Genomic DNA, 57,671 nt, shown 5'->3' with positions numbered 1-57,671 from the left:
GCAATGACCAAAGCCACCACGTAAAGAGCGATGAAAACAAGCAAGGTCATCTGGTATGATTTTGTCAATTCGTAGGTTACCGACAAGAGCATTGGCCCCACTAAGGCCGCCATCGCCCAGGCAGTCAAAATATAACCATGAAGGGTAGCCAACTCCTTTGCCCCAAAGATATCGCTAAGGTAGGGAGGAATCAAGGAGAATCCTGCCCCGTAGCAAGTCATCAGAACAGCCATCGCAACCACAAAGACAAGTGGCACTTGTAGAACAATTAGGAGGACGGCCATAACAATATTAACCACAAAGAGGAGAATAAAGGTCTTCGGACGCCCAATATAATCCGACAAGCCTGCCCACAGAAGGCGACCAAAACCATTAAAGATTCCCATAATACCTACAACAACCGCCGCTGATTCCGCTGACATCCCAACCATATCTTGAGCCATTGGAGAAATAGCAGAGACAAGGGCTAAGCCACAAGAAATATTGATAAACAGAATAAGCCATAACCAGTAGAAAGTTGATGATTTCAGAGCCTCATTAGCCGTAACTCCCTTGCTCAAATCAGCAGCCTGACGGTTTGGACTCTTGTCAGCCAACAGTTGTGCTTCCTCTACACTTGGTCGTTTAATGAATTGTGAGACAAAAAGCATAACAACAAAATAAACAACTCCCAAGATATAAAAGGTCTGTTCAACGCCACGTGCCTGAATCAGATATTGAGCAATGGGACTAGTTAGCAGCGAGGCAAAGCCAAAGCCCATAATGGCAAGGCCAGTCGCAAGGCCACGCTTATCAGGAAACCACTTAATAATAGTTGAAACAGGCGTAATATAACCCACACCCAGTCCTAGACCACCAAGAATACCATAACCAAGATAAAGCATCCACAGCTCTCCATGAGCAATGGCAACTCCTGTCAGAATGTTACCCCCAGCATAGAGAACAGCCGACATACTTCCAGTCACTCTAGGACCAAATTTTTCAACCAGACGTCCCATGAAAGCTGCAGAAAGCCCTAGACAAAAGATGGCCAACGAAAAGGCAAAAGAAACTGAAGATTGATCCCAGCCAGTCTGGGCCATAATAGGATTACGATAGATACTCCAAGCATAGGTAGAACCCAACATAAGATGGAGTAAGACACCACACGTTGCTACAAGATAACGATTGGTTGTTTTCACAAAAACCTACTTTCTATTTCTGAACATTGTTCACTTATAAAACATAAAACGTTAGGTTTTTAGTCTATCATGAATATAAACCATGGGCTATAAATATGCTCACCAACGTATTTCCATATTAATTAGAGCTTGTTTTTTAGCAAACGTTCGTTTTTTTAGACATAAAAAGAATCATCCTGATTCAGAATGATTCTCTCATATAGTAACTTCTTTTTAAGAAAGGTGCACACCTTTTTCAACCAAGGCTTCCAATTCAACAAGACGGTCTTCAAAAACTTTGAAGGCAGCATCCAAGTAGTCGGTATTGGTCATATCAACACCAGCTTTCTTGATGACTTCCAAAGGATAGTCTGAGCTTCCCGCCTTAAGGTAAGTAAGGTAAGCTTCCTTATCTTCTTCAGTACCATGAACAATTTTTTCAGCCAAGTAGCTTGCTGCCGCAAACCCTGTAGCGTATTGGTAGACATAGTAATTCATGTAAAAATGCGGAATACGTTCCCACTCAAACTGAATTTCGTAGTTATCTTCAGCTTTGAGATTATAGTATTTCTCATTGAGATCTGCGTAAAGCTTATTCATGAAGTCGGCTGTCAAGATTTGACCAGATGCATCTGCTTCATGGATAGCATGTTCAAACTCTGCAAATTGTGTTTGACGGAAGACAGTTCCCTTGAAACCATCCAAATAGTGGTTAAGAATAGCAAAACGTGTCTTGTCATCTTTGACCTCTTTAAGAAGCGTTTCTGTCAAGATATTTTCATTGGTTGTAGACGCAATTTCCGCCAAGAAGATTGGGTAATCTCCGTAAACATATGGTTGAGTCTGACGTGTGAACGTTGAATGCAAGCTGTGGCCAGTCTCGTGAACCAAGGTAAAGAGATTGTCCAGAGTGTCTTGCCAGTTCAAAAGCATGAAAGCATTGGTATCATAGGCACCGCCTGAGTAGGCACCTGAGCGTTTTCCTTTGTTAGGGTGAACGTCAATCCAACGTTCCGTAAAGGCTGCATGAACCCCTTTACTATACTCTTCACCAAAGATTGCCAAGACTTCTTCTGCTTTCTTGAGGGATTCTTCATAAGTAAGAGCAGTTTCAGTCTCAGAAAGTGGTGTGTAGACGTCATACATCTTAAGCTCGTCAAGCCCCAAGACCTTCTTACGCAAATCAAGGTAACGGTGCAAAAGTGGCAAATGCTTATTCACTGATTCCAAGAGTGAGTCATAAACACTCTCTGGAATAAAATTAGCCGCAAGTGCTGCATGACGTGCCGAATTATAGTGACGAACTTTGGCTTGGTAATTGTGAACCTTAACAACGCCTTGAAGTGTTTGTGCATAGGTATGTTGGAACTGCTCGTAAGTACCGTACATCGCTTCATAAGCACCCTTACGAATGTCACGGTCCTTAGATTCCATGAGGGTGATAAAGTTACCATGTGTCAACTCAACCACATCCCCTTGGCCATCTGATACCCATGGGAAGAGGATATCAGCATTATCCAAGACATTAAAGGTATCCGTTGGACCGTTGAAAATATCACCGGCTGCTGCCAAGAGTTCTTCAGCTTCTTGAGAAAGAACGTGATCCTTGTTGGCCAAAAGACGTTCGAAATAGTGGTCATAAAGTCCAAGACCTGGCTCTTGTTCTTTAAATTCAGCTAATTTCTTATCATCCAAGGCCATAAATTCAGGCTCAAAGTAAGCAAAGGCTTCACTCAACTGTGAATAAAGGTTTGAGGCCTTTGCTTGGTACTCTTGATACAGACCTACTGTTGTGTCTTGGTCATTTTTCATTGACGCATAGACATAGATTTTCTCCAAGCGACGCATAAGGCTCATATAAAGTTCTGTTGCCTCAAGCAAGTTCTTAGCAGAATCTAAGAGATGACCTGCATAAGCACTAGCCTTCTTCAAATCCTGAACAGTGCTTTCATATTCGGTTTCCCAATCTGCATCTGTCGCAAAAATGGTCGTCAAATCCCATGTGTATTTTTCTTCTAAATGAGTACGATTGTCTGACATAATATTCTCCTTAATTGTGTCTATTATTTTCTATTTTAGCATAAAAGGTGGGAGGGTAGAGAGTTTGTCGATAAGAAAAATGCCTTTTTCGATAATATTTCTTAAAAAGCTTTTCAAAACCTTCAAGTGACTGTCTAATTTGTACAAAACCCTGCCTAGATTCAGGAAATCTTACTTGTGGGAAAAAATCCTGATCAGACAGACATAACAAATTCATTCCCCTAAGATAGGCTTCTTCCTGCCTTCTCATCCACCTTGGATTTTTCCCCATTAATTCTCGTTGAATTACATGTGAGACTTTCTTTCGCTGAGTCACTTGATAGGTCTCAACCCTCTCTGCTTGATAGGGAAAACGTAAAACCGTCATGAGATTCTCTGTTAAAGACCAGGCCTTAGTTAAGTAATAGACTTTCCCAAAAATATCCTCATAGATGAGATACTTAAGTCTAATTTCCTCTTTCTGCCAATCAAGCTCCCATAGATGAAATCCTATCTTAGCTGTAAAATAGAGAAAGTCCCGCTGTAAGTTTGTTAAACGTCCATTCAACCAGAGTTCCTCACCTAAAAGCCAACGCACCTCATAACCTGCTTGCTGATAGGCACGTGTCCTCTCTCTCAAACGTTGCTGAGATAAACGAGAACACTGGACTTCTAGGGCTAAGGAATCGCCAACAAATAAATCTGCAATCTGGCCTAACTCAGGCAGAACCTTTTCAATACAAACTTTTTCACCATGATTAACCAAGGACTTATATAATACCGCCTTAAGGGATAGATGCTGGGCTGATTCATTTTCCGAGAAGAACTGACAATCTTGTAAAGACTTATGAGCAAAATGCGGACACATTACCTGCCCCTGCCTCAATAGGACTCTACCTTGACAGCCTGGACAACGATAAGTTTCCTCGCGATTTAACTCAGTTTCAAGTGCTGAAACCAATTTCCCTTCCGGATTTTTTGCAATTAACACGACACCCTCCTTCATGCACTCTCTTACTTATTCGCAAAAGAATTCACAAAATAAAAAAACATCTAGATGACTCTAGATGCGTCCCCCATTCAAACTGAAACTTGCTCCCTGCTGTATGGAAACATAGGTTTATAGGTGTATTGCTTACCTTGGGATACAAGTGCCGCTCAGTCCATTTGATCTCTTTTCAACAATCCCAATACCTAAAGGAAAATCCCCCAACTTTCCTTGGTACCAGGACCTTGAAAACAGTTCCTATCCTACATAACCATTAAAAATAGCTATTGTAGCATAGACAGATGCTCTCACAAACATCTGGTCAAATTCCGTCACTGAAGCATCATCCCAATATGCTTATCACCCTTTTGTTCCGCAATCCCACTAAAAACTTAATCCTTGAGTTGATAATGAGATAAAACAATTTTTAGACTTTTACAAGTTAAAGTCTTTATTTACTAACATTGAACCACCATTTCCCTAGGTGCAGTTCAATACCAACAAACGCAAAACCGTGTTGGTCCAAAATGGTTTCTAGTTAAGAGTATCTTGTGATTGATAGTCAGTCAATCTGAAGAACTTTCCCTCTAGCTTCTTTACGCAGAACGTCATACTGCTTACAAGATACTATTTCCTAGAAGAGTATTGGCTAAAAAAGCCACTCTCAAAACATACCACCTATCAGTCATTAGGTTTAGTCCACCTTCTGATAGGTATATTAGCAGTTACTGCTTTATTTTCTTTCCCTCTTCGCTTTTGACGATTAGTCTCTACCGATTCTGCTGTTTTTGAATCTGTCGTTTGCTCTACACGGATTAAAAATACCGCTAGCTCCCACTACGATGATGCTGATGTTTTAAATCGATTAATCTAATTTTTTGCTGTTTAAATCTTCTCTTTTTTAAATCATCACAATGAAACATTGGAATTTGATAACTTAGAATTCCAGATTCTAAGCTAGTCTTTTTTGACCAGGGAGTCACCCTGCCAAAAAACAAACTCTTCCTAACACAATCTATTATACTGTATTATAATTTTTTGTCAATTAATTTATTTCATATTTTTTGAAAATAATATTTAGACCCTTGTTTTTTACATGGTTAGCTATAGAGAAAAGCCTATAATATAGGCCTTGTTTGCAGTTTTGAAAAAATTAGAAAATGTATATCATTTTTTCTTTTTTGAGTCTAAATCAAGTAGTTTTACTAAATGTCAGAAAATTTCATCTTTCTTATTTCTAGCTATCTTGATTCTTCCAAACTAAAAAAGCTAGGAAAATTTCCTAGCTTTTTTTGTATTATCTTAGTGTTTACGTTTGTAAGTTGAGATACCGAACAAGGCCAAAGCTGATGTCACCATAGCTGCACCTGCTGCTGCAGAAGCTGCTGTTGATTTTTCACCAGTAACTGGAAGAGCTGGAGCTTCTTCTTTTACAGGTACTGATGTTGGTGTTACAGGTTTACCTGGTGTAGGTTCTGTTGGAGTTGTTGGTACTTGAGGTTTTGGTTTCTCAGTTGTTTCTTCAACAGACACAAAGTTTTTGTGGTAAGTAACTGATGCTGAAACAGTATTTGGAAGAACTGGTTTATTTGGTTCTTCTGGCAATTCAGGAACAACTACTGTTGAGTTAGTTGCGAACCAGTAAGCAGTTGGAACGTTAAGGTTATTTCCGCTTACGATGAAGTCCATTGGTTCACCCTTGAAGATTGTTGCAGCTGCACCGTAGTAGGCATTCTTCGTACGAGGTGTTCCATCTGGGTTAATCGCATCCCAACCTTCATCTGTGACTTCACCAGTTGTTGGGTCTACTGTTGGGTCACTGTTAAAGCGTGAACCGTTAGCCACGAATTCGTTATCGTTTGTTGCATAAGCATAACCATCCTCATGCAAAGTGATAGATGAACCAGGAATTTGAACGTACTCATTACCATTCAAACCAACTTTTTCAATGTGGTTTCCAAGCTCAGTGTTCCAGTGGTTAAGTGATGAGATACTCAAAACTGAACCATTTTTAGACAAATCAAGTGGTGTCACTGATGACTCAGAATCAAAGAAGTTCAAGTTCATCTTAACATGAAGTTTTTTGTTAGTGTCGTCAGTTTGTGAACCAATGAAAAGTGTCTTCGTGGGATCGTGGTACAACTTAACAATGGCTGAACCATCTGTACTTGGTGTTTCTACCAAAGTGTAAGTTGCAACGATTTTCTTAACTGGAGTACCATTGAATGATGTTCCGTTTAGATTGTTGTATGTTACAGTCAACGTTTGACCTGTAGCCATTTTCAACCATACATCTTCAGTATATTCACCATCAGCATTGATAGTGTACTGTGTACCGTTAGCTGCACTGAAGTCACTTGGAATGTAACGAGATGTGTTGAACTGTTCAAGGATTTCATCTACTGAGTGACCTGATTGGATTGTTTTATCCAAGTAGTCAACTGAACCTGCTGAGTTTTCAACAGTCATAGTAGAATTAGATTCTGTTTTATAAATCAAGCCAGTGGCATTTTCAGCCAAGCCCTTTGTCAAAAGACGAGCTGTTGTTCCACCAGTATATTCCTTGTATGATTTTTCCCAAGCAGCATAAGCAAGAACGTCTTGGTAGTATTTGTCCAATTGTGTTTTGTAATCTGCAAGTTTTTGATTATATTCTGAAACCGCAGTTGTCAAAGCTGTTGTTTGAACTTTGTTGTCATTGTTAGCAGCTTCGACGCTAGTGTGTTTCACACCTGCTTCTTCTGTAGCTGTGAATCCTCCTGTTGCAACAACATTTGCTTTAGCAGATGTAAGAGCTGCATCAGCTTCTTCACGAGTCAATTTATTTTCAGAAACAATTGTATTTGAAGCTTCTTGAGCATCTTTAGCTGCTTGATCTTGAACAGCTTTAACATCAGCAGAATCTTTTGATGCTGCTGCAGTCGTTGTTGCAGCTTCAACAGCGTTATTGAAGTCAGGATTTGAAACTTCAGCAATAGCTTTAGTTGTTGTTTTTACAGTAGTATCTGTTTCAGTAGTAGTTTTTTCTTCTGTTCCAGGTACTGTAGTGACAACTGCTGCATCACCTGTTGTTTTAACAAGATTAGCACTTGATTCTGCAGTCGTATTTGATACGGTTGCATCAGTATCAGTAGTTGCTGTTACATCTTTAGCTTCATCCGCAGCTGCTACGCTTGTAGCCGCGAGTCCTGCAAGCAATACGCTTGAATACAATGTTGTTTTAAATGGATTGACTTTCATTTACACTTTCTCCTTCTTGGTTAACATTTTATTAACCTATTTTCTTCACCGTTTAATATACTACCGTGATTTTCAAAATTTGGCAATAGTTTTCTGAAAAAAATATTATATATTTGCTACATGTTTTTAAAGTTTGACACACTTTTGTTATAATTTAACCATTTCTTTACAATTAATTGTAATTCGTAAGGGGTTCATAGAGTTTTCACTTATTACTTTCTTACAGCCGTTCATTTTTTTCTCATAAAGGACTGTTTCTAAGATAGCATATGTTTTCTACTATATTCGGGTTATCATGAAGTGACCTCTTCATTACTAAAAACACATAAAAAACACCTTCAAGACCTTGACTTTAAGCGTTTTTCGTAGTACGCTTGAAAAAAATGTTAAGAAAGTTGGGGGACTTTTCAATGACAAAAAAAGAAATGAGATTGCTGATTCTTCTTGGGGTTAGTTTTATATTAGCAAACCTTGTACTTCGTTTGCTTCTTAGGCCTTTGCCTGAGAATATAGGTTATCTCATTAAAACGCTTGGCCTTATGTGTCTATACTATTTCCTCGTACAGAGACGCCTTGGATTAGAGATCAAATCGACTAAAAAGATAAGTTGGTCTGAAACCTTAGGGGTTTGTTGGTTTCTTCTTTTGGCAGATTTCTTCTATGTTTCTGCGGTTGCTTTTGGGATCAGTAAAGCACCTCACATGATAGGAACTGCCTTGGTTATTGCCTTAGGAGCCGGGTTTTTTGAGGAATATTTTTTTCGTGGACTTTTCCTTAAACTCGCCTTCCAAGATGGTATTAGATCTTCAAAACAGGTTTTAGGAGTCGTTTTCTTATCTGCCATAATTTTTGGACTAGCCCATCTTGGAAACCTCACTCACCAGCCCTTGAACGCTACCTTGTTCCAGGTTTATTATGCGACAGCTATAGGCATATTCTTTGCTGCTATTTACCTACGTACTGGTAGCCTCTGGTGGACTATTATTCTGCACTGTTTGGTTGATTTTGCCAGTGTCCTTCTCTCGCAATCAACACAGGCTGCACCAGCTACAAGTATCTGGCATTTCATTTTCTGGCTACCTTTAATTGCCCTAGGACTCTTCCTTATTCGTCCTAAAAAATTGAAAGCCATTAGATATCTTAATGACTAGTATTTCAAACTGCATCCCACAAGTTAGATTTTTGGTGTCTAACCTGGGGATGCAGTTTTTCATTTATCAGCACCACATTCTTACAACTTATCTCAATTTCCATTATTACTCCAAAAACGATTTAATCATAGAAATTTCATATCAGGTCTTCATCTATTCCTATCAGAATTTTGCTGATTTTAGACTTCTCATTTTGTTATAATATGACCTACAATCATATTTTTTTAAAGGGGATGCTTATGAATTTTCAACAATGTCGCTATGTTCAGACTATCGCTGAAACAGGGTCTTTTAGTAAGGCTGCTAAAAAACTCTTTTTGACTCAACCTAATCTCTCAGCATCCATCCGTGATTTAGAGGAAGAACTTGGAGTCCAACTCTTTGAACGTTCCAATACAGGAGCTAAACTAACTGATGACGGTCATGATTTTCTCAAATACGCCAAACGTATTCTTGGAGAGCTAGATCTACTAGAAGGACGCTATCGAAAATCCTTTAAGAAATCATTCACTGTTGCCAGTCACCACTACGATTTCTTGTCACTTCCCATGGCTCACATTGCCCAACGTTTTCGTAGTGATTATCAAGAATTTCAACTGATTGAAACAACAACTAGGAAGATTCTCAAAAGCGTTGAAAGCTTCGAAAGTGATCTGGGGATTATTTATCTAGATGAAGATAACGACCATATCCTAGAACGCAGTTTCCAACACATGGATCTGACTTTCACCCCACTTGGAGAGTTTGAAACCAAGATTTTCTTAGGTCGCCAACATCCCCTAGCTCACAAAAAATCCCTCAATCTCAAAGATTTAGAGGGATACTCACAGGTCCGCTTTCGTCAAGAAAGCTCTGGAATTCATTTTGACGAAGATCCTCTCGAGGTTCTGCCTGACCAACAAGTGATCTACAGTAATGACCGAGGCAGTGTCATGAATTTGCTCTGTGCCTCAGATAGTTACGCTTCTGGCCTCGGTATTGTTAATAGTTTCATTAAGGACCAAATTGTTTTACTTCCACTGAAGAACAGTCCAAAGCACACCTTGGGGTTTGTGACAAATAATAAACAGAAACAATCCGCAATTATTCAAGCATTTATCGAGGAAATTCAGGATAGCTTACTACCCCACCACTAAGGAGAAGAAAATGGAATTTCAAACACTTAACAATGGCATCAAAATACCCGTACTCGGTTTTGGCGTCTGGCAAATTTTCGACCAAAAGGAATGTCAAAAAGCCGTTGAAGACGCTCTTTCTGTAGGCTATCGATTAATTGATACTGCTAGTCTATATCGAAATGAGGAAGCCGTGGGACGTGCTATTAAGGCATCTGGTATCCCTCGAGAGGATATTTTCTTGACTAGTAAAGCCTGGATTAGCCAGCTCGGCTACGAAGATACCAAATTAGCCCTAAAAGAAACACTTCGCAAACTAGATACTGACTATCTTGATTTATATTTGATTCATCAACCTTTTGGCGACTTACATGGTGCCTGGCGTGCTATGATTGAGCTTCAGCATGAAGGACTTATTAGAGCCATTGGGGTTTCTAACTTCTCAACAGGACGTTTGGCGGATTTTGCCTTGCAGACACCTGTCATTCCAGCGGTCAATCAAATCGAGTTGCATCCCTATAAACAACACAAACTTATCCAGAAAGCTGATAAGGAATTTGGTACCCTAACACAAGCCTGGGCTCCTTTTCACAGAGGAGAGGATGGTATTTTTCAGGACTCAACTCTGACTGCTATCGCTGAAAAACATGGCAAGACAGTCGCTCAGGTCATCCTCAGATGGCAAACCCAACAAGGCATTCTGACCATTCCTAAAAGTACCCATATCGAACGAATGAAGGAAAACTTTGATAGCTTTGACTTCCACCTAGACCAAGCAGACCTTGATGCTATTAGTAAACTAGACCGATACCCAAATGCTTATGGTCCTGATGAAAGTGTAGAACGCATTAAACATTTATTGAAATATAGTGTATAAAAAAACGAGTTCAACTGAACTCGTTTTCTTATACACTAGCTCCTCTTGGGACTTTCTTTAAGTAGTTACAGACCTTAGGGGACATTCTTCAATAGATAATTTTCAGTTTTAAGGAATCAGAACTCCTAAGTGTTAGACTTAGAAGTGTTTCAAGCGCTTTACTCACAACCGAAGATTAGTAAAAAAACAGTTTAGCAATTCTACGAATTGGAAAACTGTTTTTATATGATATTTTACCCAATCACACTTCCATTTGGAACAGATGGATCCACTGTCAAGACAGTGAGTTTGCCGTTATGTTCAGCAGAAAGAATCATACCTTGGCTGACATATTTCTTCATCATCTTACGTGGTTTAAGGTTAGCCACGACTTGAAGTTTTTTGCCGACCAATTCTTGTTCGTTTGGATAGAATTTAGCGATACCTGAGAGGATTTGACGGTCTTCTCCGTCGCCAGCGTCAAGACGGAAGCGAAGCAATTTGTCTGAACCTTCGACTTTTTCCACTTCTTTAACTTCAGCGACACGGATTTCAACCTTGTCAAAGTCGTCAAATTTGATTTGGTCTTTTTCAGACTTAAGTTCGACCTCTTCTGGGTTCCATTCTTTCTCTTGAGGTTTGCCTGCATTCATTTGAGATTGGATGTAGGTAATTTCTTCGTCCATGTCAAGACGTGGGAAGATTGGAGTTCCTTTTGAAACGACTGTCACATTTTCTGGGAAGCCTGAAAGTTCAAGATTTTCAAGGTCAAATGCTACTGGCAATCCAAGTTGTTCCATAATGGCATTTGAAGTTGTCATCATGAATGGTTGGATGAGGTGGGCTACCACACGAAGGCTAGCCGCCAAGTGAGCCATAACCGCTGCCAATTGTTCCTTGTCACCATCCTCTTTGGCAAGTACCCAAGGAGCTGTTTCATCAATATACTTATTGGTACGTGAAATGATGTTCCAAACGGCGTCCAAGGCACGTGGGAAATCTACAGCATTCATTTGTTTATGGAATTCTTCAATATTTTCAGCCACAACCTTAGCCAAATCAGCATCAAAGTCTGTAACGTTCTCAACATAGGCAGGCACTTGACCACCGAAATACTTGTTAATCATGGCAACTGTACGGTTGAGGAGGTTCCCAAGGTCATTAGCCAACTCGTAGTTGATACGAGCCACATAGTCTTCTGGTGTGAAGGTCCCATCTGAACCGACTGGCAAACTACGCATGAGGTAGTAACGGAGTGGATCAAGACCAAAACGCTCTACCAACATTTCTGGATAAATCACGTTTCCTTTAGACTTAGACATCTTACCGTCTTTCATGACGAACCAACCGTGGGCAACAAGACGTGTAGGCAATGGCAAATCAAGAGCCATAAGGATGATTGGCCAGTAAATTGAGTGGAAACGAAGAATATCCTTACCAATCATGTGGATAATTTCGTGGTTTTCATCATTTTGCCAGAACAAATCAAAGTTACCATGCTCATCCTGACCATAACCAAGGGCAGTAATATAGTTGATAAGGGCATCAATCCACACATAAACCACGTGTTTTGGATCTGACGGTACTTTTACTCCCCAAGTAAAGGTTGTACGTGACACAGCCAAATCTTCCAAGCCTGGCTCGATGAAGTTTTTAAGCATTTCATTCATACGACCATCAGGTTGGATAAATTCTGGGTGTTCTTTAAAGAAGGCAGTCAAACGGTCTGCGTAGTTGCTGAGTTTAAAGAAATATGATTCTTCAGAAACCAACTCTACTTCATGCCCTGATGGAGCTACCCCACCAATGACATTACCTTGCTCATCACGGTAAACTTCTTCCAACTGACTTTCAGTGAAGAATTCTTCGTCTGAAACTGAGTACCAACCTGAGTATTCACCAAGATAGATATCTCCTTGTTCCAAGAGACGCTCGAAAACTTGAGCAACAACTTTTTCATGGTAATCATCAGTCGTACGGATGAATTTATCGTATGAGATATCCAAAAGTTGCCAGAGGTCCTTAACACCAACAGCCATACCATCCACATACTCTTGTGGTGTGATTCCTGCTTCTTCAGCTTTTTGTTGAATCTTTTGGCCGTGTTCATCAAGCCCAGTAAGATAGAAGACATCGTAGTTCATCATACGTTTGTAACGTGCCAAAACGTCACAAGCAATGGTTGTATAGGCAGAACCAATATGTAATTTACCAGATGGGTAGTAGATAGGTGTTGTGATGTAGAATGTTTTTGTCATTTTAATTTCCTTTCATGTGTTAACAAATGGGCTAACACTGATGATATAACATCTTATTATAGCACGTTTTGGACACTAAAAAAACCAGACTAGCTGGTTTTAAATAATATTAATTTGCGAGGAACATAAGATTCACTTTGAATGACATTCGCAACTTAAAAGCTTAATATTAACCTTTTCAACTCCCTATCCTTCTTAGAGAATTTATCATAGTCAGATTGTAATTTTTCCTCTTTTGCTTTGGACAAGCGTTTGAAGGTCCGCACAGAATGAATTTCCCCATCTCCATCATAGCTAATAATTGTTAGTCTGTCTCCTATTAACTTATAACGATAAGTCCTTTTCAACTCTGATTTATACCTTTTTCTATATTCTTTTATGTCTCTCTCAATTCCCGACTCAGTTTTAAGAGGAGCACCCTTATAGTATTTTCTTAGAAGCTTACCAACCATATCTTCATATTCTGAAAGTGTCCAAGTATGCTTAAGACTCCTTGACCAAGCGTCACAGTCGAAATTATAACCAGTCATATAATCTATCTTATAAACATAGCCTTCGCCATTACTTAAAAAATAATCACATGTTTTTAAATGATTGCCTCTTACTTTAACAAAGTCTCGAACATATATATCGATGGATTCATTATACTCTAAAACATCAACCATCTCTTTCTCATCTTTGTCATAATAATAGTGAGATTCAATTAGATAGGTTCCCTCAGGAATTTTACCTCTTTGCAGGTGTATAAAGGCGTAAGAACCTAAGGAAAGTGCCAATAGAAGTATTGTCCCAACTAGAGAAACTATTATGATTTTTGCCTTCTTAGACAATCCTGTTTTAGGAGTCCTAACTTGTGAAACTGGTTGTGTCACCTGTTCTCTGAGTTGAACTTGTGGCTTGACTTTCTCTACCTTAGGCCCTTGAGAAATAAAATCGCCACTAGCTTTAGCCTGTTGGATTTCTTCCGCTGTCGGTTGTCGATTATTGATTATTTCGAAATAGTCTAACCACTCTTTTTCATTCATGATAGTACCCCCTTCCCATTTCTACTTTCATTTTACCAGAAAAATACCTTCTTAAACGCTTTTCATAAAAGAAAAAACCAGCTAGGCTGGTTAGTATTACAATCAATGTTTCTTGTTACCTGGTTTGGTATCATGAAAATAGCTAGTATCTAGTTTCTCTGCGTCCTTATATAGTACAGGTGAATAAATACGTTCCTCCATCAGATTACCCAGTTGATCGTATTTATAAATTGTCAATTTTTTATAGTGTTTAGGACCAAATTGCTGATAGTTTACTCTTCCTTGGAGAGACTCACTGTACTCATCAACGATTTTATTTTTTAGAGTCGCAGAATCAGACGCTGACATTTGCCTACCAGCTGCAAATCTGCTGTCAACATAAGATTCTACTTCTTTACGATACTCTGCAAGAGTTTTTGTCGGTTTAAGCGTTTGGTGAAAAGCTTCAACATGGAATTCGGTTCCTATCTGATAACCAGCTAGAGAGTCACTACTTAACGCTCCTTCTTTAGGATAACTATAAAACTTCAAAGTTCTCCCCTTAACCTTAACAAAGTCTGCAATCCCATCTCCGTAAGTATCATGTTCCCTATTAAATGCTTCCTCATCGTATCTAGAAGAACTATAAATATGAATAGATTCAAGTTGATAGGTTCCATCAGAAATTTGATTAGAACCATATACACCCAACAATACAAAACCAGTTATAAGGGCCATAGTCCCCCAAATAATTGAGATGGTAATCAAAGTACCTTTCACACCCTGAAGCCCATCCTGATTGTCAAGCTGTAAATCTTGTTGAGTCATAATTTCCTCTTTTCCACTTAAATTTATTTTATCTGGTATCAAAGAAAAAACCAGCTAGGCTGGTTTTAAACATTACTAGTTTTGAAAGAGCTTTTTATCAGCTCTAACATCACGTTCATAGTCATAATCTAATTTCTTCACGTCATCCTCTGATAGGCGTTTGAAGCTTCTTTCTTCTGTAAGTTTACCTTTCTTATTATAAGTTGTGACGATTAATTTATCACCCTTAACCTTGTATCGAACGGTCTCTTCGAGAGATTCTTTGTAGGATTTAACGTAAATCTTTTTACTTTCATCGTTATCAGCCTTAGTTCGATATTCACTTATTTTGTATTGATTATCTACTGCCTGGTCAATGACTTTCGTATATTCAGATAGTGACATGTTTGGTTTAAGCGTTCTAGACCAAGCATCTGGACGGTATGCTTCGTCAGTATCATAGTCTGTAAAGTCAACCAGATTGTTCCCGCCAGCTAAGGTATAAAAATAAAATTTAACATTGTTCCCTTTGACTTTAACAAAATCATGAGCCTCTAGGCCACTTTCCTTGAAAGATTCCATACCATCAACCATTTTCTTCTTATCTTTATGGTAAAAGCGATAAGTTTCAAGTAGATAGGTTCCTTCAGGTATTTTACCACCTTGCAGGTGCATAAACGCATAGCTACCAAATGAAAGTGCCACTAGGACAATCGCTCCCACCACAGAAGCAATAATAATTTTAGCTTTCTTAGACAAGCCTGTCTTAGCAGGAGCAACTTGTGAAACGGCTTGTGTCACTTGATCACTCAACTGAGATTGTTGAGGATTAACACCCTCGTCCTTAGACTCTTGAGAAATAAATTCCCCATTAGCTTTTGCTTGTTGGATTTCTTCCTCTGTCGGCTTACGATTATTGATTGTTTCGAAATAATCTAACCACTCTTTTTCGTTCATAAAAGTCCCCTTTTTCATTGATATTTCCATTCTACCAGAAAAAAGACTCCAAAGCTATTTGACTATTTTCATAAAAAGAAAAGCGGTACCAAGATGGAGTTTTAGCTCTCCTTCTTGTACCACTTTGCTCATTTACATCATTGGCTGATTAAATTTTATCAATGCCTTTTTTGCTGCTTTTACTATCGTCAGAGCCTGATTTAGAACCACTACCATAGTCATCGCTGTAACCATAACCGTAGTCACCTCCATAACCATAATTAAAGTAATCCTTATACTCGTCGTACTGATCACTATAAGTCTTCAATTCTTTCTTATAATCTTTAATTGCATCCTTATAATCATCCCAACGCTCTTCAGCATCCCCCTTACTCATACGCTTAAAAGTAACACGGGATTGAAGCTCTCCATCCTTGTCATAAGTAGATAGCGTATACTCGTTACCTTTTTTGACGTAAGTTCGTTTTTCTTTGAGAGATTTCTTGTAAGATTTTACAGATTCTTTAACGGCTTCTTTTGTAGCGTCTTTAGTGTAAAAAGAATAATCCTTAGACATATCTTTCATGAAGTCTTTGACTGTAGATTCAAGCTCTTCAACTGTTAAAACTTCTGTCTGAGTTTTATTCCATGGATCGAACTGCTGAGGGATTTCATGTTCATACTCTAACAAGCTAACATAAGGTGATTTATTGTCCTCGAGATAAGAATAGTATCTAGATCTATTATTTTTTACTTCTACAAAGGAGTAGACATCATCAAATTCATCGAAAGCATTTACCATCTTATCTTTATCTTCATCACGATAAGAATAGGCCACTACCTCATATGTTCCATCCGCAATCTTACCTGACTGATAACGCCATAATGAATAGCCACCAACAGAAAGTAAAATCACTGCCACAGCACCCAAGACTGATGCTAGAATAATCTTGGCTTTTTTTGACATTCCTTTTTTAGCAGGTACGACTTGTTGGAAGGTTGCTGTTGTTTGGGCAAACTGAGGCTGTTGCGTCATAGAAATAACAGGTTCAGCTGGTTTAATATTTCTTGGCTCATTAGCCTGTCCAGTTGCTCCAAAGACATTAGGTCGTTCAAGGATAAACTCGCCTGCTGCTTGAGCTTGAGATAACTCTGCGGGAGTTGGTTTACGACCGTTGACTAATTCAAAGTACTCAATCCACTCTTGCTGGTTCATAATAATCTCCTTTTTTATTGGTCTACTGTTCTATTGTACCAAAATAAATGGTGAAATAGTATTTGACAATTATCATAAAGACTGTAAGGTTTTTTAATAAAACATTTGGCTATGATTCTCGATAGTAAAGAGGTGCTTGGTCGGTAAGTAGTTCAACGCCAGATGAGAAAATCACTTTCCGTTTGCCAATCAAATCTACTCTCTTTTACAAATTTATATGCACCTTCGTAATCTAAATGAAGGTCCTCTGCCTCACTCGAACTCAAACGCTCAAAAACTCTTCGAGAAGAAATATTTCCGTTCGTATCATAAACATTTATTGCGAAGCCTTTAGGTCTTTTCTCGTAAGTACGTTTTCGTTTCAACATTCTTTTATAATCTTCAACACACTCACTAGTAGAAATCTCTCGCCATTTTCTAAATTGACCACCGTCTTTATTGAACTTTTGAAGATTAGAATGAACCTTATTCCCATATTCTGAGGGTGTTAAATCCTGTTTCAAAGTCCCAGTATGTGGGTCAAAAGTCTGTGGAAGCTTTTCATCGTGCTCAAATGGTGAGACAAAAGGTTCCCCATCCCCCACAAAAACATAATAAAATTGAGATTTCATATTCTCAACAACTATAAAATCCTCATATAAGCTATCATTATTCTCTCCTCGCTCAGTCCAATTTATCAATTCATTGGAATATGCCGATTTAGCCTCATATTTTACCATCTGATAGGTACCATCTGGAATATAGTTCTGTTGATACTTCCAAAATCTTCCCTCTCCTATAGCAATAAAAACTGTCGCAACAAGTCCTAGAAAAACAATAATCCCAATCTTCCATTTTTTTGCCTTAGTCATACCTCTCCCCTTCATATTAGCCTACTCTTTAATACTATTTTACCAAAAATAGAGAGGAAATCTGTGACTTGACTACCAAAGAAAAAGAGGTTGAGAACACATACTCTCAAACCTCTTTTCATCTATTTACTTTTTAAGATCCTCAGCACCTATAACTGGGTATTCGGTCAATCCTGACGCTGTTTCTTCTTCAACCTTGTTTGTTTCCTCTGATTTTTCCTCAAAGTCAACTTTAAGTGCATCTTTTTCATAAGCATTAATGATATCAGCTACAACTGGGTGACGTACGACATCGCTAGCAGAAAAGTGAACAAAATCAATAGCCTTGATTCCCTTCAATTTCTCCATGGCATCGACAAGACCAGATTTAACACGACGTGGAAGGTCAATCTGGCTCATATCTCCATTGACAATCATCTTAGAATTAAACCCAAGACGAGTCAAGAACATCTTCATCTGCATGATGGTTGTATTTTGCGCTTCATCAAGGATAACAAAGGCATCTTCGAGGGTACGACCACGCATATAAGCAAGAGGGGCAATCTCAATAATTTCACGTTCCATTAGGCGAGTCGTTTGCTCTTTGCCAAGAATTTGATAGAGGGCATCATAAACTGGACGAAGGTAAGGATCTACCTTTTCCTTGAGATCGCCAGGCAAAAAGCCAAGACTTTCACCTGCCTCAACCGCCGGACGCGTTAGAACAATACGTTTAACTTGGCCACGTTTAAGAGCTGTAACTGCAAGGGTAACCGCTAGAAAGGTCTTCCCTGTACCGGCTGGACCAATCCCAAAGACCACATCATGATTTTTAATGCTATCAACATAGACCTTTTGTCCTAAAGTCTTCACTCGGATAGGCTTACCACTATTGTCCTTGATAATCTCTTCTTCATATAAAGCAACAAACTTATCAATTGAACCATCTTGAGCCATGGTCAAGGCTGCGACAACATCTGATGTGTTGACTAGCATTCCACGCTCCACTAAAACAAGGAGGGCTTGAATGGTCAAGCGAGCCAATTCAACACTTTCCTCGTCATCTCCAAGAATCTGCACACGCTCTGTTCGAGCATGAATGATAACATTTAGGTTTTCTTCGATAAGTTTTAGATGGCGCTCATTGGTTCCAAAAAGTGATAAGACATCATCTGGGTGATTTAGGGTAATTTCAACAGAATACTCTTGCAAATAGAGTTCCTCTTTCTTAAGTATTTTTATCCATTATATCAAAAAAATCACGCCAAGCGTGACTTTTTATTATTCTGACTTATTCATTAAATGACACGTGAACGTGGTCATAGTGGTTTTCAGTAACGCTACCACGGTCAGGCATTTGGTTCCAAGTGTTAGCTGGTCCGTAGATATTATCTACTGGTGCGTAGAATTGTTGTCTGTAGATGACATATGAGATACCTGCATTTGAGATATTGTCTACAGCATATTGAGCGACTTGATTACCAACTTCTGAACCAACTGGTACCATAACATCAACGGCAAGTCCTTTACCATGGTCTTGTGGGTCACCTTCACGGTAACCACCGATGTCAGTAAGACCGAATTGTGCTGCTACATCTTGACGGAAAGCTTCAGCTTGTGGTTGAAGGTGTGGATCCGTTGGAAGTGTATTTGTTGATGCAGGTTGTGCTGCTGGTGCCTCTGAAGCCGCAGGTGCTTCTGATGCCACTTCTGATGTTGTTGCTGGTTCTACCGCTGGCTGTTCTGCTGGTGCCTCTGAAGCTGCTGGTGCTTCTGAGGCAGCTTCTGATGTTGCTGCTGGCTCTGCAGCTGGTTGTTCTGCTGGTGCCTCTGAAGTTGCTGGTGCTTCTGAAGACGCTTCTGACGTTGCTGCTGGAGCTTCTTCTTTTACTTCAGGTTGTGCTGGTGTTTCAGCAGCTGGAGTAGTTTCTGCTTCAGGTGTAGCTTCTGCTGACGCCGTTACATGATCGATAGCATCAGCAACTGGTTGTTCAGTTTCTGCGTATGCTGGTGCTTCTGATGCTGATGCGATAGCTTCTGTTACTTCTGAAACAGCTTGAGTTGATTCTTCTGTAGCAGGTGCTTGAGTAGCTGTTGTGCTTACTGTTTCAACTGGAGCTGTCAAGTCCGCTGCAACTACAGATTGACCATTTACAGTCACTTCGTTAGTTGTCAAATTAGCTTCTGCAACTACAGGTGTGGTTGATGTTTCTGAAGCTGGAGTTTCAACTCTAACAGAGACTGCTTGATTATCAGAATTGTAAGTTGCTGTCAAGACTGTTCCAGGGAAAATCAAATCAATGTTTGTAATTTGATTGATGTTAGCCAAAACGTTCACATCAATACCCATAGCTTCAGCGATACTTCCCAAAGTATCACCGTATTGAACTGTATAAGTTTGTTGGTTGTCACTTACAGCGATATCTGCTTTGATTTGATCTACTGAACGTGCTGCCCAGTTTGAAGTTTCATCGGCATGTACGTGACTTGCAGCAAAAAGTGAAAGTGCTGCGGTCGAGTAAAGAAGAGCCTTTGTTGTTTTAGATTTTGATAACATGTATAATTCATTCCTTTTTAACAATTTTAACATCTACAATAATATCACACTTTTTGTCAAAAGAGGGGTGATTTACTACACTTTAAAGCAATTACTAACTAGTTGTAACAAGCCTAATTTATTGAAAAAAAGCTGATATATTTGTAAAAAATTGTAATAATTCATCCCATTTCAAATGGTAATTACTTTTTAAAGAAGATGCTAAAAGTCATTATGCTTATCGTAAACTTAGTCACTATTAATGGGCTAGATAATCTTCCCAAATCTGGTCAAACTGCCCTAGATTAAAGGAAAAGCTAGCTTGATCTTCCAAGTAACGACTGACTTCTTCAAAGTCATCGGTATGCTTCGGGAAGGTTGAATCTTCAAAAGCCAAATCAGCCAAGATTGCTACTGGTTCATTGGATTTGGGATTACGCTGAGCCATCAGCCAAGTATAAAAGGATTTTCTCACGCCTTCTCCTAACCGATTAATTCTGTTCCAAACTGATCTTGTTTGATTTTTTTTGCCTTCATCAGACCACCTAGAGCCTTCTTAAATTGACCCTTAGAAATACCGAAGGTTGCCTTGATATCTGCTGGTGATGACTTGTCATTAAGTGTCATAAAGCCACCATTGCTCTCTAAATAGGTCAAAATCATCTGAGCATCATTTTCAAGCATTTCAAAAGAACGTGGTTTAAGAGAAAGATTGAGGGTCCGGTCAACCTCTCTGAACCCAATCACACGCGCTTCAAGGACCTGACCTAAACGTGGCTCTGCATAACGTTCTGATGGATGGATGAAACCAAGCATGTTATTCTCTGGCAAATAAACAAAAGTTCCTGACAATTTGAGACGGTATGCAATAGCTGGCCATTTTTGGTTTTGCATATTATCGTAAGCAGGTCCAGCCATACGTTGAAAGACCTCAGGTTCAGCAGGAAGTCCCCAAATACGGTCTTTTTTGTCAACATCGAGTTTGATGTAGAGTTTATCCCCCTTCTTAGGCCAAAGCTCTTTGAGTTCTGGCAAAACATCGAGAGAGACAACAATCTCCTTATCTGGAATTCCTACGTCTACAAAGACACCCAAATCCTTACGAACTTCAGTGACCTCTCCCCAATCATAAGAATCGCGAGTTGCCTTGATTTCCTTTTGAGTCAGACGTGATTTTTGCTTGCTATCTGTATAGGCGAAACCTGTCACCATGTCACCAATGGCGTATTTCCCTTCTTCTTTAGACAAGGCAAAAGTCACACCGTCCTTTTGTACAAAGTAAAATTTATCATTTTCATCAGTTACTAGGGCAGTAATGATCGTTCCAAGTAATGTATTCATCTTTTTCCTCTAAAAAGAGAGTCGGACAAGGAAGCTAACATAGTCCATGCTCTTTTGCTTCTGTCCCACTCTCCTTATTTTTCTATTGATTAAACAGTAAGGAGTTCTTTTTCCTTTTCTGCTGTCATGCTGTCAATCTTCTTAACAGCGTCATCAGTTGCTTTTTGGATATCTTTTTCCAAAGCTTTCAATTGATCTTCTGTGATTTCTTTGTCTTTTTCTTGCTTTTTAGCTTCATCCATTGCATCACGACGGATGTTACGGATAGCGATTTTAGCATTTTCACCGACTTTTTTCACTTCTTTAGCCAACTCTTTACGTGTTTCTTCTGTAAGTGCTGGGATAACCAAGCGCACAACAGAACCATCATTAGCTGGGTTGATTCCAAGGTCAGATTCATTGATAGCTCGTTCGATATCAGCAATTGAACCTTTATCAAATGGTGAAATCAAAAGGACACGTGCTTCAGGAACCGTGATTGAAGCCAATTGGTTAAGTGGTGTTGGAGCACCGTAGTATTCTACAGTGATGCGGTCAAGAAGTGAGGCATTGGCACGACCTGCACGGATAGAGCCAAATTCACGGGCCAATGACTCGTGTGAGTGGGCGAAACGTTCTTTTGCTTTTTCAATAATTGCGTTTGTCATAAATTCTCTCTTTCTTACTTGTGTGATTCTGCTTTGTTAGATACAGTTGTCCCAATTTGCTCACCAAAGATAACACGTTTGATGTTTCCTGGTTCGTTCATATTGAAGACAACAAGGTCAATGTCATTATCCATTGAAAGGGTAGAAGCTGTGGCATCCATAATTTTCAAACCACGTTTGATAACTTCCACGTGTGTCAATTCATCAAATTTGACAGCATCAGCGTTTTTACGAGGATCGTCATTGTAGACACCATCAACGCCGTTTTTAGCCATAAGAATAGCATCAGCTTCAATTTCAGCTGCACGAAGAGCCGCTGTTGTATCTGTTGAGAAGTACGGTGAACCAATACCTGCTGCAAAGATAACAATACGACCTTTTTCAAGGTGACGAAGGGCACGACCACGAATATAAGGCTCTGCCACAGATTTCATATCAATCGCTGTCTGAACACGTGTATCAACACCGAGTTGTTTCAAACTATCTGCCATAACAAGGGCATTCATAGTTGTTCCAAGCATTCCAGTATAGTCCGCTTGAACACGATCCATTCCTGCTTCAGCTGCAGGTTCCCCACGCCAAAGGTTACCACCACCGATAACTAGAGCAATTTGAATACCTGAATCCGCTACCTCAGCAATTTCTTTAGCCATAGCTTGGACAGTTGGAAGATCAATCCCAACACCTCGTTCACCAGCTAGAGCTTCACCTGAAAGCTTAATGAGGACACGTTTGTATTTTGGTTCTGCCATGATTTCTCCCTATTAACTATTTTGTTTTATGATTTAATTCTTAGCTGAGATTCATCTTTCCTAAGTCGTCAATTACCATCCCTTTAGGGTGGTTAAGGGGCTTATTCGAGCAACTCCTTTTTATGATTAGGATAGGAAAATATTTTCTTTTTTTGCAAAGAAAACACTAAATCTTCATCCTTACTATTCTATCATAAATTAGGGTTTTCACCTAGTCAAATATTTAAAAAATATCCTTACAAGATAACTGTAAAGGTGATAGTGTCATTTTTATAAGAGGCAAAGATACGCCCCTTAAATAATTTGACCATACTTTGAGCCATGGACAGGCCAATGCCAAAACCTTTGTGTTCTTTGTTATTATGGGATTCTTCAATACGATAAAAACGCTCAAAAAACTTGCTATAGTCAACAGCCTTACCTTCTTTATAGGTGTTTGACACTTCTAAACGAGCCCGTTTTCGCGTTCTTCCAATCTGACGAAGTCTTACCGTAACTGTCCCTTCTGGATCACAATACTTGTTAGCATTATCCACAAGGAGAGTCACAAGTTCAAAGAGAGACTTCTCCTCTGCTTTCACATGAATATCCGGTGTGATGTCCATGACAAAAGATTTACCATCTCGAACGACAGGTCCCTTAAAGTCCTCTGCTGCATCCTCAGTAATATAGGAAAAATCCACATCTTGAAGAACAATATCCGGCTGCTCCTCCAGACGAGATAGAGCTACCAGAGAATTGATTAGAGTGGTCAAACGTGCCACCTGGTCATTCGTTGACTTGGTCCATTCGTTCTCTCCAGTCATGAGTTCCTGTAGCTCCGTATTGGCAGAAATAATGGCCAATGGTGTCTTTAATTCATGACTAGCATTGGTAATAAAACGTCGCTGCTTTTCGTAGTTTCGAATGAAGGGACGAATGACGATTCCTGATAAGGCACTAACAATGACGACAAAAAAGATAAACCCAAACATTGATAAAAGGATAGAAAGACTGAGCAAGGCTTGGGAAGAATTGTAATAAGAGGTCGTGTCCAGGAAGACCACAAGAATCTTATTTTTTCTGACTTTGCTAACCTGATAACTCAGATTGATATTTTTTTCTCTAATTGTTCCAAGAGTATTCGTCATACGGCTAGCTGCAAGTGCATAGCTAACAGCTTCTTCATCATCTATTAAAGAAGTATGGCTGGTATCCTGACTGACCACTTTATCACCAGATAAGGTCACACTGAAAAAACGAAAACTATCCGATGGAATTTCATGCCCTTGATTGGTCTCAATTTTTTTAGTTTTTCCGAAACTACCATTATTTTCTGTAAGCGTGTTGAGAACCTTACTAATTTCCTGTTCTGTTTGAAAGGACCTCACAGTATTGATGATTCCCACTGTAAAAACCAAGATAAAGAGAATAGCCAAGGAAGCAATCGTAATAAATTGAAGTCGTAAACGTCTAAACATGAACTACTCCTCTCTAATTGGCAAAAAGGCAAAAGTCACCACCCTTTTCACCAAGAATGCTGATATCAGCCTGGATGGCTTGCAATTTCTGACGCAAATAGGAAATATAGACCCAGACAATCGATTCGTCCACATCTTCCTCATCATCCCAGATGGTCTTAAAAAGGTGCTCAGTCGTTAATTTCTTGGCAGGATTGAGCATGAAGTGAGCCATTAACTTGGTCTCTCTGCTCGAAAGTCTAATGGCGTTACCAGCTACCAACTCCTGTTCCTCCTGATCCAAACGTACAGAACCAAGTGTCAAAATTTTGGCAGTAAAGGTCTCACTAACACGACGCTCTAGCGAGCGCAAACGAGCCAAAAGTTCCTTAAGAGAAATCGGCTTGGTCAAGTAATCGTCTGCCCCAGCGTCAAGTCCTGTCACACGATCGTCAACTTCAGCCATGGCCGTCAACATAATGACATGCGTCGTATTCCCAGAGGAGCGAATCTCTTTCAGGGCCTCAATGCCTGTTTTGATAGGCATCATAATATCCATAATTATTACCTGATAGGCATTCTGTGCAGCTAGGTCAACTGCCTCTTGACCGTTAAAGGCCTGATCCACCTCATAGCCTTGATGCTCAAGAGCCGCCTTGTAAACTCGAGAAAGAGCTTCCTCATCCTCAACTAGTAGAATTTTCAGAGCCATTCTAGTCCCCTCCTTCTTGAATTAAGTTACGGATGGTCTGCATGGTCAAATCACATGAAGCTAATTCATCCGCACAGCGCTTAAGCTCACGGGTAATCATTTCTGAATTCTTGATATCGTGCTTGTACTTCATCTGATGTTCCAAACTGGCCCACGAATCCTGAGCGATGGTTCTAAGCTGGACCTCGACAAAATAGGTTCCTCTCTCATTTCCTAAGACATCTGGAAACTCGGTTTCTACTTCCAAAATGAGATGGTATGAACGATAACCATTAGGCTTAGCATTTAAAATGTAATCTTTCTCGTTGTAGATAGAAACACCAGGGATAGCCTTAATGACATCGATAGTCTTGTAAATATCATCGACAAAGCCACAAACAATTCGAATCCCTATACTGTCACGGATTTCCTTGAGGGCAGACTGGCTGGTTTCAGGCAAATTTTTCCGACGACACTTTTCACGCATAGAATCGCTCTCTTTGATTCGTGAAATGAAATGCTCATAGAGTTTGAAGCCTGTTTCTTTTTTGCTAGTAATATTAGCCACAATAATTGGGTCTGTTATTTCTTGTAAAATCTTGGGGAGATACTGAGCATATTCCTCATAAATACTTGGAGTTAACATATAAACCTCCTCTAATAGCGTTTCTTAATTATAGCATAGATAGGCTTAAAAATAAGGAATGAGTCAGACAAGAAGGACTCTAAAGCTAAGAAAAAAATCCAGCCGAAGCCAGATTCAATTTGCTTATCTAAGTTCAATTAACACAAGGCTATGCATCAAGTGGTTTGACAAAAGGCCAGTTACCTAGTTTGTGTGTTTCATAGGTCAAGACCTTATAACCACATTGCTTGTAGCCATTTTTCTCATAGAAAGGCACATTGTAATCGCGATTGGTAATCAAACCAAGACTGTGACCTCCTGTACTACGTACAAAAGGTTCAACCCCTTCAAGCAAGAAACGACTTCCTATACCTTTTCTTTGATAATCTGGAGTTACTGCTAACATCATCAGGTACCAATCGTATTCTGCAGAATCCTCCAGATGTCTTTCAGACTCTTCAACAAAATTAAAGTACTTAAACAACTTAGTGATGCTTATGAAACGGAAAAGCTTGGTCGCTCCGTTCTGGAGATAGTTAAGCATAGAAATCGTCTGATGCTGTAAAATAGCTGCCGCAACAATGCGACCATCCTTTTCAGCCACCAAACACGAATCCATCTTTATAGCTAAACGCACCAACATTTCCTGCAAGGCTAAGACAAATTCCTCATACTGTTCAGGCTTCTTTAAATTAGTGGCAATCATTGAAAGATAGGGATAATCTTCAAAGGCATCTGCACATACTTGTGCCACTTCCTGAACTTCGTCTAGTCTTGCTTTGCGATATTGCATCTTAATCTCCTAATCTGTCTGTTTTTTTCAGTATAACACAAAACGCATGACTGACAGTCATACGTTCTATGGTTTTTTGTAAAATCTTATAATTTTATAAGAAAAGTTTAGGCAACTTCTTCTGTAAATTGACTATTATAAAGATCAGCATAGAAACCATCTGCTGCCATGAGCTCATCATGATTTCCTTGTTCAATAATATTCCCATCTTTCATCACAAGGATAAGATCAGCATTTCTAATAGTTGATAAGCGGTGAGCAATGACAAAGGAAGTCCGACCTTCCATAAGTTTGTCCATGGCTTTTTGAATTAATTCTTCTGTTCTGGTGTCAACAGATGATGTCGCTTCATCCAAGATAAGAAGAGGGGCATCCTTCAGAAGGGCACGTGCAATGGTCAAGAGCTGTTTCTGACCAACTGATAATGTCACAGAATCATCCAAATAAGTGTCATAACCTTTTGGAAGTGTGGTGATAAAGTGGTGAACACCGACAGCCTTGGCTGCAGCAATAACTTGCTCGTCAGAGATATTTTCTTGGTTGTAAATTAAATTATCACGAATAGTACCTTCAAAGAGCCAAGTGTCCTGAAGCACCATAGAGAATTGGTCATGGACAGTTTCACGTTTCATATCGCCAGTATCCACACCGTCAATGGTGATATGGCCTTGATCGATGTTATAGAACTTCATAAGCAAGTTAACAATAGTCGTCTTACCAGCACCTGTTGGACCAACAATCGCAATCTTTTGACCTGGCTTAGCAAGAGCTGAAAAATCATGAATAATAGTCTTTTCAGGAGTATAACCAAAGGAAACATGATCAAAGACAACTTGACCTTTAGTATCTGTCAATTCAGCTGTCTTACTTGATTCGTCATCCATATCTTTTTCTTCCAAAAATTCAAAGATACGACCAATAGCTGCAGTAGCTGACTGGAGTTGTGTAATCCCTTGTGCAATTTGAGAAAGAGGTTGTGAGAAAATACGAACATAAGTCATGAAGGCTACCACATCACCAATAGTCAAGCTACCATCAATAACCTTAATAGCTCCCACAAGACAGACCATGACGTAACCAAAGTTCCCAATGAAAATCATAAGTGGCATCATAATACCTGAGATAAACTGAGATTGCCACATCGATTTATAGAGCTTATCATTAAGTCCCTTGAAAGCTTGACTACTTTCTTCAGATGCATTGTAACTCGTTACAACTGCTTGACCTGTGTAGATTTCTTCAATATATCCATTAATGTTAGCCAAATTTTCTTGTTGACGTTTGAAAAGGGGTTGTGAGAAACCCATGATGAAGGCTACTAGAACAAATCCTATCAAGACAGAACCAATCGCAGTGAAAGCCATAGTGACATTTGAGTAAAACATCATAATAATGGCTGCGACCAAGAGAACACTTGAAGTAATTAGGGTACCCAGACCTTGACTAAGAGATTGTCCCAAAAGGTCAACATCATTAGTCACACGAGAGAGGGTGTCCCCTTGAGAATGACTGTCAAAATAATTAAGGGGAACACTGTTGATTTTCTTTTGGATAGCTGTACGGAAACGTTGTGAAAAGCGTTGTGTAACCGTTGCAACCGTAAAGCTTTGTAAGTAACCCACAATCGCTGAAATGGTATAGAGAACAGCCAAGGTCATAGCAATACTTGTCACCTTATCCAAATCAATACCTGGAATCGTCCCCATTTTGGTAGGTGTAATACCTTCAGTAATAGTATTGGTAATTTCTTTAAGCTTATCTGGTCCAATAACTGTAATGACTGCTGAAATAATTGCTCCAACAATCGCAAGGACAAAAGGAATTGGGAAACCTTTAATATAGGGTTTTAAGCGTTTATAGGACGATGTTTTTGGCTTATTTTCCATTTTCTAACTCCTCCTTAGACAATTGTGAATAAGCAATTTCTTGGTAAACCTCATTGTTAGCCAAGAGTTCCTTGTGGGTTCCTTGCCCGACTACTTTACCTTGATCAAGTACCAAGATTTGATCAGCATCCATAATAGTAGAGATACGTTGAGCAACAATCAACTTGGTCATATCTTGTGTTTTTTCAGACAATTCTTGACGCAGTTTACGATCGGTCTTATAGTCCAAAGCTGAGAAGGAATCGTCAAAAATCAAGATTTCAGGCTTACGGGCAAGTGCACGCGCAATAGCCAAACGTTGCTTCTGGCCACCTGAGAAGTTAGACCCCGCTTGAGCCACTTCTGCCTTAAGTTGGCCTTCTTTATTTTCAACAAAGTCTTTTCCTTGAGCCAATTCGAGAGCTTCCCAAATTTTAGCGTCATCTAGAGGACTATTATTGCTCATTCCCATTGTCATATTTGACGTGATATTACCTGAGAAAAGCACAGCCTTTTGTGGAATATAACCGACTATATTGTGCAAGGTTTCGTGATCATAATGTCGTACATCCACACCGTCAACCTTGATAGTTCCTTGCGTAGCATCATAAAATCGTGGGATAAGGTTGACAAGCGTTGATTTACCAGATCCAGTCGAACCAATAAAGGCAACCGTGTCACCCTTTTTAGCTTTGAAGCTAACATGCTCCAAAACAGGCTCTGAAGTTTCAGAATAACGGAAGGAAACATCATCGAATTCGACAGTGCCCACGTCTTTAGGTTTTTCAGAACTATTTTCAAGGTAAGAGACTGAAGATTGGGTATCTAGAACTTCATTGATACGTCCAGCTGCTACAACTGCTCGTGGAAGAAGGAAGAAGACAACAATCATCATCATGAATCCCATAACAACCTGCATAGCATAAGATGAGTAAACCACCATATCTGAGAAGAGATGGATTTTATTTTCCATGGCAGCAGCAATCTTAGTTGGATCTGTTGGAATCTTAACATCTTCAATCAGATGCGCACCAATCCAATAAATAGCTAGCGTCAAACCACTTGATACAGCAGTCATCACCGGCGTCAGTAAGGCAAAAGAACGACCGATGAAAAGATTGTTTTGGGTCAAATCAGTATTGGCCTTTTCAAATTTATCCTCTTGATAACTCTCAGCGTTATAGGCACGCACCACACGAATTCCAGTAAGAGATTCACGCGTCACACTATTGAGTTTATCTGTCAACGTTTGAATCAAGCGTTGCTTAGGCATGACCATAATCAAGAGGAAGAGCATGAGAATGGCAATTACGGCCACAGCGACAAGCAAGGCAAGAAGCCAATTCCCATTTTTATCAGCAATCTTTGTAATAGCCCAGATTGCCATAATAGGTCCCTGTGTAATAACCTGTAACCCCATGGTCAGTACCATCTGTAATTGTGTAATATCGTTTGTCGTACGGGTTAAAAGACTAGGAATAGAGAATTTCTTAATCTCGGCATCCGAAAAATCTAGAACCTGATGGAAGATATCATCACGAAGACGAGTGGTAAAACTAGCTGCTGTTCTGGCAGCTAGAAAACCAACCACTACAGAGGCCATAAAACCCGCAAAGGACATTAAAAGCATTCGCATCCCTGGGGCATCCGTATTCCAAGCAAAAATATCCGACGCCTTAGTCCCCTTGGTTGATAAGAGGGTTGTAATGTCAGACATATAGTCTGGAATTTTCAAGTTTAGATAGACGTTCAAACAAACAAATATCACAGCTAAGACAATCATACTTAACTCTTTTGCCGTCAAACGTTTAAAAATTTTAAACATAAGTTACTCCTTATTTTTCTCTAAATTCTTGCGAATTTGGTGAAAGACTCGAAAAGCTGTTTCAGCATCTTCTTTCGAAATACCATCTAACAACTGTTCATGGATAGCCTCTCGGAAATGTCCGACATCTTGGGCCTTCTTTTTACCCAAATCTGTCAGATGAACATACTTGTAGCGTTTGTCCTTGTCAGATGTCACCAATTCAACAAAACCATTTTTCTCCATACGTTTAACCAAATTACTAGCCACTGACTTGGAAATAGATAGTCTTTTCTCGATATCTTTGATAAAAATTTCCTTATCTTGGTTGTCAGACAAATACTTCACAGCAAATCCTTGCGGGCCAGCTAAATGCTCAACGCCATACGCTTTACCTAACTCTTGCACGCGAGATTCCATGGTATTGATGAATTCTCTGAAGTCACTAAAAGGATCTTTTCCATGCATTGCAAGCTCCTCCTTAAATAATTCTCATGAAAACTATTTTAGTTTCTATGAGAACTATTGTCAAGAAAAAAGTTCCTATGAGAACTAAAAAAGAGTGAAAAAGAATATTTTTTTCCACTCTCACTCACGTAACTGTGATTATTAAGGCTTTGGACTCTAAAACCTAACAACGCTTGAGCTAGGCTATCTAAATAATAATACCCTCCAAATGGTCCAATTCATGTTGAATAATTTGAGCTGGCATGCCAGAAAAACTTAACTGTTTAGGCATCCATTGTTCATCTAAATAAGCTACCTCAATCGACTCATAACGTCTGGTTGGACGACTTCCTTCTAAAGATAAACAAGACTCCTCTGTTTGAAAAGGTGAGGATTTGCTGACTAAAACAGGATTAAACATGACTAGATTAACAAAACCGATATTTACGATAATGACACGCTTTTTAACTCCAATCATATTGGCAGCCATACCCACACAGGCATCCTTATGAAACTCCAGTGTATCACGTAAATCTTTAGCCAAATAGAGGTCTTCTTTAGTCGCTTCTGTCGATTTTTGTCCAAGGAAAAAGACATCCTTTACGATAGTTTTTATCATCTATTTACTCCCTTTTCTTATCTAAACTATGAAATCATATCTCCTTCTTTTATCAGAGACGAAGGTCTTCATTCCAAATAAATCACCTTGACCTATTATATCAAAAGGCCCACCCTCTAGTAAAACAGACAAAAAAAGAAACCCGCAGGCTCCTTTTTAGTCATCTTTCTTCACTCTATACAAATAACCAATAAAAACCCAAAGACTAATAGTTGAAACACTCATTGCCACTTTAGCAACTGTAGTATAGCTATAGGTCAAAACAACACCATGTTTACCTGGTGGTAAGACTAGATTAGTTGGATTCTTTTCCTTAGCTAAGTAAGTGGTTACTCGCTTCCCATCAATCCTTGCTTCTTGTCCTTTGTAGTAGAAAACTGGCAACGACAAGACCTTAGATTCTTTAGACTCGTTGGTCACCGTAAGTGCTAGCTCGTTGGGAGAACGGCTGATGAATGGCTTGATTTCCTGATTATCCAAGAAGAGGTGTTTGTCAAAGACAAAGCCAAAAGGCACTTCTTTATTGGTATAATCCCCATTTATATTTTTATAAGTTCCCTTGGCCAGCATTTCTCTCGTGACTTTTGTATGACTTGGCAATATATTCTTTGCTTTAGTCATCTTATCTTGAACAGTAACAATCTGAAACATATTTAGACAAAGACCTAACAAGACAAGTATTGTCGATGCCTTTATAGAAATATTTTCTAAGATATTCGCCAAAGCTAAACTGAAGAAAAGCAGAGCAAAACTCCATAATCTCCAAGGAAATTGAAGGTTGGACACTGGACTTGCCTGTAAGAACTGCCAAGGAAAACTATTCAAAGTCAAAAAGGCCAAAACAAAAGAAATAAAAAGGTAAATTCTAGCTTCCTTATCCTTCACAAAACGCTTAGCAAAAATCAGGCTTAGCAATAAGCCCAGGAGATAGAGAAGATTTACTGATGGAGTCCTTAAATCACTTTTTAGAATCAACTCCCAATTGTCTGCCAGACTTAAAGCTGTCTTTGATAGGAGCGGTTTAAAAGTCGTTCGTAGAGTGACATACTTGAATTGCTCTATCATAGGAACAAAGAAAGCTAGAGACATACTAAGAGTGACAAGGGTGGCCTTAAGAAATCCTAGGACACGTTCTTTTTTATTATCCCAAATCCAAAAACTAGTTACCACCGCAAAGAAAATCCCAACAGAAGCCAAAAGGACCGATAAGACATGGGAATAAACTAAACCAAGCATCCCAAGAGTCAAAATCCACCATTTCTTGTAATCTCCAAAAGTTATCAAACGAACGCCAACGAAAACTAGAGGTAGAAAAATCATCGCTAGCGTTTCGCCAACGGCCGCCCGGTAATAAGAATTGTGCAAGAAATACCCCGAAAAGAGATAAAAGGTAGAAAATATCATCACCTGTTTATCAGAATATTTCAATAAACGTAATCCGTAAAAACTAAGCAAACAAGTTACAAAGCGAACAAGAAACTGAAAACTCATCCAGGCTACAAAGACCGACTGAGTCAGCTTATAGATTATGAAAATAGGATAATAAGTTAACCAGGGATAAAAGGTATTGATTAATTGTCCGGTCCCTCCGTTAGTCGTAAAATTAATAGGACTCTTCCAGACAGTATCCAAAGATAAGAGTCGGTTAATGTGAAAGACAATATCATCACCATAAAGCTTGTCCCTAAAAAAGAACATAGGCAGTATTGACACCATACTGATTAAGAAACTTATTAGAATGATTGTCTGATTAGTATACTTCTTCTTTTTTACCCCACAGGGACCCTTTCTAACACTCAAAATTATTCCTCTCATATTCTAATTCATAAAAATCTGCTCTAGAAAGAGATTTCTTACAAGGTCATTATACCAAAAAAAGCACGGAACTCCTCTTCCTCCTAAGTCTGTCTAAACAAAAAAAGAAACCCGCAGGCTTCTTTTCTTATTTTATCGAGAGGCTTATTAATCAGGTCAAGGCTGTTAATTAAACAATACCTTGAGCTGACATAGCGTCTGCAACTTTAAGGAATCCAGCGATGTTGGCACCCACAACAAGGTTACCTTCATGACCAAATTCTTTAGCAGCTGCTGCGGCATTTTCGTAGATACCTTTCATGATATCGTAAAGTTTAGCATCAACTTCTTCGAATGTCCATTGTGTACGTCCGCTGTTTTGTGCCATTTCAAGAGCTGATACAGCAACACCACCAGCGTTAGCAGCTTTGGCAGGACCAAATGATACACCAGCTTTAAGGAAGACATCAATAGCTCCCAAAGTTGAAGGCATGTTAGCACCTTCTGAAACAGCCAATACACCATTTGCTACAAGTGTTTCTGCATCTGTTTCATCCAATTCATTTTGAGTTGCACATGGGAATGCCAAGTCAGCTTTGATAGACCAAACTGTCTTTTCACCACCAGCAGGTGTGAAGGTTGCATTTGGACGAGCTTCTGCATATTTAACGATACGTTCACGTTTAACTTCTTTGATTTCTTTCAACAAGTCAACGTCGATTCCGTCTGGATCATAAACAAAACCAGATGAGTCAGAACATGTTACCGCTTTAGCACCTAGGCTTTGCAATTTTTCAATAGCGTAGATGGCAACGTTACCAGCACCTGAAACAACTGCTGTTTTACCGTTAAAGTTTTCACCACGTGCATTAAGCATTTGTTCTGCAAAGTAAACAGCACCGTAACCAGTTGCTTCTGTACGAGCAAGTGATCCACCCCAGTTCAAACCTTTACCAGTAAGAACACCTGTGTACTCATTACGAAGACGTTTGTATTGGCCATAGAGATAACCAATTTCACGTCCACCAACACCGATATCACCTGCAGGTACGTCTGTATCTGCACCAATGTGTTTGCTCAATTCAGTCATGAAGCTTTGGCAGAAACGCATGATTTCGTTATCTGATTTACCTTTAGGATCGAAGTTTGATCCACCTTTACCACCACCGATTGGTTGACCAGTCAATGAGTTTTTAAAGATTTGTTCGAAACCAAGGAATTTAATGATTGATTGGTTTACTGATGGGTGGAAACGAAGACCACCTTTGTAAGGACCAATAGCTGATGAGAATTGTACACGAAAACCACGGTTTACTTGTACTTGTCCTTTATCGTCAACCCATGGCACACGGAATGAAACGATACGTTCTGGTTCAACCAAACGTTCCAAAAGGTTTTCTTCAATATATTTAGGATATTTATCGAAGACAGGAACAAGTGAATCGAAAACTTCTTCAACTGCTTGAAGGAACTCAGCCTCATGGCCATTTTGAGCTTTCACTTTTTCAAAAACGCTAGCAACGTACTCTTTACCTGTTGTCATATCAATGTTTCCTTTCAAATAATTACCTTAGTAATTTAATTACATGAATAGTATAAATTTTCAGAATCTTCTTGTCAAGTATTTTCTGCTATTTTTTTGATTTTTATGTTAGCTTTTATGACATAGCAAGTGATCTATCTTTTTTTAAGATACTCCTAAAAAGTTGTCAATTCAACAATGTAAACGGATTCTATTTTTCTAGTTTTTCTCCAAAATTTTTTAAACTTTTTTTCAACTTTAAAGCTAAAATAGCCTAAAAACAATTTAGTAAATTTACTATTTTTACATTTACAAAGATCTCCAACTATGTTATTATGAATTTAGTAATTTTACTAAATCTTGAAAAGGATCATTTTTTATGAAAAGAAAGCAATTATCAGGAAAGCACATCGGCATTGTTTTTGGAACTTTCGCTCCAATGCATGTTGGGCACGTTGACCTTATTACCAAGGCAAAACGCGCTAATGACAATGTGCTCGTCATCGTAAGTGGCAGCAACACACAAGAAGATCGGGGGACACGCGCAGGCCTATCACTCAACCGCCGTTTCCGTTATGTTCGAGAAGTTTTCTATGATGATGAATTAGTCGTTGTGGATAAACTGGATGAGGCTGGGATGCCAGCCTATCCCGAGGGATGGGTACCTTGGGTTAATCGTGTCAAAGAGCTTATCTCTAAAAATACGGATAATCCTGAAAAGATTACCTTTTATGTTGGAGAGCCAGAGTACGTGACCGAGCTCAATCGCTATTATCCTCAAGCTCAGGTAGAACTCATCGAACGCTCTATTATCAACATCTCTGCTACCGAGATTCGCGACAATCCTATGGAAAATTGGCGTTTTATCACCAAGCCTTTCCGCCGTCACTTTACTCGTAAGGTCCTTGTCGTGGGCTCTGCTAGTGGTGGAAAAACTACTCTTGTTAAAGATTTGGCCCGAACTTACAACGCTCCCTGCTCTCTTGAATATGCTAGGGAGTATCAAGAAAAGTATAATGTACGAGATGACGAGTTAGATACCAACGACTATATTCACCTCCTAACAGATCAATATGCCCAGACCTCTGATATCATTGACAAAGGGCAGCATTCGGGTCTTATTTTTGCCGACACCAACTCAACAGTCACCAAGGTTTATATCGATTACTATTTGAAAGAAAATATTTCTAAAGAAGAATTTGATATGCTGGATAGGCTCTATCAGGTAACCCAGGCCCGTGAAAAGTGGGATTTGATTTTTGTGATTCTGCCAAAATCAAACTATGTGGATGATGGTTTCCGTGACATGACTATGGCTGATAACCAAACACGTGACTGGTTTACCCAGCACCTCTTAGACCTCCTATCACCATTTAAGGATAAAATCGTTATTTTAGGGGAAAATAGTAATAGCGACAGCTTCTTTGCGGATAACTACCATCACGCTAAGAAGGCAATCAAGGAACGTCTACACATCGAGATTTAGAAGACTGATGTAAAGCCATCATCATTTGAACTTACAATAAATAAAGGAGGAAACCTATGACTAAAACCTTCGAAAACTCTGGTGGTGAAAAGGAATTTTTGGACATCTATCGGCGAGAAGAAATGGATAAGTACGTGAAGCCCTCAGTGACCGTTGACTCGGTCATCTTCCGCTATTATGAAGGAAGAGTCCAAACCTTACTTATCAAGCGAAAAAATCATCCCTTCATGGGAAAATATGCTCTCAGTGGTGGCTTCGTTCAGGAGCAAGAGGATCTCAATTTAGCTGTCTGTCGCGAAGTTCAGGAGGAAACATCCGTTAAGCTCAACCCTGATCACATTGAGCAACTCATTACAGTGGGAACACCTTATCGGGATCCTCGGATGTGGACTATCACAGTGGCTTATCTCTGCTTCATGACTTTTAATGATATTCAAGTAGAAAAGGCGGCCGACGATGCGGCGTCTACGCATTGGTTAGACATTGCCATGGTAGACGGTCAACTGCAACTTGTTGATGGTGACAAGACGCTGTCACATGATGACCTTGCCTTTGACCATTGGGAAATTCTCTTAACAGCTATGGAACGTATCAAGGGACGACTCGAATACTATCCAACTATCCTCTCCATTATGCCCGAGGAAAACACCTTGACCACCTACCGCCAACTTTTTGGTACCTTCAATGAAGACTACCTCAAGATGGATTCCACAAATTTCTTGCGTCGCTTTAAACACCTCTTCCAAAAAACAGGTCGTCAGGTAGCCACTAGAACCAGAAAGGCTGCCACCTACACTTATCATATCAAACCACTCTAAAGTAAGGTCTTTGTTTGACAATTTGATACTTACATAGTAGTATTAAGAAAAATTAATAAGAGGTATCCTATGAAAAGTTTTACATTGATTAGTGGCATTCTCATTACACTCTTGGGTGTCTTTTTCTTCGCTAATCCTACAAATCTTCTTGCCATCGTTGGTTGGCTATTTGCCCTAGTAATGCTGGTATCTGGTGTTTCAAGTCTCATGGTTTATTTTAAACGAGATAACGAAAACCGCTCCTTCTTCCAACTACTTCAGAGTATCATTTCCATTGTTTTTGGAATTATTTTGCTATCAACATCAGCATGGGTACTCTCAGGTGTAGCTGTAACCATTATCGCTTGGTGGCTTCTTGTCTCAGCCTTTACACAAGGCTTTCAAGCTTATCGCCAACGTCAATTCGGTTTCTCAGGACAACCTGCCCTGTCAGTCGCCTTGATTTGTTTGGTATTTGGGCTCTTGCTCTTTAGCGCTCCGTTTTTCTCAGCATTTCTTATTGGGCGCTTAGTAGCTTCCTTAATTATCTTTACGGGTGTTTCAGTCCTCTCCTTTTCATTCCGCTTGTGGTAGGAAGAAACTAGACACTACATAAACATAAAAAAGCCTTGCATATGCAAGGCTTTTGTCATACTTTGATTACTAAAGAGCTTATCCCTCTAGCTCACTCAAATACTCATAGCGTTCATACTTTTCAAGTAAAGTTTCGTTAGTAGCATCCAAATCACGTTGAAGGGTAGCTAACTGTCCATAATCGCTAGCATTTTCAAGCATAGCTGCTTCAATCTCTTCGATTTTAGCTTCAAGGTCAGCAATCTCATCCTCGATGGTCGCCCACTCTTGTTTTTCAAAGTAGCTCATGCGTTTTTTGTCTTCTTTGACTTTCTCAACTTTAGCGCTAGCTTGCTCTTTTTCCTTCTCTAAGAGGGTTGCTTGCTCTTGGAAGAAGGCTTTTTCATCAAGGTAGTCAGTGTAGTTACCAAAGAACTCTCGCACACCACCCTCTTCAAAGGCTAGAATCTTGTTAGCCACCTTGTCCAAGAAATAGCGGTCGTGACTTACGGTAACGACAGGGCCGCCAAAACCATTAAGGAAGTTTTCCAAAACCGTCAAAGTCGCAATGTCCAAATCATTTGTCGGCTCATCCAAGAGCAGAACGTTAGGCTTTTCAATCAGAATCTTAAGTAGATAAAGACGTTTCTTTTCCCCACCAGAGAGCTTAGCAATCTGTGTCCCATGGGTAGAACGAGGGAAAAGGAATTGCTCTAAGAGCTCTGTGATACTGGTTGTCCCAACCGTTGTCTTAACCTCATCTGCAACTTCTTGCAAGTAGTTAATGACACGCTTGCTCTCATCCATGTCCTTAATTTGCTGCGAGAAATAGCCAATACGTACCGTCTCACCAATATCCAGGACACCAGCTGTAGGCACAAGGTCACCATTAATCAGATTGAGCAAGGTCGATTTCCCGACACCATTATCCCCAACAATACCGATACGATCACGGTTTTGCATGATAAGATTGAAATCACTGAGAATTTGCTTGCCATCTTCATAAGCAAAATCGACATGCTCGAAGTTCACTACTTTCTTACCAATACGGCTAGTCTCAAAATTAATTTCAAGATCGTCATTATTAACCGTTTGGTGAACCTCACCCTTAAGCTCCTTAAAACGATTGATACGAGCTTGTTGCTTGGTCGCACGTGCCTGTGGTTGCGTTCGCATCCATGCCAACTCCTGCTTATAGAGTTGCTTTTTCTTGTGAAGAGCTGCTGCATCTCGTTCATCTTGTTCGGCCTTTAGACGCACATAGTCTTGATAATTCCCCTGGTATTCAATCAGATTAGCCTGGTCTAACTCAAAGATACGTGTGGCTACATTGTCCAAGAAATAACGGTCGTGGGTAATAAAGAGTACCGTCTTTTTAGAAGACTTGAGAAAATTCGTCAACCAAGCAATAGTATCAATATCCAAATGGTTGGTTGGCTCATCCAAGAGCAGGAGATCTGCATCATTCAAGAGAACCTGAGCCAACTGCACACGGCGACGAAGACCACCTGAGAGGTCCCCGACCTTTTGCGAGAGGTCTGACAATCCTAGCTTAGATAAAACCGTCTTAACCTCGCTCTCAATGGACCAAGCATCAAGACTATCCATCTCAGCCATAACCTTCTCTAAACGAGATTGATTCTCCTCAGAATAATCTGCCATAAGGGTTTCATATTCACGAATCAAAGCCATCTCACGAAGGTCTGATGACAAGACAGTATCAAGCACTGTCTTGCTATCATCAAATTCTGGCTCCTGAGTCAAATAAGCAATCTTATAGCCATTAGCCTTAGTGAAAGGTGACACATCACCATCAAAACCAATACGCTCAGAGACAACATCTAGCAAGGTTGTCTTACCTGTCCCATTGACACCAATAATCCCAATACGATCCAAATCATGAATAATGAATGAAATCTCTTTAAAAACCGTCTTATCTCCAACGGACTTGGTTAATTTTTCAACAATGAAATCTGACATCTTACTTCCTTCTTACAAATAACACCGCTACGGATCCTACGCATGCTCTGTAGCGGTGTGTCATTTTTATAACGTCCGTAGACTTATTTCATCGCTTGAACAAAGGCCATAATGGCTTCCTTGTCATTAGCTAGTTTCCCATCAACGATGGCATTTTCAATGGCTTTAAGTGCACGTCCAAGGTCCGGACCAGGTTTGAATCCTAGCTCCTTCATCAGCGTGCCACCATTCACAACGATTTCGTGCTTATCATGGATGAGCAACTGACCATCCAAATCGGCAATACGCTCATAATCGACGTCCAAGCCCTGAGCCTGTCTCAAAGTTTCAGCCGCTTCTAAGAGCTCCTTACCATACTGATAAACATCTTGTTTAGTCACGACTCTCTCCAAACGGAAATTGAAAATCTCAATCAAGGACTGAACTGTCTTTTGGAAATTAACAGACGTCTTCCATTTTTTTAGGAAAGAGCGTGGATTATCATGCTTGAGAGCCAAAAGAGTTGCCGCCCAAGCCTGTTCAGAACTTGTAAATCTAAAGTCCTCCACATAGTCTGCCACAAAAGACTGCCATTCTTCAGCAGTTTCTTGAAAATCCGGAAGGTACTGATAAGCCTTAGTCGCTAGAAGTGCCTTGATTCCCTTTTTCCAATGTGGGGCCAAAAGCAACTTATCGAACTCGATGAAACTTCGCTCAATCGAGATCTTTTCCAGAAGTGGGGCATGGCTGGTCATAGCCTGAAAAGTCTTTTCTTCGATATCAAAGTCTAAGCTCGCGGCAAAACGTAGTCCTCGCATGATACGAAGGGCATCCTCGTTAAAGCGTTCCTCAGCCTTACCAACAGCCCTTAAGACACGGTTGTCCAAATCAGCTAGACCATTGAACTTGTCGATAACCTCAGCATTTTCATTAAGAGCAAAAGCATTGACTGTAAAATCACGACGCTTAAGATCTTCTTCCAATGAACGCACAAAGGACACGCTAGACGGACGACGGTAATCTACATAGACGTCCTCTGTTCGGAAGGTCGTCACTTCATACTCACCGCCATTTTCCAAGACCAAAACGGTCCCATGCTCAATACCGATATCCACCGTACGCTCGAAAATCTGCTTGGTCTCTTCAGGATATGAAGACGAAGCAATATCTACATCATGAATGGGGCGGTTAAGAAGGGCATCTCGTACCGAACCACCAACAAAGTAAGCCTCAAAACCCGCAGCCTTAATCTTCTCTAATATTGGTAAAGCCTTCTGAAACTCAGAAGGCAAATAACTTAATCTCATAGTAAATGTTCCAAACCATAAACAAGCTGATCACGTTTAACCACTTCTTTAATACCGAGGTTAACCCCACCCATAAAGGATATACGGTCATAAGAATCATGACGCAAGGTCAAACCTTCTCCTTGAGCACCAAAGATAACCTCTTGGTGAGCCACAAGTCCTGGCAAACGTACACTGTGAATACGGAAACCATCAAACTCTGCACCACGTGCTCCAGCAAGTGTTTCCACCTCATCCTCAGCACCTTGACGTTTCGTTTCGCGAACCTCACGAATAAGTTCAGCTGTTTTCACTGCTGTACCTGAAGGCGCATCCTTTTTCTTGTCATGGTGAAGCTCAATGATTTCAAGATCTGGGAAATATTTGCTGGCTTCTGCCGCAAACTTCATAAGAAGGATAGCACCAATAGCAAAGTTAGGCGCAATCAAACCACCAATAGACTTGTCTTTAGAAAGGTCTGTTAATTCCTGAATTTGTGCTTCAGTAAATCCTGTTGTACCCACAACTGGTGCAAAACCATTCTCCAAAGCAAAACGAGTATTTTCATAGGCAACAGCAGGCATAGTGAAATCCACCCAGACATCTGCATCAAAGCCAACCAAATCCGCTTTATCTGTGAAGACAGGAATACCGTCCACTTCTTTTTCTGTCGCAAATGGGTCAAGCAAGGCAGCCAAAGTCAATTCGTCATCTCCCTTGACCATCTCAACCGCAGTTGAACCCATTCTTCCTTTAAATCCAGCAACAATAACTTTAATAGACATGTCATTTTTCCTCTCTATTGATTTTAATCATAGACAAGCCCATCCCACATGGATAGTACTTATTTGGTAAATTTAGGTGTTAGACCTAACACTAGTGCTCCTTCACCCAAGTGTGTCGCAATTACGGCACATAAGGATACCACTGTTGAAACGCTAATTCCCTGTGCTTCTAGCTGTCTTTTAAATTCCTCAGCTTTTTCAGGAGCATTAGTGTGAAGGATACTAAGCTCCATTTCACGATTTTCCTCAGCTAGGGCAACCAAACGTTTCACAGCTTTCTTCTCTGTACGCACCTTTTCAAAAACAACGATTTTTCCTTCGTCATTAAAATTCAAAATAGGTTTGATAGACAAAAGATTTCCTAAAATCGCCGAACCATTCGACAAACGACCACCCTTAACCAGATGATTAAGATCATCCACAAGAATATAGGCCGTCGTTTGGTCAACTTGCTCCTCAAGCTTCTTCAAAATGTTCTCAAAAGACATTCCTTGGGCTGACCAATGCAAAACATTTCTCACCATAGCTCCCATAGGAGCTGCTGTGATTTTTGTATCAGGAAAAGCAATCTTCAACTTGGCATGGTCCTCAATCAAAAACTGACTATTGGCCCAAAAACCAGAGATTCCTGAAGAAAGGAAAAGCCCAATGACATGGGTATAACATTCCGCCTCCAACTCCATAAGCAAGTTATCCAAGTCAGCTAGATTTGGTTGTGATGTCTTGAGCAGTTCCTCAGAGTTTGCCATTTGTTCATAAAACTGATTGACATCCAAGTTTTTTCCTTCAACAAAAGGCTGCCCCTCAATGATGACTGGAATATCTAAAACATAAACATCAGCATGGCCCTGAATCTCAGCAGGGAGATTAACCGATGAATCCGTAATAACTGCAAGAGACATCTTAGAACTCCAAGTTGATACCTGGGCGATCCAAGGCAATTTCAGTTACTTCATAAGTCAAACGTTGAAGCGTATCCAAGAGCGGTGCAGCCAAGGCTTCTGCTTCTTCTTGTGAGAAGTCTTTTGGTTCATTGACGATACGGTTTTGAATATGGTCCATTTGAGAAACAATCCCTGAGATAACAAACTCATCACGGACAATCATAAATTGCAAAACAGCTACAACAGACGTATTGTTAGCTTCTTCATCTTTATTGTGCAACTGGAAAGTTACTTCAACATTTGTTTTAGGCACACCATTCTCTTTTTCCCACTCATGGTTACGAACATCATAGTGGTAACGGTTAACAAATACTTTTTCGCGAATTAAATCCATTAGTCATATTCTCCTTGATACAATTACTCTTTATTATAGCATAAATATGCTTTATTATGGGAATATTATTGACAGAAAAATGAGTATTTAGACTGAGTTTGACAGTAATAATAATCACTAGAAAAGTAGGAGCTTTGATTTAGGTCTAAGAACACTAAAATAAGGCTCCTTCATCAGAAAAGAGCCTTACATTGACAGCTAACAATCCCTCAAAGAACGTTTCTGCTGTCCCTGTTCATCAAAATTCTCAGGAGACAACCAATTCTCAAATCGTTTCTTAAGTACTAGCCACTCACTGTCAATAATCGAGAACCAGTCCGTATCACGGCTACGTCCCTTATAGATAGCATGGTTACGAAAACGCCCCTCATAGGTGAACCCTAAACGCATGGCAGCATTGGCAGAAGGGCGGTTGAGACTATCACATTTCCACTCATAACGACGATAGTTAAGATCTTCAATGACATATTTCATAAGCAGGTATTGAGCTTCTGTAGCTGCTCGAGTCTTTTGTAAGGCAGGTGCTAAAATCACTCGCCCCATCTCAACACTGCGATTTTTCGGTGTAATAGCCATGAGTGAAAAGGTTCCTAGAACCTTACCTGAAGCCTTATCTCTGATGGCAAAGAAATAAGGATTCTGGGATTGCTCATAATCCTCTAAACACTGACGTACAGCTTCTTCAGATTCAAAAGGGTCCGCATACATATAGGTCCAATCCGAAAGAATCTGATTAGTAAAGTAAAAGTCTAAAATGTCCTCATAATGCTCTGCCACTGTCAAATGTTCAACGCTACAATAACGACCTTCTAATAGAGCAACATCTGGCATTTTACCTGGACTGGCATCTGCTAGACTTGGCCCTACTTCTTGTTGGTAGTGATTTAAAGGCATAGGATTCTCCTTTTTTCATAAAGAAAAGCCTACACAAAAGTGCAGACTTTAGCTTAATTATTTAGCAACTGGGTATACAGATACTTGTTTTTTGTCGCGACCTTTACGTTCGAAACGTACAACACCTTCAACTTTAGCGAAGAGTGTATCGTCACCACCACGGCCTACGTTTACGCCTGGGTAGATGTGTGTACCGCGTTGACGGTAAAGGATTGATCCACCTGATACAGTTTGTCCATCAGCTGCTTTAGCACCAAGACGTTTAGCTTGTGAATCACGACCATTGGAAGTAGAACCCCCACCTTTTTTGTGGGCGAAAAGTTGCAAGTTTTCAAGAGTTTTCAACATAAGATTGTGTCCTTTCTTAGTGATTAGTCGCTAACTTACGCGTTGATAGCGTTGATAACAACTTTTGTATAAGGTTGACGGTGACCTTGTTTACGGTGGCTACCTTTTTTAGGTTTGTATTTGAAAGTAACAACTTTCTTTTGTTTACCTTGTTTTTCGATAGTTCCGACAACAGTAGCTCCCTCAACAACTGGAGTACCTACTACAGTTTTATCACCACCGACAAGAACAACTTCGTTAAAAGTTACTTCTGATCCAGCTTCAGCGTTGATTTTTTCAACGTAGATCGCTTGACCTACTTCAACTTTAACTTGTTTTCCACCAGTTTTGATGATTGCGTATGTGCTCATGATGCACCTCCTATTAAAATTTTTAATGTGTCTGAGGTTTCCCTCTGTGAAGACTCGCCTAGTACTGCGGGGCCGAACCCACTTGTAAACAGTAGTCGTGCGGTTGCACAGGACGTGCATTTAGTCAACGTTACAATTCTATCATTTTTTCCCTCTAATGACAAGAGAAAAAGTTATTTTGATTATTCTTATTCTGCTCATTGAAATTTATCAAAGTAGCGATTACCCTAATCAACTCTTATTCCATATCTTCCTAGGAAAGTCTTAGCTAGAGCCCGCTCCAGATCAACTAAGGAAAGGCTCTTATCCGTTGTCAAAATTTGATAGCGTTCACTTCCTTCAAAATAGAAGTGATTCAATGCCTGATAGCCATTTCGTTTATAAAATGCTAAACGTTTTAGACGTTGAGCCCGATTAGAGACTTGCTCCTCATCCATAGGTTCAATCGTAAGCACACACGGTCGTTCTCCTGCTTTTTTCTTAACTTGTGCCAAAATCTGACTACCGTAACCCTGAGACTGTTTACTTTCCTCAACCGCAAGAAAGAGTAGGTAGACCAGGTTATCAGTACAAATTGCATAGGTAAAACCAATAAAAACTTCTTGATCAAAATAAGCCAAGAAAGATTGTCCATTTTTCAAACTGTTCCAAGACAATTGCCAGAGTGGGAGCCTCTCCTCCACAGGAAAAGCCGCTTCATAAAGTGAAGCGACCTTCTTGAATGTTGGTGTCAGAGGATAAATGTTACGAACCTCTAGTGTCATTTCCCTAACCAATAACCTTCTTATAATCTTCTGGTGTCGCCACATGAGCATGCTCACGTTGACGATCAAGCAAGTGACTAAGGAAGTCACGGTTGCCCAAAGCTTCTTTAAGGGTTTGTTTAAATTGCCCAGCATTCATAGCTGAGAAAATATTGCTTGGTGCAGTATAATCTGGACCATGGCTTGTGTTCGTGAAAGCCAGGATAAGCAGGTTATTTTCAAAGGCAGCACGTGTCGCTGACAGGATTTCATTTTGGTGGTTAATATCTAAATAGAAATCAGCCTCTTGATAGAGACGCTTAACCTGTTCTGTTGTAATATTCGGATAAAGGCTAACATTACTATATTTAGCTAAATCCATCAAACGACTTGACATTTCAGTGATTGCACCAATATGGTAGTGCATGGTAGGCACTTCACTAACAATGTTTTCCAAGTGTTCAATCTGATCTGAGTTGGTCAAGATCAGTGCTTGATTTTGGAAATTATTCTGACGAGCAAATGGATACATGAATCCGAGAAAGGCCACGCGAGAAGCCTGCTCTGGACTAACCAACTTTAGAAGATTCGTATATGCCGTGTATTCTTGCACTACAATCTTAGTTTGACGGTGATTGCTATCAAGAAGGAGGCGCATATTCCCAGGGACTGAATCAGTGATAGGCTCTTGCCAGAAGAGGACATCTTGACCAGAATTCGGAAGATTCATAGCTGTCAAGAAAGGCGTTGACAAGGAGTTATAAAGGATACGTCGCAAATCATAGCCAGCTTCTTTAAGATAAAAGACTACAAACTCCGATTTGTTTTTGAAAATGTAGACCTTGTCTTTCCAATTCAAGATAACGTCTTTGGTCAAATGGTTAATGACGATAACTTCCTTGTTATCTGGAGTGAAATAACTAGTAATGGTCGCTTCTTGCTTAACATTGTAAGTTGTTTGTGAGAAACGATAACCCTTATTATTGTAGCGATCAGTCACACGCAGGCGACCTGACTCATCATACCAATCCACAGCTTTAACTAGACGCTGATGAGCAGGATGTGCATAGTGAATATGACCACGTTTCTTATCAAAACGGAAGATTTCCGCGTTGCTATTTGTTCCTAAAATTTCCCAGTAATCAGGCACAGGAACCTGATTAAAGTAAAGTGCAGAACCATGAACCTTGTCAAAACCAGTGAAATAAAGGTAAGGTGAGGTCACATCACTAGGCAGAAAGCCATCATCTGAAAGACAAACTGTTGTATTTACATAGCCAGCAACAATCAGCGAGTAATGGAGATCCCAACTACCTTGACTATAGTTCTCAAATAAATTAATCATGATTAGTCATCTCCTTTACTAAGTTAAGCCACTTCTGCTCGATTTCCTCTGTCAAAAAGCCTTTGGCGATATCATAAGAGACTTGATGAACATGATCTAAATCTGAACGATTGAAGAAAGCTACAATTTTCTCTGCCAAGGCAGCCACAATAGCAAGCTCGTCATCTTTTTCAAATCGAGGGATGAGGTAACCATTTTCATTATCCTTGATAAAAGTTTGGTTCCCATAACGGACATCAAAACCAATCATACCAAGGCCCGATCCAACAGCTTCTAGAAGTGTCAAGCCAAAACCTTCACTCTTAGAACCTGATAGGTAAAGTTCGTAATCCTTGTAGACTTCTGTTAAATCTTGGTGACCCTTAAGATGGATGTAATCCTGAGCGTGATTTTCCTCGATAATGGCCTTAAGCTTAGCTTCTTCAGCACCTGTACCAAAGATATCAAAGTTCACTTGTGGAAGACTTTCTTTAGCCTTAACAACAGCCTTAGCCAACCAATCTACGTGTTTTTCATTGGCCAAACGTGAAGCTGTGATGATTGAGAATGGTTTACGCTCTCCCTCAGGCTCTCTCAGTTTATCCAAACTTCCCACAGGAATCGTTACGATATTAGGTGTAAATGGTGTGTATTTGTTGAACTGATCTAGCATAATGCTACGTTGACGCTCTGTCGCTGTGATGAAGAAATCAACCTTATCTGCATTGCTGAATTGGTACTCATAGAAGTTATTCCAAAGAATAGTCTTGTCTGTCACAGCATTTTCACTAAAGTGCTCTGCATGGACAACAACTCCAAGCTTAGCAGGTTTAGTATTACGGAAAACAGCCTGTCCCGTACCAGTGGCACGGTCCAAGATAACGATATCCTGATCAGTTAGACCAAGTTGCGACATGAAGTAGGCGATAAATTCATGTTTAGATGACAAAATCTTATCTGGGAAACGGAAGACACTATCCTTACCATCAACAATTTCATCATAAGCAACACTACCATCCTCATTGAAGAAACGACGTTGATAGAGGTGGGCCTTGTTATCTACAGGGGTGTAGTACTCCGTGAACATCTTAGTGTAAGAGTAAAAGTCTTTACGAATTAAGCAACCACGCGATACTTTTTCCACACGGTGAACGATATCTTCACCCTCTTTACGCAAGTAGGCTGCATAAAAAATATCTTCCTTGGCACAAAAGAGCTTAACCACCTTGCCATTAATCTCACGACGCGTGATGTCATAAGGTATTTCCTTTTCCAAATCCTTGACAGTATAGGTCGTTGGAGCAATTTTCAGGTCTGTAAAATAGCTGTACAGCCAGATGACGTCTTCATCTTCAAACCCCATGTTACGGGTCAAATCTGAAAGATTGTCCTGCAGGAACATATCCATAAAGACAAATTTGGCCTTAATACCTGTGTTTTTGAAAATTGTAGAACGATAGGCCTGGGCGTACTCAACACCACTTGATGCCCAACCGATTCCTAAATTGATGTTATAAACAGTCATGTATTTTCCTTTCTGGGTAAAAGCTCAACATCGACATTTCTTTTTGGACATACCTAACTCTAGTAGCACCTAAATACTACTATGTTAGTACTATATCCTCCTAGACTAGAGCAAGTCTTCAATAAGTGTATCCACTTCGTCTTGCGCTTCTTCAATAGGTGTGATTTCAGTCACCATGATTCCCGCAACCGCACGTTCAACCAAGGCTTCAACATCCATACGACGTTCATATTGTTCAACGTTTTTGATTTTTGGATTAGTCTTTGGACGGTCAGGTGCAAAGATAGTACAGCAATCCTCAAAAGGTTGGATGGAAATGTCAAAGGTATCAATTTTTTGTGCCAAATCAATGATTTCCAACTTGTCCATAGTGACAACTGGGCGAATCACTGGCGTACATGTAACAGCATTAATCGCCTGCATAGACTCCATAGTCTGACTGGCAACCTGACCAAGACTCTCACCATTGATAATCACAAGACCTCGACGTTCTTCTCGAATGCGGTCAGTAATACGCATCATAAAACGACGCGTCAAGGTCATCAAATAAGCCTCAGGTGCTTTTTCTTTGATTTCCTCTTGAATTTCAGTAAATGGTACTTCGATGAACTGAATATTACCACCAAACTTGGTCAACTTACGGGTCAAATCTTGAGCCTTTTTCAGTGCACCAGGGCTAGTGTAAGGAGGACTTGCAAAGTGAACAGCCTCAATATCTACACCACGTTTAAGAGCTAAGTAACCTGCCACTGGCGAGTCAATCCCGCCTGAAAGCATGAGCATTCCTTTGCCTGCAGTCCCTACAGGTAATCCACCTGCTCCCTTAATTTCCTCATGAGAAATATAAGCGGCCTCAGCACGAATTTCTACCTTCAGATTGACATCTGGCCCCTTCATCTGGGCCTTGATGTCAGGCAATACATCAAATACAGCATTTCCTAAAGTAAGGTTGAGCTCGCGACTATCTAAAACAAAGTCGTGATCACTACGTTTGGCAGTCACCTTAAAGGTAAGGCCGTCACGATAGAGCCCAGTCATAATATCTTGAACAGCCTTTTTCAAGACCTCGACATCTTTTTCAAACTTGTAAACAGGACTAAAGGCTTGAATACCAAAAATTTGCTTCAAAGACTCTGCTACTGGCTCATAGTCTGTACCGTTGAGGTAGATGTGACCACGGTCTCGGTCAAAAGTCACTTTAACATCTGGATAGATGGATAGAACATCCTTGATGTTATTTCTAAGTTTATTGATAAAGCGCATACGGTTTTTGCCCTTGGTAGACAATTCACCATAGCGAACCATAATTTCTGAATATGTTAGTGTCATTCCTTTTCCTTTTAAATTTGAATTTAGTTTTATTGTTTAATCGATTAAATCTTGCTATCTCACTTTTTGTGTCTTGGCGTAGACCTGCTTGAAAATCGTGAGGAACTGTTCCACCTGTCCCATATCATTGTCATCATCAAGACTGATACGAACGGCCGTTTGAGCTAACTTAGTCGGTACACCCATAGAAATAAGGGTTCCCGCTGGTTTACCCGCCTTAGATGAACATGCTGATGTCGTTGAAATGTAAATTTGATGCTCTTCAAAAGCATGGACAATAACTTCACCTCGAACACCCTTGATTCCAAAGGTCAAAATATTGGGAGCAAAACCCTCACCCTCACCTGAGAAAATAGAAATGTCCTCGTACTTAGCCAATTCGTCAAAGATAATCTTTTTCATCTTGGCAATTTTAGGAAGAGAAAATTCCTCTTTGTCAGTTACCAAGCGCAAGGCCTTGGCCATACTCGCAATGCCGGCAACATTTTCAGTCGTTGAACGAAAATCTTTTTCTTGGCCACCACCAGTTAAGAGTGGCGTAATCTTTTTCCCTGCCTTTTTGTAGACAAAACCGACACCACGAACAGCATGAAACTTGTGACCAGAAAAAGTCGCAAAATCTACACGGTCAGTTAAATAGGACGATAGTGGAATCTTTCCAATAGCCTGGACAGCATCCACATGAAAAGATATGGTAGGCTCATTAACCAAGAGATCTGAGATGGCTTGAATAGGTTGAATTGATCCGATTTCATTATTAACAGCCATAACCGAAACCAAGATTGTGTCAGGGCGTAATAATCCAGCAAGAGCTTCAACATCCACAAACCCTTGCTCATTTACTGGTGCATAAGATACCTCGAAACCATGTTCTGAAAGCCATTTGGCAGATTCTTTTACCGCAGGGTGTTCAATATCAGAAACAATGATGTGATTGCCGTAAGGCTCTTTTTCGAAAGCTACACCTTTGATGACCCAGTTATCACCTTCGGTTCCTCCAGACGTAAAGAAAATCTCATCGGCTGATTTTCCAATGAGTTCCGCAACTTGCTTACGAGAAGCCTCCAAAATACGTGTCGCAGATGTTCCTAATTGGTGTAGGCTGGATGGGTTCCCAAAAATTTTAGTAGCCACTTCTTGATAGGTTCTAAGTGCCTCTGGATAAGGCACCGTCGTGGCCGAATTATCAAAATAAATCATGATTTTTCCTCGATTTTTATTTACTATTTATTATAGCATAATTTTTTTAGCAATTTTTGCGAGAAAATCATATAATAGAAAGTACGAAATATTTTTAAGGAGAGCATCATGTCTGAAAATTACTCACGCCGTAATCATTCATCAAAAGAAGAAAAAAAATCTGCACCAAAGGTGACTGAACACGTTACAAAAGGCTTTACTGCCTTCCAAAAAGTCCTTACTGCTGTCGGGACAATCTTGTCAATCATTGTAGCTTCAATCACTATCATGAATTTTACATCATCTAAAAATAAGGACACTTCTGATTCATCATCCAATCAGTCAACTGTAGTCATTAAAGAGGGTAACAATAAGACCCAAGAATCTAGCACTTCTTCATCTAGCTATGGAAATACGACTGATTCCGACACAGCAACAAGTAGCCAAGCAGGAACTAACACCTATTCTTCATCAGCAGATACAACAACTGGTGGCAATACGACTACTTCTTCATCAGCAGCTACTGCAGACACAACATCTGGCAATGCGACTACTGGTGGTGCAACAACTGGTGACGCCGCTTCTAACTAAGACATGTAAAAGGCTAGGAAACCCTGCCTTTTTTCTATAATCCTATGAACTATACAGAAACTCTAAATTTTATCCATTCTTTCAAGGGCAATGGCCGTCGCCCTCAACTCGAACGTATGCGTTGGCTTTTGAAACAAGCCGGAAACCCTCAGACTCACTTTCCAACGGTACATATTGTCGGGACCAACGGTAAGGGATCAACAACAAGCTACCTACAAAATATCCTAACAAAGTCAGGCTATCAGGTCGGGACCTTTACCTCACCTTATATTACTCGTTTCAACGAACGTATTAGTATAAACGGCACAGAAATCCCTGATAAGGATTTGATTAGCCTTGTCGAGAAAGCTCAGGTTCTTCTTGATGATTTAGAAGAGCACACTGCTTTTGACCGACCAACGGAATTCGAGTTGGTCACCTTACTCATGTTCCTCTACTTCGACCTTAAACAGGTTGATATGGCTATCATTGAAGCAGGTATTGGTGGACGCCTTGATTCGACCAATGTCCTTTCGCCAGAGCTTGTCATCTGTACTTCAATTGGCTTTGATCACACTGAAACCTTGGGCAATAACCTTTTGGACATCTCCAATCATAAAGCAGGCGTCATGCGAGAAAACACACCTATCTTACTTGGTCGTGTCTCTGCAGAAGTTGAACATTTTTTCAACCAAAAATCACATGACCTACAAGCTCCTTTAGCCGTCATTGATAGGGAAATTCAGCTGCTTCCGAAAGACAACCAAACGATCCAAGTTTCTTATGACCATTGGGAAAGTCCAGATCTTAAGCTACCAATGCTAGGACGACATCAAGAAAACAATGCTGGGTTAGCTGTCACTGCTGCCCATCTCTTGACTCCAACATTTCCTAAGATTACTAATAAGAGCATTCAAGATGGTATTTGTGACACACACTGGCCTGGTCGTAGTGAGTGGATAGGAAACAATATTTATCTAGACGGTGCCCATAACCCTCAAGGAATTGCCAGCTTAAATCAGGTACTAAAAGATAACTTTACCAATCGTAAAATCCACATCCTCTTTGCAGGACTGAGACGAAAACCTTTAGCAAACTTACTAGAAGAATTGAAAGATTATGATATTACGGTAACCAGCTTTGACTTTTTTGAAGCACTGCCCTTGGATGACTATCCTCAAAACTTCAAATGTGCGGCCGACTATAGAGAATGGCTAGCAAAAGCTGAATCAGCAGATTCTGATGACCTATTTGTTGTCACAGGATCCCTTTACTTTATCTCAGAAGTAAGAAACTACTTATTAAACGAAAGAAAGGCCTAAAGGTCTTTTTTATTTAGACAATATACAGTTACACACAAAATATAGGTTGTTATTTGAACATAAAGAAAAGTCTATCTATTTGGCTAGACAGACTTCACCCTTTTATCTCATCGTTACAAATTCTTCTGAACCGGTTGGATGAATGGTTTCCATAGCCAAAAAGGCTATGGAAATTCGCAAGGGACTTCCTTGCGATCACTTTCAATTGAGGCCATTCAGACATAAAGAAAAGTCTATCCATTTAAGTAGACAGACTTCACCTTTTTATCTCATCGTTACAAACTCTTCTGAACCGGTTGGATGAATGGTTTCCATAGCCAAAAAGGCTATGGAAATTCGCAAGGGACTTCCTTGCGATCACTTTCAATTGAGGCCATTCAGACACAAAGAAAAGTCTATCCATTTAGGGGGACAGACTTCACCTTTTTATCTCATCGTTACAAATTCTTCTGAACCAGTTGGATGAATGGCAACCGTATTATCAAAATCAGCCTTAGTTGCTCCCATCTTAATAGCCACAGAGAAGCCTTGAATCATCTCATCGACACCATACCCAATACCGTGAAGACCGATGATTTTTTCATCCTCACCTAGTGTTACTAATTTCATGGTTGACGGCTGACGATTATCTCCAAGAGCCGTATACATTGGAGTGAAACTAGATTTATAGACCTTGATATTCTCCGCACTATATTTAGCAATTGCTTTTTCCTCAGTCAAACCAACAGAACCAATGACTGGGTGGCTAAAGACCACAGTGGCTACATCAGTGTAATCAAGCTTAGCATCGGCTTTATTGTTGAAGAGTCGCTCTGATAATTGACGTCCCGCCTTGACTGCAACTGGCGTCAAATCTAGTTTACCAGTCACATCTCCCAGAGCATATATACCAGGAACAGATGTATTTTCAAAGGCGTCTGAATAAATGTTACCTCGTTCAGTCAACTCAACGCCTGTCTTTTCAAGACCAAAACCAGAAGTATTGGCTACACGTCCAATGGCCCAAATGAGGCAATCAACAGTGATCGTTTCTCCATTGTCAAAGCTAATGGTCAAAGAATCGTCATCATTTTTCACTACTTCTGTAGCATTAGCATGCGTGTGAAGGGTCGGACCTGATTTAGCCATCTCATCGACTAAGACATCGATAATATCCTTGTCAAAGGTACGTAATGGGCGATCCTTACGAACAAAGAGATGCGTGTCACTTCCAAGAGCATTGAGAACACCAGCAACCTCAACGGCGATATAGCCAGCACCGATAACAGCTGTACGTTTTGGTACCTCATCTAACTCAAAGAAACCATCAGAAGTAATCCCATATTCACTACCTGGAATATTTGGATAAAGAGCATGACCACCTGTCGCAATAAGGATATGGGGTGCTGTATAAAGCTCCCCCGCCACTTCAACCGTATGAGGGTCAACAAATCTTGCATACTCGTAGACACGTTCAACGCCATTGCTGTCAAAACCACGCTCATAAGAACCATGGATACGGTCGATATAAGCCTGACGATTGGCCTTAAGCCTTGCAAAATCAAACTTATTAACCGTCACATCAAAGCCATACTCGCCCGCATAGCGGTGAAGAGTCTCAGCAACCTGAGCACCATACCACATGACCTTTTTAGGCACACAACCCACATTGACACAGGTACCGCCGACCTCTTTTCCTTCAAAGAGAATAACCTTAGCGCCGTGCATAGCAGCACGATTAGCACTGGCAATCCCGCCAGAGCCACCACCAATGACAATATAATCGTATTCTTTTACCATATTTTACCTCTTATGTTTCTTTATACAGCGTATTAGCTACTAGATAAGCCATTTCTGCCTATACTTTATCATAAAATAGGTACCCTGACAAAAATCTGCTACGACAGTACTTTTAGTAAACTAAAAGCACCTTTAGGCGCTCTCATAAATTTAATATTATTGTGCTACCACAGATACTACATAAACAAAGCTATCTGTCCCCTCACGCAACACTAGTGTAGCACTGTCTGCATTTTTCAAAGATTCTCCTACACTTTTTGTTGTTCGTAATTGAAAATCTCCTACTTTTCCGTCAGGGTCTGCCCCACTTATAAATATATTGTAATATGTCCTATCACCATTCATTCCCCAGTTATCCTTGGAAACCAAAGATGCCGTAATTTTATATTTCTTATTAGTTTCTAATTGTCCCATATCAAAACTGCTAGTAAATTCATCAGCAGACAACTCGGTTATGTCATTTAGAGATGAGCTAGATGACATAATTGAAGAGGAACTGGAGCTACTAGTCGAACTTGAGGATGAACTAGAGCTACTAATCAAACCTGAAGAGGAACTCCGAGCTGTAGTAGAATTTTCACTTCCTACTAAATACTCATCGTTGACAGATATTAGACTCGATTCTTCACCATGTCGTGCCCCAGAGAGTCCTGTTAATATACCAATAATTCTGGCAAAAATCGTGAGCATAACAAAAATCAAGACAACAAACTTCCACCAACTTATTTGATTATTTTTATTTGGTTTTATCATAAACCTCCAGAAGGAATCAAACACATTTTTAAATGACCTAAAGAACTTGTAAATAGGTGATTGTTTCTGATTATTTTTCAAAACATTCTCCTTAAATTATATTTTAAGATATATTATAGCATAAACATTTTGTTGAATTATCTAAAAATATAAGAAAAACTTATACAAAATTTTATCCAACTAAAAAACAACCCCGAACTCAACGAGATTGTTTAATCATATCTTATTTATCAAGTGGTTTGCGGAGGAATCCGAAAAGGATACCTGATACCACAGCACCAATCAAGATGAAGAGAAGGTAGAGAAGGGCATTTGATGTGAGGGCAATAACGAAGATACCTCCGTGTGGTGCCATCAATTTGATTCCTGCCATACCTACAAGAGCACCTGTAAGAGCTGAACCGACGATAAAGCTTGGGATAGCGCGTGCTGGGTCAGCTGCACCGAATGGGATTGCACCTTCAGTGATGAATGAGAGTCCCATAACGATGTTTGTCAAACCAGAGTTGCGTTCTTCTTCGGTAAATTTATCTTTAAATAAGAGTGTCGCTACAAAGACTGCCAATGGAGGAACCATACCAGCTGCCATAACTGCTGCCATAACAACTGAACCACCTGAAGTCACTGTTGCTGCGAGAGTACCTGTACCAAAGACATAAGCTGCTTTGTTGACTGGTCCACCCATATCCACTGCCATCATACCACCAACAAGGAGACCAAGTAGTACGGCTGAGCTTCCTGACAAGCTTGACAAGAAGTTATTAAGACCAGTATTGATTGCTGCCATTGGGATATTCACTGCCAACATCAAGAAACCTGTAGCAAATACACCTAGAAGTGGCAAGAGCAAGATAGAACGGATTCCTTCAAGAGCACGTGGAATACCTGCCAAGAGTTTACGAAGAACGAGGATAACACCACCTGCAAGGAAACCACCAACAAGAGCTCCAAGGAAACCTGAAGATACACCAGCAAGGGCAAGGGTTGCTTTACCACCTGAACCAAATGGAACACCACCAAAGGCAGCACCACTTGAAGCAATAGCACCAGCTACGAAACCTGAAACCAAACCTGGTTTTTCAGCGATAGAGTAAGCAATGTAACCTGCAAGTACTGGAAGCATGAAGCCAAAGGCAGCACCACCAATTGCTTTGAATTGAGCAGCAATTTCATGGTAAGAACCAAGTTGTGACAATTGATCTTTGGGAACACCCATGATTTGGTCGAGCAAGAAGGCAAGCGCAATCATGATACCACCACCGATAACGAATGGAAGCATTTGTGAGACCCCACTCATCAAGTGTTTATAGAAGGCACCACCAAGGCTCAATTTCTCACTTGATTCTTGAGCAGCTCCAGCATTTTCAGCATGGAAAACTTCAGCTTTTCCATCCAAGATGTTTTGGATTAATTCTTGAGGTTGACGGATACCTGCTGCAACTGGTTTAGAAAGCAATTTTTTACCATCAAAGCGTGCTGTTTCAACTGCCTTGTCTGCTGCTACGATAACACCTACAGCCTTTCTGATTTCTTCAGCAGTCAATGGTGTTCCGACACCTGACGCACCGTTAGTTTCAACACGAACATTGACTCCCATTTCTTCACCTGTTTTAATCAGTGATTCTTCAGCCATGTAAGTGTGAGCAATACCAGTTGTACAAGCTGTTACAGCTACGATAAGTGGTTTATCGCTTGAAGCTGCTTCTTTAACAGCTTGTGCTTTCTTAGCTTCCTCAGCCTGTGCTTCTTCTTCACCCGTATTGAAAGCAGCAATCACTTCATCTGGAGAAGTCACCTTACGCAAACGATCTGCAAAACCATCTTGCATAAGATATTTTGACAACTCAGCAAGGGCTGCCAAGTGAGTGTCATTTGCTCCCTCTGGAGCAGCAATCATAAAGAAGAGGTCTGTAGGTTGACCATCAAGTGATTCGTAATCTACACCTTTATTAGATTTAGCAAAAAGTACTGTTGCTTCTTTTACTGCAGCATTTTTACTGTGTGGCATAGCGATTCCATCACCCAAACCAGTTGATGTTTGTGCTTCACGAGCCATAATACCTGCTTTGAAAACATCAAAGTCAGTCACAACACCGTTGTCAACCATGCTGTTAATCATTTCATCGATAGCAGCTTCTTTTGTAGTTGCTTGAAGGTCAAGCAACATTACTTTTTTGTTCAGTAAATCCTGAATTTTCATAGTTTTTCTACCTCTACTTTATTGTATGTTTCTTTAATAAATTCAATTGTCGCTAAGTCATCTGAGAAAGCCGTAGATGTTCCACATGCTACTCCCCACTTGAGAGCCTCAATTGGATCACCTGATTTAACAAACTCACCAGTGAAACCAGCAACCATTGAGTCACCCGCACCAACAGAGTTTTTAACTGTCCCCTTAATTGGTTTGGCAAAGTAAGCAGCCTCTGGTGTGACAAGCAGAGCTCCATCACCTGCCATTGAGATGATAACGTTCTGTGCACCCTTAGCAAGGATTTCACGCGCATATTTTTCAACATCAGCCAAACCATTAAGTTTGACATTGAAAATAGCTTCTAACTCATGGTTATTTGGTTTTACCAAGAGTGGTTGGTAGGCCAAGGAATCAAGCAAGGTTTGACCTTCAAAGTCACAGACAACCTGTGCACCAGTTTCACGCACTAGTGGAATCAATTTGTTATAGACCTTGTTTCCAAGATTGCTTGGTGCTGATCCAGCAAAAACAACCACATCATCAGCACTTACACTTGAAAGAACTGCTTCCAATTCAGCCAATTGATACTCATTAATGACAGGTCCTGCACCGTTAATTTCAGTTTCTTGGTCAGCCTTGATTTTAACATTAATACGTGTGTCTTGATCCACAGCTACAAACTTGGTTTTAATACCTTCTGCATCCAAACCATCTGTAACAAAACGTCCTGTAAAACCACCGATGA

General features: G+C 40.0%; 51 protein-coding genes and 1 other annotated feature (1 of these 52 running past the window's edge). Of the genes, 8 read left to right on the top strand and 43 right to left on the bottom strand.

Going from position 1 to position 57,671, the window contains the following annotated elements:
* From HMPREF2637_RS06560 to HMPREF2637_RS06545, 4 genes are all read right to left on the bottom strand, one after another.
* Positions 1–1,181: the 5' portion of an L-lactate MFS transporter gene (locus HMPREF2637_RS06560; protein WP_070839717.1), read on the bottom strand. It extends 40 nt beyond the left edge of the window; the window shows 1,181 of its 1,221 coding nt (coding positions 1–1,181); its start codon is at positions 1,179–1,181; its stop codon lies off the left edge, out of view.
* 213 nt (positions 1,182–1,394) lie between these two features.
* Positions 1,395–3,200 carry an oligoendopeptidase F gene (pepF, locus tag HMPREF2637_RS06555; RefSeq protein ID WP_002885594.1) on the bottom strand — a complete coding sequence of 602 codons (1,806 nt, stop codon included), beginning with the start codon at positions 3,198–3,200 and terminating at the stop codon, positions 1,395–1,397.
* A gap of 10 nt (positions 3,201–3,210) precedes the next feature.
* Positions 3,211–4,170 carry a competence protein CoiA gene (locus HMPREF2637_RS06550; protein WP_064525593.1) on the bottom strand — a complete coding sequence of 320 codons (960 nt, stop codon included), beginning with the start codon at positions 4,168–4,170 and terminating at the stop codon, positions 3,211–3,213.
* Positions 4,171–5,469: 1,299 nt separating this feature from the next.
* Complete coding sequence (locus HMPREF2637_RS06545) at positions 5,470–7,407, bottom strand: GbpC/Spa domain-containing protein (protein ID WP_064523782.1); 1,938 nt, start codon at positions 7,405–7,407, stop codon at positions 5,470–5,472.
* 410 nt (positions 7,408–7,817) lie between these two features.
* Between HMPREF2637_RS06545 and HMPREF2637_RS06540 the strand changes: the two genes are divergently transcribed.
* The 3 genes from HMPREF2637_RS06540 (at position 7,818) to HMPREF2637_RS06530 (ending at position 10,550) form a co-directional block, all read left to right on the top strand.
* Positions 7,818–8,558, top strand: coding sequence for a CPBP family intramembrane glutamic endopeptidase (locus HMPREF2637_RS06540; protein ID WP_064523779.1), 741 nt, complete (start codon positions 7,818–7,820; stop codon positions 8,556–8,558).
* A gap of 239 nt (positions 8,559–8,797) precedes the next feature.
* The gene (locus HMPREF2637_RS06535) at positions 8,798–9,694 is read left to right on the top strand and encodes a LysR family transcriptional regulator (protein ID WP_064523775.1); all 897 of its coding nucleotides are present in this window, start codon (positions 8,798–8,800) and stop codon (positions 9,692–9,694) included.
* A gap of 10 nt (positions 9,695–9,704) precedes the next feature.
* Entirely contained in the window at positions 9,705–10,550 is an 846-nt protein-coding gene (locus HMPREF2637_RS06530; RefSeq protein ID WP_070839714.1) for an aldo/keto reductase, read from the top strand.
* Between the two features lie 233 nt (positions 10,551–10,783).
* Here the strand turns inward: HMPREF2637_RS06530 and metG are convergent, their stop codons facing one another.
* From metG to gdhA, 22 genes are all read right to left on the bottom strand, one after another.
* A complete protein-coding gene (gene metG / locus HMPREF2637_RS06525) occupies positions 10,784–12,787 on the bottom strand; it encodes a methionine--tRNA ligase (protein ID WP_064523769.1) in 2,004 nt (667 codons plus the stop codon).
* A gap of 155 nt (positions 12,788–12,942) precedes the next feature.
* Positions 12,943–13,812, bottom strand: a complete 870-nt coding sequence (locus HMPREF2637_RS06520; RefSeq protein ID WP_002890119.1) for a hypothetical protein — start codon at positions 13,810–13,812, stop codon at positions 12,943–12,945.
* Between the two features lie 102 nt (positions 13,813–13,914).
* Entirely contained in the window at positions 13,915–14,619 is a 705-nt protein-coding gene (locus HMPREF2637_RS06515; protein ID WP_050989605.1) for a hypothetical protein, read from the bottom strand.
* A 75-nt stretch (positions 14,620–14,694) separates the two neighbouring features.
* Positions 14,695–15,573 (bottom strand): hypothetical protein, encoded by an 879-nt coding sequence (locus tag HMPREF2637_RS06510; RefSeq protein WP_064523766.1) that lies wholly within the window; start codon positions 15,571–15,573, stop codon positions 14,695–14,697.
* Positions 15,574–15,703: 130 nt separating this feature from the next.
* Entirely contained in the window at positions 15,704–16,750 is a 1,047-nt protein-coding gene (locus HMPREF2637_RS06505) for a hypothetical protein (protein WP_037599554.1), read from the bottom strand.
* A 152-nt stretch (positions 16,751–16,902) separates the two neighbouring features.
* On the bottom strand, positions 16,903–17,601 hold the full coding sequence (locus HMPREF2637_RS06500) for a BAR domain-containing protein (protein WP_064525591.1): 699 nt from the start codon (positions 17,599–17,601) through the stop codon (positions 16,903–16,905).
* A gap of 126 nt (positions 17,602–17,727) precedes the next feature.
* Positions 17,728–18,792 carry a PhoH family protein gene (locus HMPREF2637_RS06495; protein WP_064523763.1) on the bottom strand — a complete coding sequence of 355 codons (1,065 nt, stop codon included), beginning with the start codon at positions 18,790–18,792 and terminating at the stop codon, positions 17,728–17,730.
* Between the two features lie 79 nt (positions 18,793–18,871).
* A complete protein-coding gene (locus HMPREF2637_RS06490) occupies positions 18,872–20,137 on the bottom strand; it encodes a LysM peptidoglycan-binding domain-containing protein (RefSeq protein WP_064523760.1) in 1,266 nt (421 codons plus the stop codon).
* 238 nt (positions 20,138–20,375) lie between these two features.
* Entirely contained in the window at positions 20,376–20,591 is a 216-nt protein-coding gene (locus HMPREF2637_RS06485; RefSeq protein ID WP_002885591.1) for a YozE family protein, read from the bottom strand.
* A gap of 8 nt (positions 20,592–20,599) precedes the next feature.
* A complete protein-coding gene (cvfB, locus tag HMPREF2637_RS06480) occupies positions 20,600–21,457 on the bottom strand; it encodes an RNA-binding virulence regulatory protein CvfB (protein ID WP_037599563.1) in 858 nt (285 codons plus the stop codon).
* 89 nt (positions 21,458–21,546) lie between these two features.
* On the bottom strand, positions 21,547–22,104 hold the full coding sequence (gene frr, locus HMPREF2637_RS06475) for a ribosome recycling factor (RefSeq protein WP_002885567.1): 558 nt from the start codon (positions 22,102–22,104) through the stop codon (positions 21,547–21,549).
* A 14-nt stretch (positions 22,105–22,118) separates the two neighbouring features.
* Positions 22,119–22,856: a UMP kinase gene (gene pyrH, locus HMPREF2637_RS06470; RefSeq protein WP_002885551.1), complete on the bottom strand. Its 738-nt coding sequence runs from the start codon at positions 22,854–22,856 to the stop codon at positions 22,119–22,121.
* A gap of 236 nt (positions 22,857–23,092) precedes the next feature.
* Positions 23,093–24,316, bottom strand: coding sequence for a sensor histidine kinase (locus HMPREF2637_RS06465; protein WP_064523757.1), 1,224 nt, complete (start codon positions 24,314–24,316; stop codon positions 23,093–23,095).
* 13 nt (positions 24,317–24,329) lie between these two features.
* Positions 24,330–25,007 (bottom strand): response regulator transcription factor, encoded by a 678-nt coding sequence (locus HMPREF2637_RS06460; RefSeq protein ID WP_064523756.1) that lies wholly within the window; start codon positions 25,005–25,007, stop codon positions 24,330–24,332.
* 1 nt (position 25,008) lies between these two features.
* Complete coding sequence (locus tag HMPREF2637_RS06455) at positions 25,009–25,632, bottom strand: GTP pyrophosphokinase (RefSeq protein WP_064523752.1); 624 nt, start codon at positions 25,630–25,632, stop codon at positions 25,009–25,011.
* 148 nt (positions 25,633–25,780) lie between these two features.
* Complete coding sequence (locus HMPREF2637_RS06450; protein ID WP_064523749.1) at positions 25,781–26,404, bottom strand: GNAT family N-acetyltransferase; 624 nt, start codon at positions 26,402–26,404, stop codon at positions 25,781–25,783.
* A gap of 107 nt (positions 26,405–26,511) precedes the next feature.
* Positions 26,512–28,290 (bottom strand): ABC transporter ATP-binding protein, encoded by a 1,779-nt coding sequence (locus HMPREF2637_RS06445; protein WP_070839711.1) that lies wholly within the window; start codon positions 28,288–28,290, stop codon positions 26,512–26,514.
* Positions 28,280–30,094 carry an ABC transporter ATP-binding protein gene (locus HMPREF2637_RS06440; RefSeq protein WP_070839708.1) on the bottom strand — a complete coding sequence of 605 codons (1,815 nt, stop codon included), beginning with the start codon at positions 30,092–30,094 and terminating at the stop codon, positions 28,280–28,282. Before HMPREF2637_RS06440 ends, HMPREF2637_RS06445 begins: the two co-directional genes overlap by 11 nt.
* A 3-nt stretch (positions 30,095–30,097) precedes the next feature.
* Positions 30,098–30,541, bottom strand: coding sequence for a MarR family winged helix-turn-helix transcriptional regulator (locus HMPREF2637_RS06435; RefSeq protein ID WP_070839705.1), 444 nt, complete (start codon positions 30,539–30,541; stop codon positions 30,098–30,100).
* 187 nt (positions 30,542–30,728) lie between these two features.
* Positions 30,729–31,139, bottom strand: coding sequence for a peptide deformylase (locus tag HMPREF2637_RS06430; protein WP_002886693.1), 411 nt, complete (start codon positions 31,137–31,139; stop codon positions 30,729–30,731).
* A 156-nt stretch (positions 31,140–31,295) separates the two neighbouring features.
* A complete protein-coding gene (locus tag HMPREF2637_RS06425; RefSeq protein ID WP_256315985.1) occupies positions 31,296–32,543 on the bottom strand; it encodes a glycosyltransferase family protein in 1,248 nt (415 codons plus the stop codon).
* A 580-nt stretch (positions 32,544–33,123) separates the two neighbouring features.
* On the bottom strand, positions 33,124–34,476 hold the full coding sequence (gdhA, locus tag HMPREF2637_RS06420) for an NADP-specific glutamate dehydrogenase (protein WP_037597452.1): 1,353 nt from the start codon (positions 34,474–34,476) through the stop codon (positions 33,124–33,126).
* A 358-nt stretch (positions 34,477–34,834) separates the two neighbouring features.
* Here gdhA and HMPREF2637_RS06415 point away from each other — a divergent pair, with 358 nt between their 5' ends.
* From HMPREF2637_RS06415 to HMPREF2637_RS06405, 3 genes are all read left to right on the top strand, one after another.
* Positions 34,835–35,941: an AAA family ATPase gene (locus HMPREF2637_RS06415; RefSeq protein ID WP_070839698.1), complete on the top strand. Its 1,107-nt coding sequence runs from the start codon at positions 34,835–34,837 to the stop codon at positions 35,939–35,941.
* A 56-nt stretch (positions 35,942–35,997) separates the two neighbouring features.
* Positions 35,998–36,759 (top strand): NUDIX domain-containing protein, encoded by a 762-nt coding sequence (locus tag HMPREF2637_RS06410; protein ID WP_070839695.1) that lies wholly within the window; start codon positions 35,998–36,000, stop codon positions 36,757–36,759.
* Between the two features lie 69 nt (positions 36,760–36,828).
* Entirely contained in the window at positions 36,829–37,332 is a 504-nt protein-coding gene (locus HMPREF2637_RS06405) for an HdeD family acid-resistance protein (protein WP_021144633.1), read from the top strand.
* A 78-nt stretch (positions 37,333–37,410) separates the two neighbouring features.
* Here the strand turns inward: HMPREF2637_RS06405 and HMPREF2637_RS06400 are convergent, their stop codons facing one another.
* The 13 genes from HMPREF2637_RS06400 to HMPREF2637_RS06340 form a co-directional block, all read right to left on the bottom strand.
* Positions 37,411–39,291: an ABC-F family ATP-binding cassette domain-containing protein gene (locus HMPREF2637_RS06400; RefSeq protein WP_070475713.1), complete on the bottom strand. Its 1,881-nt coding sequence runs from the start codon at positions 39,289–39,291 to the stop codon at positions 37,411–37,413.
* 83 nt (positions 39,292–39,374) lie between these two features.
* Positions 39,375–40,577, bottom strand: a complete 1,203-nt coding sequence (locus HMPREF2637_RS06395) for a CCA tRNA nucleotidyltransferase (RefSeq protein ID WP_070475710.1) — start codon at positions 40,575–40,577, stop codon at positions 39,375–39,377.
* Positions 40,574–41,341 carry a 4-hydroxy-tetrahydrodipicolinate reductase gene (dapB, locus tag HMPREF2637_RS06390; protein WP_037599586.1) on the bottom strand — a complete coding sequence of 256 codons (768 nt, stop codon included), beginning with the start codon at positions 41,339–41,341 and terminating at the stop codon, positions 40,574–40,576. Before dapB ends, HMPREF2637_RS06395 begins: the two co-directional genes overlap by 4 nt.
* Positions 41,342–41,400: 59 nt before the next feature.
* Positions 41,401–42,243 (bottom strand): DegV family protein, encoded by an 843-nt coding sequence (locus HMPREF2637_RS06385; RefSeq protein ID WP_070839692.1) that lies wholly within the window; start codon positions 42,241–42,243, stop codon positions 41,401–41,403.
* Position 42,244: 1 nt separating this feature from the next.
* Positions 42,245–42,619: a DUF1149 family protein gene (locus tag HMPREF2637_RS06380; RefSeq protein ID WP_002885550.1), complete on the bottom strand. Its 375-nt coding sequence runs from the start codon at positions 42,617–42,619 to the stop codon at positions 42,245–42,247.
* 198 nt (positions 42,620–42,817) lie between these two features.
* Entirely contained in the window at positions 42,818–43,513 is a 696-nt protein-coding gene (locus HMPREF2637_RS06375) for a GNAT family N-acetyltransferase (RefSeq protein WP_070839688.1), read from the bottom strand.
* Between the two features lie 57 nt (positions 43,514–43,570).
* Positions 43,571–43,861 carry a 50S ribosomal protein L27 gene (gene rpmA, locus HMPREF2637_RS06370; protein WP_002885483.1) on the bottom strand — a complete coding sequence of 97 codons (291 nt, stop codon included), beginning with the start codon at positions 43,859–43,861 and terminating at the stop codon, positions 43,571–43,573.
* Positions 43,862–43,896: 35 nt separating this feature from the next.
* Positions 43,897–44,211, bottom strand: coding sequence for a 50S ribosomal protein L21 (gene rplU, locus HMPREF2637_RS06365; protein WP_002885597.1), 315 nt, complete (start codon positions 44,209–44,211; stop codon positions 43,897–43,899).
* Between the two features lie 40 nt (positions 44,212–44,251).
* Positions 44,252–44,326 (bottom strand) — a sequence feature (ribosomal protein L21 leader region).
* A 112-nt stretch (positions 44,327–44,438) separates the two neighbouring features.
* Positions 44,439–44,975: a GNAT family N-acetyltransferase gene (locus HMPREF2637_RS06360; protein WP_070839919.1), complete on the bottom strand. Its 537-nt coding sequence runs from the start codon at positions 44,973–44,975 to the stop codon at positions 44,439–44,441.
* Between the two features lie 4 nt (positions 44,976–44,979).
* Positions 44,980–46,299, bottom strand: coding sequence for an accessory Sec system glycosylation chaperone GtfB (gene gtfB / locus HMPREF2637_RS06355; RefSeq protein WP_070839685.1), 1,320 nt, complete (start codon positions 46,297–46,299; stop codon positions 44,980–44,982).
* The gene (gtfA, locus tag HMPREF2637_RS06350) at positions 46,292–47,803 is read right to left on the bottom strand and encodes an accessory Sec system glycosyltransferase GtfA (protein WP_002890077.1); all 1,512 of its coding nucleotides are present in this window, start codon (positions 47,801–47,803) and stop codon (positions 46,292–46,294) included. The genes gtfB and gtfA overlap by 8 nt, the downstream gene beginning before the upstream one ends.
* Positions 47,804–47,908: 105 nt before the next feature.
* Positions 47,909–49,132 carry a tRNA uracil 4-sulfurtransferase ThiI gene (thiI, locus tag HMPREF2637_RS06345; RefSeq protein WP_002886671.1) on the bottom strand — a complete coding sequence of 408 codons (1,224 nt, stop codon included), beginning with the start codon at positions 49,130–49,132 and terminating at the stop codon, positions 47,909–47,911.
* 54 nt (positions 49,133–49,186) lie between these two features.
* Positions 49,187–50,332, bottom strand: coding sequence for a cysteine desulfurase family protein (locus HMPREF2637_RS06340; RefSeq protein WP_070839682.1), 1,146 nt, complete (start codon positions 50,330–50,332; stop codon positions 49,187–49,189).
* Positions 50,333–50,440: 108 nt separating this feature from the next.
* Here HMPREF2637_RS06340 and HMPREF2637_RS06335 point away from each other — a divergent pair, with 108 nt between their 5' ends.
* The gene (locus HMPREF2637_RS06335) at positions 50,441–50,902 is read left to right on the top strand and encodes a DUF6556 family protein (RefSeq protein ID WP_070839679.1); all 462 of its coding nucleotides are present in this window, start codon (positions 50,441–50,443) and stop codon (positions 50,900–50,902) included.
* Between the two features lie 44 nt (positions 50,903–50,946).
* On the top strand, positions 50,947–52,203 hold the full coding sequence (locus HMPREF2637_RS06330; RefSeq protein ID WP_070839676.1) for a bifunctional folylpolyglutamate synthase/dihydrofolate synthase: 1,257 nt from the start codon (positions 50,947–50,949) through the stop codon (positions 52,201–52,203).
* A gap of 426 nt (positions 52,204–52,629) precedes the next feature.
* Here the strand turns inward: HMPREF2637_RS06330 and gorA are convergent, their stop codons facing one another.
* The 4 genes from gorA to HMPREF2637_RS06310 all read right to left on the bottom strand — a co-directional run.
* Positions 52,630–53,982, bottom strand: a complete 1,353-nt coding sequence (gorA, locus tag HMPREF2637_RS06325; RefSeq protein ID WP_070839673.1) for a glutathione-disulfide reductase — start codon at positions 53,980–53,982, stop codon at positions 52,630–52,632.
* Between the two features lie 156 nt (positions 53,983–54,138).
* Positions 54,139–54,816 carry a hypothetical protein gene (locus HMPREF2637_RS06320; protein ID WP_064523702.1) on the bottom strand — a complete coding sequence of 226 codons (678 nt, stop codon included), beginning with the start codon at positions 54,814–54,816 and terminating at the stop codon, positions 54,139–54,141.
* 142 nt (positions 54,817–54,958) lie between these two features.
* A complete protein-coding gene (locus HMPREF2637_RS06315) occupies positions 54,959–56,935 on the bottom strand; it encodes a PTS fructose transporter subunit IIABC (protein ID WP_064523699.1) in 1,977 nt (658 codons plus the stop codon).
* On the bottom strand, positions 56,932–57,671 hold a 740-nt coding region (locus HMPREF2637_RS06310), incomplete at its 5' end, for a 1-phosphofructokinase (RefSeq protein WP_070839670.1). The genes HMPREF2637_RS06315 and HMPREF2637_RS06310, both read right to left, overlap by 4 nt.

Origin of the sequence: Streptococcus sp. HMSC065H07 (assembly GCF_001837325.1) — a bacterium.
In the GTDB taxonomy this organism is placed as follows: domain Bacteria; phylum Bacillota; class Bacilli; order Lactobacillales; family Streptococcaceae; genus Streptococcus; species Streptococcus salivarius_H.
The sequence above is the reverse complement of the archived record's forward strand: the minus strand, read 5'-3'. Positions and strand labels throughout refer to the sequence as shown.

Coding starts and splice junctions, on each gene's coding strand:
- pepF (WP_002885594.1), bottom strand. CDS start 3,200: ATGTCAGACAATCGTACTCATTTAGAAGAAAAATACACATGGGATTTG.
- HMPREF2637_RS06545 (WP_064523782.1), bottom strand. CDS start 7,407: ATGAAAGTCAATCCATTTAAAACAACATTGTATTCAAGCGTATTGCTT.
- HMPREF2637_RS06540 (WP_064523779.1), top strand. CDS start 7,818: ATGACAAAAAAAGAAATGAGATTGCTGATTCTTCTTGGGGTTAGTTTT.
- HMPREF2637_RS06535 (WP_064523775.1), top strand. CDS start 8,798: ATGAATTTTCAACAATGTCGCTATGTTCAGACTATCGCTGAAACAGGG.
- HMPREF2637_RS06530 (WP_070839714.1), top strand. CDS start 9,705: ATGGAATTTCAAACACTTAACAATGGCATCAAAATACCCGTACTCGGT.
- metG (WP_064523769.1), bottom strand. CDS start 12,787: ATGACAAAAACATTCTACATCACAACACCTATCTACTACCCATCTGGT.
- HMPREF2637_RS06520 (WP_002890119.1), bottom strand. CDS start 13,812: ATGAATGAAAAAGAGTGGTTAGACTATTTCGAAATAATCAATAATCGA.
- HMPREF2637_RS06515 (WP_050989605.1), bottom strand. CDS start 14,619: ATGACTCAACAAGATTTACAGCTTGACAATCAGGATGGGCTTCAGGGT.
- HMPREF2637_RS06510 (WP_064523766.1), bottom strand. CDS start 15,573: ATGAAAAAGGGGACTTTTATGAACGAAAAAGAGTGGTTAGATTATTTC.
- HMPREF2637_RS06505 (WP_037599554.1), bottom strand. CDS start 16,750: ATGAACCAGCAAGAGTGGATTGAGTACTTTGAATTAGTCAACGGTCGT.
- HMPREF2637_RS06500 (WP_064525591.1), bottom strand. CDS start 17,601: ATGACTAAGGCAAAAAAATGGAAGATTGGGATTATTGTTTTTCTAGGA.
- HMPREF2637_RS06490 (WP_064523760.1), bottom strand. CDS start 20,137: ATGTTATCAAAATCTAAAACAACAAAGGCTCTTCTTTACTCGACCGCA.
- cvfB (WP_037599563.1), bottom strand. CDS start 21,457: ATGAATACATTACTTGGAACGATCATTACTGCCCTAGTAACTGATGAA.
- frr (WP_002885567.1), bottom strand. CDS start 22,104: ATGACAAACGCAATTATTGAAAAAGCAAAAGAACGTTTCGCCCACTCA.
- pyrH (WP_002885551.1), bottom strand. CDS start 22,856: ATGGCAGAACCAAAATACAAACGTGTCCTCATTAAGCTTTCAGGTGAA.
- HMPREF2637_RS06465 (WP_064523757.1), bottom strand. CDS start 24,316: ATGTTTAGACGTTTACGACTTCAATTTATTACGATTGCTTCCTTGGCT.
- HMPREF2637_RS06460 (WP_064523756.1), bottom strand. CDS start 25,007: ATGGCTCTGAAAATTCTACTAGTTGAGGATGAGGAAGCTCTTTCTCGA.
- HMPREF2637_RS06455 (WP_064523752.1), bottom strand. CDS start 25,632: ATGTTAACTCCAAGTATTTATGAGGAATATGCTCAGTATCTCCCCAAG.
- HMPREF2637_RS06450 (WP_064523749.1), bottom strand. CDS start 26,404: ATGCAATATCGCAAAGCAAGACTAGACGAAGTTCAGGAAGTGGCACAA.
- HMPREF2637_RS06445 (WP_070839711.1), bottom strand. CDS start 28,290: ATGGAAAATAAGCCAAAAACATCGTCCTATAAACGCTTAAAACCCTAT.
- HMPREF2637_RS06440 (WP_070839708.1), bottom strand. CDS start 30,094: ATGTTTAAAATTTTTAAACGTTTGACGGCAAAAGAGTTAAGTATGATT.
- HMPREF2637_RS06435 (WP_070839705.1), bottom strand. CDS start 30,541: ATGCATGGAAAAGATCCTTTTAGTGACTTCAGAGAATTCATCAATACC.
- HMPREF2637_RS06430 (WP_002886693.1), bottom strand. CDS start 31,139: ATGATAAAAACTATCGTAAAGGATGTCTTTTTCCTTGGACAAAAATCG.
- HMPREF2637_RS06425 (WP_256315985.1), bottom strand. CDS start 32,543: ATGATATTTTCTACCTTTTATCTCTTTTCGGGGTATTTCTTGCACAAT.
- gdhA (WP_037597452.1), bottom strand. CDS start 34,476: ATGACAACAGGTAAAGAGTACGTTGCTAGCGTTTTTGAAAAAGTGAAA.
- HMPREF2637_RS06415 (WP_070839698.1), top strand. CDS start 34,835: ATGAAAAGAAAGCAATTATCAGGAAAGCACATCGGCATTGTTTTTGGA.
- HMPREF2637_RS06410 (WP_070839695.1), top strand. CDS start 35,998: ATGACTAAAACCTTCGAAAACTCTGGTGGTGAAAAGGAATTTTTGGAC.
- HMPREF2637_RS06405 (WP_021144633.1), top strand. CDS start 36,829: ATGAAAAGTTTTACATTGATTAGTGGCATTCTCATTACACTCTTGGGT.
- HMPREF2637_RS06400 (WP_070475713.1), bottom strand. CDS start 39,291: ATGTCAGATTTCATTGTTGAAAAATTAACCAAGTCCGTTGGAGATAAG.
- HMPREF2637_RS06395 (WP_070475710.1), bottom strand. CDS start 40,577: ATGAGATTAAGTTATTTGCCTTCTGAGTTTCAGAAGGCTTTACCAATA.
- dapB (WP_037599586.1), bottom strand. CDS start 41,341: ATGTCTATTAAAGTTATTGTTGCTGGATTTAAAGGAAGAATGGGTTCA.
- HMPREF2637_RS06385 (WP_070839692.1), bottom strand. CDS start 42,243: ATGTCTCTTGCAGTTATTACGGATTCATCGGTTAATCTCCCTGCTGAG.
- HMPREF2637_RS06380 (WP_002885550.1), bottom strand. CDS start 42,619: ATGGATTTAATTCGCGAAAAAGTATTTGTTAACCGTTACCACTATGAT.
- HMPREF2637_RS06375 (WP_070839688.1), bottom strand. CDS start 43,513: ATGCCTTTAAATCACTACCAACAAGAAGTAGGGCCAAGTCTAGCAGAT.
- rpmA (WP_002885483.1), bottom strand. CDS start 43,861: ATGTTGAAAACTCTTGAAAACTTGCAACTTTTCGCCCACAAAAAAGGT.
- rplU (WP_002885597.1), bottom strand. CDS start 44,211: ATGAGCACATACGCAATCATCAAAACTGGTGGAAAACAAGTTAAAGTT.
- HMPREF2637_RS06360 (WP_070839919.1), bottom strand. CDS start 44,975: ATGACACTAGAGGTTCGTAACATTTATCCTCTGACACCAACATTCAAG.
- gtfB (WP_070839685.1), bottom strand. CDS start 46,299: ATGATTAATTTATTTGAGAACTATAGTCAAGGTAGTTGGGATCTCCAT.
- gtfA (WP_002890077.1), bottom strand. CDS start 47,803: ATGACTGTTTATAACATCAATTTAGGAATCGGTTGGGCATCAAGTGGT.
- thiI (WP_002886671.1), bottom strand. CDS start 49,132: ATGACACTAACATATTCAGAAATTATGGTTCGCTATGGTGAATTGTCT.
- HMPREF2637_RS06340 (WP_070839682.1), bottom strand. CDS start 50,332: ATGATTTATTTTGATAATTCGGCCACGACGGTGCCTTATCCAGAGGCA.
- HMPREF2637_RS06335 (WP_070839679.1), top strand. CDS start 50,441: ATGTCTGAAAATTACTCACGCCGTAATCATTCATCAAAAGAAGAAAAA.
- HMPREF2637_RS06330 (WP_070839676.1), top strand. CDS start 50,947: ATGAACTATACAGAAACTCTAAATTTTATCCATTCTTTCAAGGGCAAT.
- gorA (WP_070839673.1), bottom strand. CDS start 53,982: ATGGTAAAAGAATACGATTATATTGTCATTGGTGGTGGCTCTGGCGGG.
- HMPREF2637_RS06315 (WP_064523699.1), bottom strand. CDS start 56,935: ATGAAAATTCAGGATTTACTGAACAAAAAAGTAATGTTGCTTGACCTT.